Source organism: Polaromonas glacialis, assembly GCF_000709345.1.
Taxonomy (GTDB): domain Bacteria; phylum Pseudomonadota; class Gammaproteobacteria; order Burkholderiales; family Burkholderiaceae_C; genus Polaromonas; species Polaromonas glacialis.
The window spans coordinates 2,320,183-2,362,335 of sequence record NZ_KL448323.1 but is presented as its reverse complement, the minus strand read 5'-3'; the positions used below and the strand labels follow the sequence as shown (position 1 = coordinate 2,362,335).

At 62.7% G+C, this 42,153-nt stretch carries 38 protein-coding genes; 28 read left to right on the top strand and 10 right to left on the bottom strand.

Annotated features, from left to right (window positions below):
- Window positions 1-558: IS30 family transposase (locus EC86_RS0111580; protein ID WP_198026782.1), on the top strand; the 558-nt coding region annotated here is incomplete at its 5' end.
- Between the two features lie 224 nt (window positions 559-782).
- Here the strand turns inward: EC86_RS0111580 and nadB are convergent.
- From nadB to EC86_RS0111565, 3 genes are all read right to left on the bottom strand, one after another.
- Window positions 783-2,360, bottom strand: coding sequence for an L-aspartate oxidase (gene nadB / locus EC86_RS0111575; RefSeq protein ID WP_029525789.1), 1,578 nt, complete (start codon window positions 2,358-2,360; stop codon window positions 783-785).
- A gap of 32 nt (window positions 2,361-2,392) precedes the next feature.
- Window positions 2,393-3,238 carry a segregation and condensation protein A gene (locus tag EC86_RS0111570; protein ID WP_029525788.1) on the bottom strand — a complete coding sequence of 282 codons (846 nt, stop codon included), beginning with the start codon at window positions 3,236-3,238 and terminating at the stop codon, window positions 2,393-2,395.
- 135 nt (window positions 3,239-3,373) lie between these two features.
- Entirely contained in the window at window positions 3,374-3,592 is a 219-nt protein-coding gene (locus EC86_RS0111565; RefSeq protein ID WP_029525787.1) for a DUF3460 family protein, read from the bottom strand.
- A 141-nt stretch (window positions 3,593-3,733) separates the two neighbouring features.
- On the opposite strand from EC86_RS0111565, the gene EC86_RS0111560 reads away from it, so the two are divergent.
- Window positions 3,734-4,246, top strand: coding sequence for a hypothetical protein (locus EC86_RS0111560; RefSeq protein WP_029525786.1), 513 nt, complete (start codon window positions 3,734-3,736; stop codon window positions 4,244-4,246).
- 66 nt (window positions 4,247-4,312) lie between these two features.
- Here the strand turns inward: EC86_RS0111560 and EC86_RS0111555 are convergent, their stop codons facing one another.
- The 5 genes from EC86_RS0111555 to EC86_RS0111535 all read right to left on the bottom strand — a co-directional run bounded on the left by EC86_RS0111555 (window position 4,313) and on the right by EC86_RS0111535 (window position 9,160).
- Window positions 4,313-5,983, bottom strand: a complete 1,671-nt coding sequence (locus tag EC86_RS0111555) for a SulP family inorganic anion transporter (protein WP_029525785.1) — start codon at window positions 5,981-5,983, stop codon at window positions 4,313-4,315.
- Window positions 5,984-6,088: 105 nt separating this feature from the next.
- The gene (locus tag EC86_RS0111550; protein WP_029525784.1) at window positions 6,089-6,319 is read right to left on the bottom strand and encodes a hypothetical protein; all 231 of its coding nucleotides are present in this window, start codon (window positions 6,317-6,319) and stop codon (window positions 6,089-6,091) included.
- 29 nt (window positions 6,320-6,348) lie between these two features.
- The gene (gene metG, locus EC86_RS0111545) at window positions 6,349-8,445 is read right to left on the bottom strand and encodes a methionine--tRNA ligase (protein ID WP_029525783.1); all 2,097 of its coding nucleotides are present in this window, start codon (window positions 8,443-8,445) and stop codon (window positions 6,349-6,351) included.
- Complete coding sequence (locus EC86_RS0111540; RefSeq protein ID WP_029525782.1) at window positions 8,442-8,852, bottom strand: putative toxin-antitoxin system toxin component, PIN family; 411 nt, start codon at window positions 8,850-8,852, stop codon at window positions 8,442-8,444. Before EC86_RS0111540 ends, metG begins: the two co-directional genes overlap by 4 nt.
- Window positions 8,849-9,160 carry a type II toxin-antitoxin system Phd/YefM family antitoxin gene (locus EC86_RS0111535; protein ID WP_051676155.1) on the bottom strand — a complete coding sequence of 104 codons (312 nt, stop codon included), beginning with the start codon at window positions 9,158-9,160 and terminating at the stop codon, window positions 8,849-8,851. Before EC86_RS0111535 ends, EC86_RS0111540 begins: the two co-directional genes overlap by 4 nt.
- A gap of 207 nt (window positions 9,161-9,367) precedes the next feature.
- Here EC86_RS0111535 and apbC point away from each other — a divergent pair, with 207 nt between their 5' ends.
- The 14 genes from apbC (at window position 9,368) to EC86_RS27760 (ending at window position 26,533) form a co-directional block, all read left to right on the top strand.
- Complete coding sequence (apbC, locus tag EC86_RS0111530; RefSeq protein ID WP_029525780.1) at window positions 9,368-10,459, top strand: iron-sulfur cluster carrier protein ApbC; 1,092 nt, start codon at window positions 9,368-9,370, stop codon at window positions 10,457-10,459.
- Between the two features lie 254 nt (window positions 10,460-10,713).
- A complete protein-coding gene (gene atpD, locus EC86_RS0111525) occupies window positions 10,714-12,162 on the top strand; it encodes a F0F1 ATP synthase subunit beta (RefSeq protein WP_029525779.1) in 1,449 nt (482 codons plus the stop codon).
- Window positions 12,152-12,541 carry a F0F1 ATP synthase subunit epsilon gene (locus tag EC86_RS0111520; protein WP_029525778.1) on the top strand — a complete coding sequence of 130 codons (390 nt, stop codon included), beginning with the start codon at window positions 12,152-12,154 and terminating at the stop codon, window positions 12,539-12,541. Before atpD ends, EC86_RS0111520 begins: the two co-directional genes overlap by 11 nt.
- Window positions 12,534-12,869 carry an AtpZ/AtpI family protein gene (locus EC86_RS0111515; RefSeq protein ID WP_029525777.1) on the top strand — a complete coding sequence of 112 codons (336 nt, stop codon included), beginning with the start codon at window positions 12,534-12,536 and terminating at the stop codon, window positions 12,867-12,869. Before EC86_RS0111520 ends, EC86_RS0111515 begins: the two co-directional genes overlap by 8 nt.
- Window positions 12,862-13,176 carry an ATP synthase subunit I gene (locus EC86_RS0111510; RefSeq protein ID WP_029525776.1) on the top strand — a complete coding sequence of 105 codons (315 nt, stop codon included), beginning with the start codon at window positions 12,862-12,864 and terminating at the stop codon, window positions 13,174-13,176. The genes EC86_RS0111515 and EC86_RS0111510 overlap by 8 nt, the downstream gene beginning before the upstream one ends.
- Window positions 13,166-13,867, top strand: a complete 702-nt coding sequence (locus EC86_RS0111505; RefSeq protein WP_029525775.1) for a F0F1 ATP synthase subunit A — start codon at window positions 13,166-13,168, stop codon at window positions 13,865-13,867. The genes EC86_RS0111510 and EC86_RS0111505 overlap by 11 nt, the downstream gene beginning before the upstream one ends.
- Before the next feature lie 27 nt (window positions 13,868-13,894).
- Complete coding sequence (locus EC86_RS0111500) at window positions 13,895-14,188, top strand: F0F1 ATP synthase subunit C (protein WP_029525774.1); 294 nt, start codon at window positions 13,895-13,897, stop codon at window positions 14,186-14,188.
- A gap of 3 nt (window positions 14,189-14,191) precedes the next feature.
- Window positions 14,192-14,992, top strand: coding sequence for a F0F1 ATP synthase subunit delta (locus EC86_RS0111495; RefSeq protein ID WP_029525773.1), 801 nt, complete (start codon window positions 14,192-14,194; stop codon window positions 14,990-14,992).
- Complete coding sequence (locus EC86_RS0111490; protein WP_029525772.1) at window positions 14,989-16,584, top strand: alternate F1F0 ATPase, F1 subunit alpha; 1,596 nt, start codon at window positions 14,989-14,991, stop codon at window positions 16,582-16,584. The genes EC86_RS0111495 and EC86_RS0111490 overlap by 4 nt, the downstream gene beginning before the upstream one ends.
- Complete coding sequence (locus tag EC86_RS0111485) at window positions 16,581-17,465, top strand: F0F1 ATP synthase subunit gamma (RefSeq protein ID WP_029525771.1); 885 nt, start codon at window positions 16,581-16,583, stop codon at window positions 17,463-17,465. Before EC86_RS0111490 ends, EC86_RS0111485 begins: the two co-directional genes overlap by 4 nt.
- Before the next feature lie 245 nt (window positions 17,466-17,710).
- Complete coding sequence (locus EC86_RS0111480) at window positions 17,711-19,486, top strand: NADH-ubiquinone oxidoreductase-F iron-sulfur binding region domain-containing protein (protein ID WP_408633892.1); 1,776 nt, start codon at window positions 17,711-17,713, stop codon at window positions 19,484-19,486.
- 1 nt (window position 19,487) lies between these two features.
- On the top strand, window positions 19,488-22,370 hold the full coding sequence (gene fdhF / locus EC86_RS0111475) for a formate dehydrogenase subunit alpha (protein ID WP_029525769.1): 2,883 nt from the start codon (window positions 19,488-19,490) through the stop codon (window positions 22,368-22,370).
- 612 nt (window positions 22,371-22,982) lie between these two features.
- On the top strand, window positions 22,983-24,131 hold the full coding sequence (locus EC86_RS0111470) for a hypothetical protein (RefSeq protein WP_084181295.1): 1,149 nt from the start codon (window positions 22,983-22,985) through the stop codon (window positions 24,129-24,131).
- Between the two features lie 8 nt (window positions 24,132-24,139).
- Window positions 24,140-26,533, top strand: a complete 2,394-nt coding sequence (locus tag EC86_RS27760; protein WP_084181293.1) for a galactose oxidase-like domain-containing protein — start codon at window positions 24,140-24,142, stop codon at window positions 26,531-26,533.
- Window positions 26,534-27,159: 626 nt separating this feature from the next.
- Here EC86_RS27760 and EC86_RS0111460 read toward each other — a convergent pair.
- Complete coding sequence (locus tag EC86_RS0111460; RefSeq protein WP_029525766.1) at window positions 27,160-27,657, bottom strand: C40 family peptidase; 498 nt, start codon at window positions 27,655-27,657, stop codon at window positions 27,160-27,162.
- A gap of 172 nt (window positions 27,658-27,829) precedes the next feature.
- On the opposite strand from EC86_RS0111460, the gene EC86_RS0111455 reads away from it, so the two are divergent.
- From EC86_RS0111455 to EC86_RS0111400, 12 genes are all read left to right on the top strand, one after another.
- Window positions 27,830-28,423 (top strand): DUF3305 domain-containing protein, encoded by a 594-nt coding sequence (locus tag EC86_RS0111455; protein ID WP_232229865.1) that lies wholly within the window; start codon window positions 27,830-27,832, stop codon window positions 28,421-28,423.
- Window positions 28,416-29,141, top strand: a complete 726-nt coding sequence (locus tag EC86_RS0111450; RefSeq protein ID WP_029525764.1) for a DUF3306 domain-containing protein — start codon at window positions 28,416-28,418, stop codon at window positions 29,139-29,141. Before EC86_RS0111455 ends, EC86_RS0111450 begins: the two co-directional genes overlap by 8 nt.
- Window positions 29,071-31,155 carry a 4Fe-4S binding protein gene (locus tag EC86_RS0111445; protein WP_198026780.1) on the top strand — a complete coding sequence of 695 codons (2,085 nt, stop codon included), beginning with the start codon at window positions 29,071-29,073 and terminating at the stop codon, window positions 31,153-31,155. Before EC86_RS0111450 ends, EC86_RS0111445 begins: the two co-directional genes overlap by 71 nt.
- Before the next feature lie 25 nt (window positions 31,156-31,180).
- The gene (locus EC86_RS0111440) at window positions 31,181-31,795 is read left to right on the top strand and encodes a TorD/DmsD family molecular chaperone (RefSeq protein WP_029525762.1); all 615 of its coding nucleotides are present in this window, start codon (window positions 31,181-31,183) and stop codon (window positions 31,793-31,795) included.
- A gap of 200 nt (window positions 31,796-31,995) precedes the next feature.
- Complete coding sequence (locus EC86_RS0111435; protein WP_029525761.1) at window positions 31,996-32,202, top strand: hypothetical protein; 207 nt, start codon at window positions 31,996-31,998, stop codon at window positions 32,200-32,202.
- A 58-nt stretch (window positions 32,203-32,260) separates the two neighbouring features.
- The gene (locus tag EC86_RS0111430) at window positions 32,261-35,236 is read left to right on the top strand and encodes a formate dehydrogenase subunit alpha (RefSeq protein ID WP_029525760.1); all 2,976 of its coding nucleotides are present in this window, start codon (window positions 32,261-32,263) and stop codon (window positions 35,234-35,236) included.
- A gap of 12 nt (window positions 35,237-35,248) precedes the next feature.
- Window positions 35,249-35,869 carry a formate dehydrogenase FDH3 subunit beta gene (gene fdh3B, locus EC86_RS0111425; protein WP_029525759.1) on the top strand — a complete coding sequence of 207 codons (621 nt, stop codon included), beginning with the start codon at window positions 35,249-35,251 and terminating at the stop codon, window positions 35,867-35,869.
- Window positions 35,866-36,096, top strand: coding sequence for a hypothetical protein (locus EC86_RS0111420; RefSeq protein WP_029525758.1), 231 nt, complete (start codon window positions 35,866-35,868; stop codon window positions 36,094-36,096). Before fdh3B ends, EC86_RS0111420 begins: the two co-directional genes overlap by 4 nt.
- Window positions 36,097-36,108: 12 nt before the next feature.
- Entirely contained in the window at window positions 36,109-37,323 is a 1,215-nt protein-coding gene (locus EC86_RS0111415; protein ID WP_029525757.1) for a formate dehydrogenase subunit gamma, read from the top strand.
- 20 nt (window positions 37,324-37,343) lie between these two features.
- Window positions 37,344-37,733 (top strand): hypothetical protein, encoded by a 390-nt coding sequence (locus EC86_RS0111410; protein ID WP_029525756.1) that lies wholly within the window; start codon window positions 37,344-37,346, stop codon window positions 37,731-37,733.
- A 65-nt stretch (window positions 37,734-37,798) separates the two neighbouring features.
- Entirely contained in the window at window positions 37,799-38,827 is a 1,029-nt protein-coding gene (locus EC86_RS0111405; RefSeq protein ID WP_029525755.1) for a formate dehydrogenase accessory sulfurtransferase FdhD, read from the top strand.
- 194 nt (window positions 38,828-39,021) lie between these two features.
- Window positions 39,022-41,592, top strand: coding sequence for an ABC transporter permease (locus tag EC86_RS0111400; RefSeq protein WP_029525754.1), 2,571 nt, complete (start codon window positions 39,022-39,024; stop codon window positions 41,590-41,592).
- A gap of 183 nt (window positions 41,593-41,775) precedes the next feature.
- On the opposite strand, the gene EC86_RS29475 is transcribed toward EC86_RS0111400, so the two are convergent.
- Window positions 41,776-42,153: transposase (locus EC86_RS29475; protein ID WP_198026779.1), on the bottom strand; the 378-nt coding region annotated here is incomplete at its 5' end.

Genomic DNA, 42,153 nt, shown 5'->3' with positions numbered 1-42,153 from the left:
GGCGATGCGCAGATCGACTTTCGCGAAGTCGTCGATGCTGATGGCGGGCGCGATGTCCTCGCCGCCGGGTGCTACGGATTCGATAGCTGCTTGCGCAGGCGCATCCTGCGCTGCGGCACGCTGGTGTGCAGGAAGTCGCTGTTCACCATGATGGTCAAACTGGGCAGCAGCAAGGCTGCAGACGTGCTCGACGGCTTCACCAGGGCGTTCTGTGCGCTGCCGCAGGAGTTGCGCCAGACGCTGACGTACGACCAGGGCAAGGAGATGGCGCTGCACAAAAGCCTGGCCGACAACACCGGGATGACAATCTACTTTTGCGACCCCCACAGCCCCTGGCAACGGGGCCTCAACGAGAACACCAACGGGTTGCTGCGCCAGTACCTGCCCAAGGGCACGGACCTGGGCGTGTACTCCCAGCGAGAGCTCGATGAGATGGCCTGGGAGCTCAATACGCGCCCCCGAAAGAGCCTCGGCTGGCGCAGCGCTGCAGAGGTGTTCTACGACGATGCCAGCATGGCAAAAGCCGGCCTTATCCCTACTGTTGCACTTGGTCTTTGAATCCGCCTGGACTTTCTTTTTTGCCAGAAAAGAAAGTCACCCCCCGCCGGGAAGGCGCTCACCCCTCAAACCACAGAAGAAACCACCCAAAGCCCCAAGACTGAAAACGCAACCCTGCGCTTCGCTAAGCAAAGCCAACATCAAGGACCGACAAGGGACCTGCAGCAAGGTAAGTAGTTATGAAAAAAGGCCACGCAGTCGTTCCGGACTATCCCCGGCCCTGCTCAGGCCACCGGCGGCACCAGGATGGTCGCCGCCGCCGGCGCCGCCATGTCGGGGTAGTCGCGGCTGAAATGCAGGCCCCGGCTTTCGCGGCGCAGCTGGGCCGAGCGCACGATGAGCGCGGCCACCTGCACCAGGTTGCGCAGCTCCAGCAGGTCGCGCGTGACGTGGAAGTGCGCGTAGAACTCGCTGATTTCCGCTTCCAGCAGCGTGATGCGGTGCGCGGCACGATCCAGCCGCTTGTTGGTGCGAACGATGCCGACGTAATCCCACATGAAGCGGCGCAGCTCGTCCCAGTTGTGCGAGATCACCACGCATTCGTCGGCATCGGTCACGCGGCTGTCGTCCCATTGCGGCAGCTCGGGCATCAGCGCGGCTGGGGCGGCGGCAATGACCTGCGCGCTAGCGCGGGCAAACACCATGCATTCGAGCAGCGAATTGCTCGCCAGCCGGTTCGCGCCGTGCAGGCCGGTGCAGGCGGCCTCGCCGATGGCGAACAGGCCCGGTACGTCGGTGCGCCCGGCCAGGTCGGTCAGCACGCCGCCGCAGGTGTAGTGCGCCGCCGGCACCACGGGAATCGGCTGCCTGGTGATGTCGATGCCCAGCTCGGCGCAGCGCGCCAGGATGTTCGGGAAATGCTCGTGCAAAAACGCCGGGCTCTGGTGCGAGATGTCCAGGTGTACGCAGTCCAGGCCGCGCTTTTTCATCTCGTAGTCGATGGCCCGGGCCACTACGTCGCGTGGCGCCAGCTCGGCGCGTGCGTCGTGGTCCAGCATGAAGCGCGTGCCGTCGGGCAACAAAAGCCGCCCGCCTTCGCCGCGCACGGCTTCGCTGATCAGGTAGGACTTGGCCAGCGGGTGGTACAGGCAGGTGGGGTGGAACTGGATGAACTCCAGGTTGGACACGCGGCAGCCGGCGCGCCAGGCGGCCGCAATGCCGTCGCCGGTGGCGGTGTCGGGGTTGGTGGTGTACAGGTACACCTTGCCCGCGCCGCCCGTGGCCAAAATGGTCTGCGGCGCGCGAAAGGTCAGCACCTCGTCGGTGGTCTCGTCCAGCGCATACAGGCCCAGGCAGCGCTGCGGGCCAGGCAAGCCCAGCTTGCGCGAGGTGATCACATCGACCAGCGTGTGGTCTTCAAACACCGTGATGCCCGGCATCGCCCGCACCACGTCGATCAGCGTTTGCTGCACGGCCGCGCCGGTGGCGTCGGTGACGTGGGCGATGCGGCGCGCGCCGTGGCCGCCTTCGCGCGTGAGGTGCAGCTGCTCGCCTTCGAGCGAAAACGGCACGCCCAGCGCGCGCAGCCAGCCAATGGCGCCCGGCGCGTTCTCGACCACGAAGCGCGTGGTGGCCAGGTCGCACAGGCCGGCGCCGGCGACCAGGGTGTCCTCGATGTGCGCGGCGAAGCTGTCGTCCTCGGCCAGCACGGCCGCAATGCCGCCCTGCGCCCAGCCGCTGGAGCCGTCGCTGATGGAGCGCTTGGTGATGACGGCCACGCGGTGCGTGGGCGCCAGGTGCAGCGCGGCGGAAAGGCCGGCCAGGCCGCTGCCGACAATCAAAACATCAAAATCGTGGGTCATGGTGGGCAGGGCCTTGGGGGTTGGTTAAACAATCAGGCCGGCGTGTAGGCCAGGCGGACATAGATCGGCGCGAACGATTCGGCCTGGGTGATTTCAAGCAGGCATTCCTTGGCCAGCTCCAGCAGCGCGATGAAGGTGACGACCAGCACCGGCATGCCGCGCGAGGCATCGAACAGTTCCTCGAACTCCAGGAACTTGCGGCCCTGCAGCCGGCGCAGCACGATGCTCATGTGCTCGCGCACCGACAGTTCCTCGCGGCTGATGACGTGGTGCTGGACCAGCTTGGCGCGCCGGACGATGCCCTGCCAGGCTTCCTGCAAATCAACCAGCGTGACATCGGGCAGGCGCGGCTCGGTGGACTGTTCGACATGCACCTGCGCCACCGCAAAATCGCGGCCCCGCTGCGGCAGGGTGTTCAGCCGGTGCGCGGCGAGCTTGATGCGCTCGTATTCCAGCAGGCGGCGCACCAGCTCGGCGCGCGGGTCCTCGGCCTCCGGGCCTTCGGCCGCCTTGCGCGGCGGCAGCAGCATGCGCGACTTGATCTCGATCAGCATCGCGGCCATCAGCAGGTATTCAGCGGCCAGCTCCAGGTTGGTGGCGCGGATTTCATCGACATAGGCCAGGTATTGGCGCGTCACCGCCGCCATCGGAATGTCGAGGATGTTGAAATTTTGCTTGCGGATCAGGTAGAGCAGCAGGTCCAGCGGGCCTTCGAAGGCTTCGAGGAAGACCTTCAGCGCGTCCGGCGGGATGTACAAGTCCTTGGGCATGGCGAACATCGGCTCGCCATAGAGCCGGGCCAGCGCGACCGGGTCGATCAGCCCCGGAAGTTCAGGATTGACCGGTTCGCTCAAGGCCGTCTCGTCGGGGGAGTGCATTTCCTGCACGGGCGTAAGAGTGGGGAGGGAAGGGAGCATCAGGGCAGCAGCGGGAGGGATCGGTTCATGGGCTTGCCGCCATGGAAAACAGGCTGCCTGGGCCGGCTGGCTGCCGGCTGAAGTCGAAATGCGGAATCAGTCGCCGTTCGGATGGGCGCTGGTGCCATAGACATAGGCCTGCTGCGCCACGCGCGCCTCGCCATAGTCCGCCTGGTCGGCCAGGTTCAGGTTCTTGTCCCACCAGATGGCGCGGCCGGCGCGCTGCTCGGCTTCCAGCGTCGGCTTCTTCTCCTTCAGACCGTCGATGAACGAGGTGATTTCAGAGGTGTAATGGGTGCGTTGAAAAAGAGACATGGTGCTTGGCTGCCTGAAACGTATAGTGGCTGGATTTTACCGGGGTCTGCCATGCGTTCATTGATTCGTCGGCCTTTCGTGGCCGAAACAGGTCGTTTATCTGCGATTTTGCCTATGGCTTCGAAAAGGGCGGTGCTGTGTATGGGGTTGCTGTCGTTCATCCTGGGCCTGGCCGGCTGCGACCAGGAGCGCATCAAGGAACTGGAAGAAGGCGTTTCCACCGAAGCCGATGTGCGGGCGCGCTTCGGCGTTCCAGAGAAAGTCTGGGAGGCGGGCGACATGGCGTCGCTGCCGATGCCGGGCGCGGCGGCCGAACCGGGCGCCCGAACCCTCGAATACAACCGCCAGCCGGCCGGCAACGTCAACTACATGATCACCATCGGCCCCGACGGACGGATGACCGCGCTGCGCCAGGTGCTGACGCCGCAAAATTTCGCCCGCGTGCTACCCGGCATGCCGATGGAGACGGTGCGCCAGATGCTCGGCAAGCCGATGAAGGTCACGCCCTATGCCCTCAAGCGCGAAACGCACTACGACTGGCGCTACCTGAACCCGCCGAACACCGCGATGATCTTTACCGTGGTGTTCGACCCGGACCTGCGCGTGACCGGCACCGGGTCGGTCGACGAGGAAAGCCTGCATCCCCGGCGGTAATCATTCGGTTTTGTGAATAAAAAAAGGCTTTTGCGCACGGCGGACGGGCGCAAGCAGCTATTATTTTTATAGCGTTTCAACATGCGCCAGGAAGCCCGAGCGTTCCATCACCTGCCGGGGCTGGGCATTGAGCCCGGCCAGCACCAGCCGGCCGCCACGCGATGAAATCGCTTTTTGCAGCTGCTCCAGCACATCCAGGCCCGAGGCGTCAAGCACCTGCAGCGACTGCACGTCAAGGCGAATGGTCATGCCCTGCGGGGCGCTTTCCACGACGTTCAGGATCGGGTCGATCTTGGCCACGGCACCAAAAAACAGCGAGCCGTACAGCCGGAAGCAGGCTTCATCGCCACTGTTCGACAGCTCGACCACCTGGAACAGGGAACTCATGCGCCGAACGAACAGCACGCAGGCCAGCAGCAGGCCGACCTGCAGCGCGACCGTCAGGTCAAACACCACCGTCAGGAAGAACGTGCCGAGCATGATCAGCCGGTAGTGGTTGCTGGCGCGCCTGAGTTCGGCGAATTCGCGCCATTCGCCCATGTTCCAGGCGACATACAGCAATATGCCGGCGAGCACCGGCAGCGGCACATGCGCGGCCAGCGGCGCGGCCACCAGCACCACCGTGACCAGCGTCAGCGAATGCACCAGCCCGGAGATGGGCGAGGTGGCGCCGGCCCGCACATTGGTCACGGTGCGGGCAATCGTTCCGGTGGCGGGCATGCCGCCGAAAAACGGCACGACGAAATTGGCCACGCCCTGGGCCATCAGTTCCTGGTTCGGGTCGTGGCGCGGCAAGCCCGAGATTTGGTCGGCCACGCGCGCGCACAGCAGCGACTCGACCGCGCCCAGCAGCGCAATCGTGACGGTCGGCGCCACCAGCAGCCGCACCGTCGCCCACGAAAAGTCAGGGAACTCAAAACCCGGCAGGGCGCGCGGAATGCCGCCAAAGCGGCTGCCGATGGTTTCCACCGGCAGGTTCAGGAAATAGGCCAGCGCCGTCAGCGTGAGCAGCGCCACGATGGGCCCCGGCAGGCGCGAGGCCAGCCGGGTGGCGCGCTTGAGCTGCAGGCCCTCGCCGGCCTGGACCAGCCGGACCAAGCGGTTGGTGATAGCGTGGGCATAGCGCGTCTGGGTGTCAAACAGGCGCGGCCAGACCAGCAGGCCAAGCAGGCAGGCCAGCCCCAGGCCCAGCGCATACAGGTTCAGCGTGCCGATGTTCAGCGCAATCGCCTTCAGCTGCGAGAAAAAATCCGCCGGCATCTTGGGAATGTTCAGGCCCAGCAAATCCTTGACCTGAGACAGCGCGATCAGCACCGCGATGCCGTTGGTGAAGCCCACCACGATGCTGACCGGCACGTAGCGCACCAAGGTGCCGAGCTTGAAGAATCCGAGCAGAAACAGCAGCACCCCGGCGCAGGTGGTGGAGATCAGGAGGTTGGCCAGGCCGTAGCGTTCGATGATGCCGTAGACGATGACGATGAAGGCGCCGGCCGGGCCGCCGATCTGCACCGCCGAGCCGCCCAGCGAGGCGATGATGGCGCCGGCGATGATCGCCGTCCAGATGCCCGCTTCGGGCTTGAGCCCCGAGGCAATCGCAAAGGCCATCGCCAGCGGCAGCGCGACGATGCCGACCGTCAGGCCGGAGCCCGCATCCTTGAAGAACCGTTCGCGGTTGTAGCCGGCCATCGACGACAGCAGGCGCGGACGAAACCGGGCGAAATGAATGGGGAGGTGCATGAGCCAAGATTGTGCGCTTGGGCCCGGTTTTAATCGAGAACAAATCGATACAAAAGCGCCGTTTTGTTGGCGCCCGGCGGCGCTCTGGCACGGCCTGAAACCGGGCTATTTGGCCGGGCCGGGCAGCACCGCATCGGCCGTGGCGCCGATGGCCGAGCCGGCGATGCGCGCCGTGCCGATGACGGCGCTGGCCGCCAGCCCGACCGTGCCCACCGCCACCGAGGCCACGGTATCGACCACGGCAACGACGGCGCAACCGGGCAGGGCGAAAGCCGACAGGCCGATGAGCGCCGCTGCGGCCAGGCCGCGTGCGCGAAAACGAGGCGATGCGGTCATGGCCGGGCTCCGTGGGGCTGTTTATCGGTTCAATGAATCCGCATGCCCGGCGTCGCGCCCGGCAGCGGCTCCAGCACGTAAATGCCTGGATTCGCTTTTTCGTCGGCATGGCTGGCGGCCAGCACCATGCCTTCGCTGATGCCGAACTTCATTTTTCGCGGCGCCAGGTTGGCGACCAGCACGGTGTGCTTGCCGATCAGGTCGGCCGGCTGGTAGCTGGACGCAATGCCGCTGAAGACATTGCGCATCCGGCCTTCGCCCGCGTCCAGCGTCAGGCGCAGCAGCTTGGTCGAGCCTTCCACCGCTTCGCAATTGACGATTTTGGCGATGCGCAGATCGACTTTCGCGAAGTCGTCGATGCTGATGGCGGGCGCGATGTCCTCGCCGCCGGGTGCTACGGATTCGATAGCTGCTTGCGCAGGCGCATCCTGCGCTGGAGGCTCGAAAAGTGCCTCAAGCTGCTTGGCATCGACGCGCTGCATCAGGTGCTTGTAGTCGCCGATCAGGTGGCCGTTCCCGAGGCTTGCGGCCGCGTCGGCAAAGGTCAGCGGGGCGGTTTTCAAAAAGGCCTCGACCTGCGCGGCCAGCGCGGGCAGCACGGGTTTGAGGTACAGCGTCAGCAGGCGGAAGGCCTCAATGCAGACGGTGCAGACATCAATCAGCCGCGCCTCCATGCCTTCCTTCTTGGCCAGTTCCCAGGGCTTGTTCTGGTCCACGTAGGCGTTGACCTGGTCGGCCAGCAGCATGACTTCGCGCTGCGCCTTGGCGTATTCGCGGCCTTCGTACAGCAGCTCGATGGCGCCGGACTGTGCGCGCAGTCCGTCCAGCAGCGCCGCGCCGTCGCCAGAGACCTCTCCCAATTGGCCGGCAAAGCGCTTGCTGATGAAGCCCGCCGCCCGGCTGGCAATGTTGATGAACTTGCCCACCAGGTCGCTGTTCACCCGCGCCATGAAGTCGTCGGCGTTGAAGTCGATATCCTCATTCTTCGCGTTCAGCTTGGCCGCCAGGTAGTAGCGCAGCCATTCGGGGTTCATGCCCAGGCTCAGGTACTTGAGCGGGTCCAGGCCGGTGCCCCGGCTCTTACTCATCTTTTCGCCGTTGTTCACCGTCAAAAAGCCATGGACAAAGATGTTGTCGGGCGTTTTTCTACCGCTGAAGTGCAGCGTGGCGGGCCAGAACAGCGTGTGAAAGGTCACGATGTCCTTGCCGATGAAGTGGTACTGCTCCAGCTTTGGATCGGCCATGTAGTCGTCGTAGCTTTCGCCGCGCCGGTCGAGCAGGTTTTTCAGCGACGCCAGGTAGCCGATGGGCGCGTCGAGCCAGACATAAAAATACTTGCCGGGCGCGTCGGGAATCTCGATGCCGAAGTAAGGCGCGTCGCGGGAAATGTCCCAGTCGCCCAGGCCTTCGCTTTGCGTGCCGTCGGGGTTGGTGCGCACGCTGAACCATTCCTTGACCTTGTTGGCGACTTCGGGCTGCAGCTTGCCGTCTTGCGTCCAGCCCTCCAGGAATTCCACGCAGCGCGGGTCCGACAGCTTGAAGAAAAAGTGCTCGGAGCTTTTGAGCATGGGCACCGCGCCCGACAGCGCCGAGTAGGGATTGATCAGGTCGGTCGGCGCATACACCGCGCCGCAGACCTCGCAGTTGTCGCCGTACTGGTCCTTGGCATGGCATTTCGGGCATTCGCCCTTGATGAAGCGGTCGGGCAGGAACATGTTCTTCTCTAGGTCGAAGAACTGTTCAATTGTTTTGGTCTCGATCAGCGAGCCCTGCGGGTTGTCGCGCAGGTCGCGGTAGATCTGCCGGGCCAGCTCGTGGTTTTCCGGCGAGTCGGTCGAGCTCCAGTTGTCGAAGGCAATGTGAAAGCCGTCCAGGTATTGCTTGCGGCCGGCGGCAATGTCGGCGACGAACTGCTGCGGCGTCTTGCCGGCTTTTTCGGCGGCGATCATGATCGGCGCGCCGTGCGCATCGTCGGCGCCGACGAAATTCACCGCGTTGCCCTGCATGCGCTGGAAGCGCACCCAGATGTCGGCCTGGATGTATTCCATGATGTGGCCGATGTGGAAGTTCCCGTTGGCATAGGGCAGGGCGGTGGTGACGAAGAGTTTTCTTGTTGGCGGGTTCATAGTCGGTCCAGAAATTCAGTGGCGGTCAGGATGGCGGGCCATTTTCCCTTCAGCACGAGGAGATCTTTGTCGCCTGTGATGAGGTGCATGGGCCTGGCCTGGGTGAGCAGCGCCATCAGGTAATCGTCTTTTGGGTCGCGGCATACCGCCGGATAAGGCAGTGTCAAGTGGTGAAAGGTGCATCCGGCATGCATCTGCTGGACAAATGCCTGCGCAGTGGCAGCGCCGCCGGCAATCCGGGCGATGATTTTCGGCCGAATCAGCACACGGCTCAATTCTTCCAGTTGCTGGCCGCAACTCACCCATTCAAAAGCGTCTTCGCGCCACAGCTTGACGATGGCTGCAGCCCTGCTTTCGGGTTTGAAAAGTGCCGACAGAACCGTGTTGGTGTCCAGAATCAGCTTCACGGGGCTGGCTTGTCTTGCTCAGCCTGCTCGGCCATCATGTCTGAACGCACGGCCTTGACCTCTGCGTTGACCAGTTCTTCAACTTCGGCTTCGCTCATGTCTTCAAAGCCTTTGGAAAACTGCGCCCACAGCTTCTCGAATTCGCCATCATTCTTGCGCCGCATGCGCTCGAACGTGGCCATGTCCACCAGCGCGGCCACGGGCTTGCCGGCCTTGGTGATGACGATGCTGTCGTGGCGGTATTGCACGCCGTTGAGCAATTCGCCCAGGTTCTGGCGAACATTCATGGCGGTGGCTTCGCGTAGCATGGCGGCTCCTTGGAATGGGTTGATTGCCATGATTGTATCAATTGACATGGTTGGCGCAAAGAGGTCAGGGGGCAGGGGCCTGCGGCAATCCCCTGAAACGCCAAGCCCACTGGCGCGGCGTTAGACTCTTTGCAAATCCCGGCAGCCTGCGCGCTTTTCTGAAAAGGCAAGGGCATGCTTTGTCTGAATCACCTGGAGACTCCCCTGATGGCCGTAGAACAACAAGCAATTTTGACCGCCCTGCAAGCCGTGCTCGATCCCAACACCGGCAAGGATTTTGTCACGACCAAGGCGCTGAAGAACCTGCAGGTCAGCGGCGCCGACGTGTCCTTCGATGTCGAACTCGGCTACCCCGCCAAGAGCCAGATCGCCGGCCTGCGCAAGAGCCTGATTGCCGCCGTCAAGGGTGTCGCCGGCGTCGGCAATGTGTCGGTCAACGTCAGCGTGAAGATCGCCAGCCACAGCGTGCAGCGCGGCGTGCAGCTGCTGCCGAATGTGAAGAACATCATCGCCGTGGCGTCGGGCAAGGGCGGCGTGGGCAAGAGCACCACCGCCGTCAACCTGGCCCTGGCCCTGGCCGCTGAAGGCGCGGCCGTCGGCCTGCTGGACGCCGACATCTACGGCCCGAGCGTGCCGATGATGATGGGCATCGAAGGCCGTCCCGAGAGCATCGACGGCAAGAACATGGAGCCAATGGAAAACTACGGCCTGCAGGTCATGTCCATCGGTTTCCTGGTCGCCCAGGACGAAGCCATGATCTGGCGCGGTCCCATGGCCACCCAGGCGCTGGAGCAACTGCTGCGCCAGACCAACTGGAAAGACCTGGATTATTTGATCGTTGACATGCCGCCCGGCACCGGCGACATCCAGCTCACGCTCTCCCAGCGCGTGCCCATGACCGGCGCGGTCATCGTCACCACGCCGCAGGACATTGCGCTGCTCGACGCCAAGAAGGGCATCAAGATGTTCGAGAAGGTCGGCGTGCCGATCCTGGGCATTGTCGAGAACATGGCGGTGCACATCTGCAGCCAGTGCGGCCATGCCGAACACATTTTCGGCGAAGGCGGCGGCAAGAAAATGGCGGCCGACTACCAGATGGACTACCTCGGCGCACTGCCGCTGGACATCAAGATCCGCCTGCAGGCCGACAGCGGCAAGCCGACCGTGGTGGCCGATCCCGACGGCGACGTGGCCGGCATCTACAAGGCCGTGGCGCGCAAGGTGGCGATCACCGTGGCGGCCAAGGCGAAAGACTTCTCGGCCAAGTTTCCGAGCATCACGATCAGCAAAAATACCTGACCGGGGGAAGCGGGCTGCGGGTGAACAGGGGTGACGCCGCGCATCTCCCTTCTTTCATCCAAGCGGCCTTGTCCTACATTCCTGCGAACCCGGTTTCCGGAATAACCCTGTTATTTGTCCCACAATAGGCCTTCCGTCGGACGGACTTACTGTCTTTGCAGTTTGCCGTCAATGGTGATGTCCCTTAGTCAAATTGATGCTGCTCAGATTGATGCGACACATCACCCACCATGCCGACGCATGAATGGAGTGAGATGGCTGAACCTGGGGTCAAGACAAATATTCCCAATCTCGGCGTTGTCGTTTCGGTGCGCGGCAGCGTCGTGGACGTGCGGTTCGATGCGAATTTGCCACCCATCCACAGCGTGCTGCACGCGGACGAAGGCCGCATCATCGTCGAGGTGCTGGCGCAGCGTGACCCGCAGCATGTGCGCGCGATTGCGCTGACGCCCACGCAAGGCCTGGCGCGCGGCATGACGGTGACGGACACCGGCGGGCCGTTGAAGGCGCCCGTCGGCAAGGGAATTCTTTCCCGCATGTTCGACGTGTTTGGCAATGCGATTGACCGCCAGCCGGCACCCACGGATGTTCAATGGCGTTCCGTGCATCGCGCGCCGCCTGCGCTGGCAAAACGCTCGACCCAGTCTGAAGTTTTCGAGACCGGCATCAAGGTCATCGATGTATTGCTGCCGCTGGAGCGCGGCGGCAAGGCCGGGCTCTTTGGCGGTGCGGGGGTTGGCAAAACGGTGTTGCTGACGGAGATGATTCACAACATGGTCGGGCATCAGGAGGGCGTCAGTATTTTTTGCGGCATTGGCGAACGTTGTCGTGAAGGGGAAGAGCTTTACCGCGAAATGAAGGCCGCCGGCGTGCTGCCCGACATGGTGATGATCTTCGGCCAGATGAACGAGCCGCCGGGCAGCCGTTTTCGGGTCGGTCATGCTGCGCTGACCATGGCCGAGTATTTCCGGGACGACGAGCACCGCGATGTGCTGCTGCTGATTGACAACATCTTCCGGTTTATCCAGGCCGGCTCGGAAGTGTCTGGCCTGATGGGGCAGATGCCATCGCGCCTGGGTTACCAGCCGACGATGGGAACCGAATTATCGGGGCTGGAAGAGCGCATCGCCAACACCGAAACGGGCGCCATCACCTCGATTCAGGCGGTGTATGTGCCTGCGGACGACTTCACCGATCCGGCGGCCGTGCATACGTTCTCGCATCTTTCTGCGTCCATCGTGCTCTCGCGCAAGCGTGCCAGCGAAGGCCTGTATCCGGCCATCGACCCGCTGCAGTCGAGTTCCAAGATGGCCACGCCGGGTATTGTGGGCGAGCGGCATTACGCGCTGGCCCAGGAAATCCGGCGCACGCTCGCCCAATATGCGCAGCTCAAGGACATCATTGCCATGCTCGGCCTGGAGCAGCTGTCGCCGGAAGACCGCAACGTGGTCGGCCGTGCGCGCCGGCTGGAGCGGTTCTTGACCCAGCCGTTTTTCACGACCGAGCAGTTCACCGGCATGCAGGGCAAGCTGGTCAGCCTTGAGGATGCGCTGATTGGCTGTGAACGCATCCTGCGCGATGAATTCAAGGATTACCCGGAGAGTGCGCTCTACATGATCGGGAAGATTGACGAGGCGAAGGCGAAACATCCAGTGGCCGACACCCTGCCAGAGAAAAAAACGGCCGCCACCCATGAATCTTAAGATTCTTCTGCCTTTCAAGGTGTTTGCCGAAAAGTCAGGCGTGTCGCGCATCGTCTCGGAAACCCATGCGGGCTCGTTTGGGTTATTGCCCATGCGGCGCGATTGCGTGGCGGCCTTGACGCCAGGCATCCTGATTTACGAGACAGAAGCTGAAGGAGAAGTTTTCGTGGCCGTCGATGGCGGCGTGCTGGTCAAGACCGGGCCGGATGTGCTGGTTTCGGTGCGGCGGGCCATGCGGGGCGCGGACCTTGGCCAGTTGCGCCAGGCGGTGGAGCAGGAGTTTTTGGCGCTGGATGCGCATGAGCAAAACGTACGCTCGGTGCTGACGAAACTCGAAACCGGTTTTTTGCGTCGATTCGCGACCTTGCAACATGGCTGAAAAGTCCGGAAAACCCTTGAAAAAAGAACCCGACCTGGCCGAGCAGGTCGGCGTCAAAGCTGCACGCAAGCTCAAGGCACGGCACAACGCCACGCCGGGCGTGTGGTCGGGTCTGGGGTTGATGGGGGTCATCGGCTGGTCGGTCGTGGTGCCGACCTTGCTGGGCGCTGCGCTCGGCCTCTGGCTGGACCGGCGCTACCCGGGCGGCCGCTCGTGGACGCTGGCCTTGTTGCTGGCCGGGCTGACGCTCGGCTGTCTGAATGCCTGGCACTGGGTGAGCCAGGAAGACCAGGCCATGCGGGAAGAACAGGAAAATGATGATGAATGAAACACTGGCCCTGGTGCTGGCCTGGATTGCAGGCGGGGCGCTGGGTGCATTTTTTTTCGGCGGCCTGTGGTGGACCGTCAACAAGAGTCTTGCGTCCCGCCAGCCTGCAGTCTGGGTGTTTTGCAGTCTGCTGCTGCGCATGGGCGTCACGATGACCGGGTTTTACGTTGTCTCGGGCGCCAACTGGCAGCGTTTGCTGGCTTGCGTGGTGGGGTTTTTCATGGCGCGCCACATCGTGATACGGCTGACCCGCTCGCCTGAAGAAAGCTTGGCGCGCAAGCCGCAGGAAACGCGCCATGCACCTTAGCCCCGATGAGATCATTTTCTGGCAAGCCGGATTCTTCAAGCTCAACGCCACCATTGCCTACACCTGGGCACTGATGCTGGTGCTGGTGGCGGGCTCACGACTCATCACGCGCCATCTTTCCACGGACCACAACCGTTCCCGGTGGCAGAACCTGCTTGAAATCGTTGTGACCGGCATCGAAACGCAAATTGCAGAGGTCGGCCTGCGGCATCCGCGCAAATACATCGGCTTTCTGGGTTCGCTGTTTCTGTTCGTCGCCATGGCCAGCCTGTGTACCGTCATTCCGGGCTACGAGCCGCCGACCGGCTCTTTGTCCACCACCGCAGCGCTTGCCCTGTGCGTGATGGTGGCCGTGCCGCTGTTCGGCATCGAGGACCAGGGCCTGGCGGGCTACCTCAAGTCCTACCTGGAGCCGACCGCCATCATGCTGCCGTTCAACCTCATCAGTGAAATCTCGCGCACGCTGGCGCTGGCGGTGCGCCTGTTCGGCAACATGATGAGCGGCGCCATGATCATCGGCATTCTCCTGAGCATCACGCCCTTCATTTTCCCCATCGTCATGACGGTGCTGGGCCTGCTCACGGGGATGGTGCAGGCTTACATCTTCAGCATCCTGGCGGCGGTTTATATCGCCGCCGCCACCCATGTGCGCAAGCCCAAGCTCAAGCCTGAGCTGGCGCCCAAAATTTAAAACCAACTTATCTACCAAGGACTCGCTATGGACAGCCTGACAATCATCGCGGTGGCCTCCATCGTCATCGCCGGAATCACCACGAGTTTCGGCTGCATGGGCCCTGCGTTTGCAGAAGGGCGCGCCGTCTCGACGGCGCTCACTGCACTGGCGCAGCAGCCCGACGCTTCGGCCACGATCACCCGCACCTTGTTTGTGGGCCTGGCGATGATCGAATCCACCGCGATTTATTGCTTCGTGGTGTCGATGATCCTGATTTTTGCCAACCCGTTCTGGAATTACGGCATCGCCCTGGCGGCCACCCTGGCTACCGGAAAGTAAGCCATGCTTTTTGACTGGTTCACGGTCGGTGCGCAAACGCTCAACTTTCTTGTTTTGGTGTGGTTGATGAAGCGCTTTCTTTACAAGCCCGTCCTCGACGCGATTGACGCGCGGGAAAAGCGGATTGCCCTGGCCCTTGCCGACGCCGCCGCGAAAAAGGCAGAAGCCCAGAAGGAATGCAACGAGTTCCAGAAAAAAAACGAGGTGTTTGATCAGCAGCGCAGCGAGCAACTGAGTCAGCTCAAGGACGAGATCAAGACCGAACGGCAGCGCTTGCTGGAAGAAGCGCGGCAGGCCGCCAATGCCTTGCGCGTCAAAAGGCAGGACGCGTTGACCAGCGAACTGCAGACCCTGCACCAGGACATCGCCCGCCGCAGCCGGGACGAAGTGTTGGCCATTGCACAAAAGGTGCTGACCGATCTGGCGGGCGCAACGCTTGAAGAACGGATGGTCGCTGTGTTCGCACAGCGCTTGCGCGCGCTTGACGATACGGCAAAGACCGGCCTTGCCAAGGCGCTTGAAAACGCGTCCGGCACCGTGCTGGTGCGCAGCGCTTTTGCGTTGTCGCCGGCGCAGCGGGAGGCGATTCAAAGCGCACTCAATGAAACCCTCTCGGGCAATAGCCCGATCCAGTTCGCCACGACACCGGACCTGATCAGCGGGATTGAACTCTCGGCCAACGGGTGGAAGGTTGCCTGGAATATCGCGGACTTTCTTGCCTCGCTGGAGCAGCGCATCGGCGAACGCATCAAGGAGCAATCCCAACCGCAAGTCCAGCCCGCCGCGCCAGAGAAGGCCGCATGAGCGCGCCCTTTGACACCCTGAGAAGTGTCCTGGACAACACCTTTGCCAGCCTGAGCCAGGGACGCGATGCTTACCAGGCGCAATTGACGCCGCAGGAAGTCGGCACGATCACCAGCGTCTCCACCGCCATCGCCTTGGTGTCCGGCCTGCCCGGCGTGGGCTATGACGAACTGGTGAAGTTCCCCGGCAATGTGTTTGGCATCGCTTTCAATGTGGACGAGACTGAAATCGGCGTGGTGCTGCTGGGCGACTATTCGCGCCTGCATGCGGGCGACAAGGTCGAGCGCACCGGGCGGGTGATGGACGTCATCGTGGGCGACGGCTTGCTCGGCCGGGTGATTGACCCGCTGGGCCGCCCGCTTGACGGCCAGGGGCCGGTGGCTGCCAGCACACGCTTTCCCATTGAACGGCCCGCAGCGCCCATCATGGACCGCGCGCCCGTCATCGTGCCGTTGCAAACCGGCCTGAAGGTGGTCGATGCGCTCATTCCGATCGGGCGTGGCCAGCGCGAGCTGATTCTGGGCGACCGGCAGACCGGCAAGACCGCCATTGCGATTGACACCATCCTCAACCAGCAGGGCCAGGATGTGGTCTGCGTGTATTGCGCGATTGGCCAGCGCGCTTCCGCCGTGGCAAAAGCGGTTGCTGTATTGAAGGACAAGGGCGCGATGGACTACACCGTCGTGGTGGTCACCGAGGGCAATGACCCGCCGGGCCTGGCCTATATTGCCCCCTATGCCGCGACCAGCATTGCCGAGCATTTCATGGAAGCCGGCCGCGACGTGCTGATCGTGTACGACGACCTCACGCAGCATGCCCGCGCCTACCGCGAGCTGTCGCTGCTGCTGCGCCGCCCGCCTGGACGCGAAGCCTTTCCCGGCGACATTTTCTACATCCACTCGCGCCTGCTGGAACGCGCAACGCATCTTTGCGACGAGCGCGGCGGCGGCTCGCTCACCGCCCTGCCGATTGTCGAGACCGAAGCGCAGAACATTTCGGCCTACATTCCGACCAACCTGATCTCCATTACCGACGGTCAGATCTACCTTTCGCCCTCGCTGTTCGAGCTGGGCGTTCTGCCTGCCGTCGATGTGAGTAAATCCGTCTCGCGCGTGGGCGGCAAGGCGCAACGCGCTTCCTACCGGGCGGTGGCCGGCGACCTCAAGCTGGCTTACGCCCAGTTCGAGGAGCTGGAAACCTTTGCCCGCTTTGGCGCCCGACTGGACGAAAGCATCACCCAGATCATCGAGCACGGCCGGCGCATCCGGGCTTGTCTGAAGCAGCCCGAATCTGCGCCGGTGTCGGTGGCCGCGCAAATTGCGGTGCTCATGGCATTGACTGAAAAACTCTTCGACAACGTGCCGCTTGACCGGATGCCAGAAGCCGAACACGCCGTGCGCGAGGCCGCTGCCCAGCTGCCCGACGAGGTGCATGCCCGTTTCGATACCGCCGCCAAACTGAGTGACGCAGACCGGGACACCATTGTCCAGATCGCCCGCACTGCGCTTGCCGGTTTACAGCCCGAGGTGGCGCCCAAGGCTGAAGCGCAAAGTAACCCCCAGACCCCACCTGCGGGCGGAAAGTCGGCATGAGCGACACCACGGCCAGCCTCGGCCGCAAGATCGGCACGGCGGGCGACCTTCAGTCCGTGGTGCGCACGATGAAGGCGGTGGCCGCGTCCAGCATCGGTCAATACGAGCGCGCAGTGCATGCCCTGGATGATTACTACCGGACGGTACAACTGGGGTTGGTGGCCTGTTTGCGCGAGATGAATCCGCCTGCTGCTCCGGCGCAGACGAAGCGCAGCCCCACCGGGGCCATTGCCGCTGTCGTCTTTGGTTCCGACCAGGGCCTGGTCGGCCAGTTCAATGATTTGATGGCCGATTTCGTCGTCAAAACGCTGGCGGAATTGCCGGGGCAAAAGACCGTCTGGCCCGTGGGCGAACGTATCCGCGCACGGTTGGGGGAAACGGAGTTGGTGCTGGGGGATGGCTTCGTTTTGCCGGGCTCGATTGGCGCGATCACGCCGCTGGTCGGGCAAATTCTGATCGAGGTTGAAGCGCTGCGCGAAAAAGAGGCGAACGCGCCAGTCTATGTGTTTTACAACAGCCCCCACGCCGGGGAAATCTACACGCCTACTTTCCAGCGACTGTTGCCGCTGGACGCCGTCTGGCAGCGTGAATCGACGGCAATGGCCTGGCCGACCAAAAATTTGCCGGAAGTCATGAATGCAGGAGAAGCGACCCTGCTCGCCTTCGTGCGGGAATACCTGTTCGTCTCGCTTTTCAGGGCCTGCGCCGAATCCCTGGCCAGCGAAAACGCCAGTCGGCTGGCTGCCATGCAGCGCGCTGAAAAAAATATCGAGGAACTGCTGGAGGACTTGAACCGCTCGTTTCATCGCCTGCGCCAAAGTGGCATCGACGAGGAGTTGTTCGATGTCATTTCCGGCTTCGAGGCGCTGACAGGCGGCTGAATCCCGACGGGGCGCACAGGCTGAAACGGCCGCGGCAATGGGGCGGCGAAGCGGATTGCTTGCTTTAAAAACACGCTGGATGCCATGAACCGGATTTTTTGCCGTGTCGGAATCATCCTCTTTGGCAACCAGGCGGACAGGCAGGATTCACCAGGAATTGCATGAACCCATACACTGATTCAATTTGACCCACGGGCCGCTTCAAGCCACAGTGGCGCATGCATCCAACCAGCCAGACTCCAAACATGAAAGTCGTCGCTGTCGCCACAGCGAGCGAGTTGCGCGAGCGTGTCCGCCGCAAAAGCCAGTTGAAAGGGCGCCAGGCCGACGAGGTTTCCCTTGCCGAGGTGCGCGCACTGATCGGCGCCCGGCCTGCCGACGGCCATCGCCGCGACCTGCTGATCGAGCATCTGCACCGGCTCAACGACGCCTACCGCTGCCTGCACGACCGGCACCTGGTCGCGCTGGCCAAAGAGATGAATCTCCCGATGGCCGAGGTGTACGAGGTGGCGACGTTCTATCACCACTTCGAAGTTGTCAAGGGCGATGCGAAAGGCGATGGACAGGCGTCCGGCTTGACGGTGCGCGTCTGCGACGGGCTGAGCTGCGAGCTGGCCGGCGCGCAGGAGTTGCTGGCGCGTCTGCCGGCCTTGCTGGGCGCGCGGGATGTGCGGGTGATTGCCGCGCCGTGCGTGGGCCGCTGCGAACAGGCACCGGTGGCGGTGGTGCACCAGACGCCGGTGCCGTTTGCCACGCCGGAATCTGTCATTTATGCATCAAATAGTGCTCTTGCGCATGTTCCACGTGCGCAAGCAGCTATTAATTTCGTAGCATCCGAATGGGCGGAGAAAAGCATTCCGGAATTGCCCGGCCACACCGATTACGCCACCTACCGCGCCCACGGCGGCTATGCGCTGGCCGCGTCGCTGGTCAATGGCGAAGAGGACGCCGAGCAAGTCCTGCGCGCCATGGAGAATTCGGGCCTGCGCGGGCTGGGCGGCGCGGGTTTTCTGGCGGGGCGCAAATGGCGCATCGTGCGGGACCAGAGCGCGCCGCGCCTGATGGCCGTGAACATCGACGAGGGCGAGCCCGGCACCTTCAAAGACCGCACCTATCTGGAGCGCGACCCGCACCGTTTCCTCGAAGGCGTCTTGATTGCCGCGCAGGTGGTGGGCGCCGAGGCCTGCTACATCTATTTGCGCGATGAATACCACGGTTGCCGCGCGCTGCTGCATGCAGAAATCGCCAGGCTGCGGGCCGACCCGCCGTGTCCTTTGCCGCATATCGAACTGCGCCGGGGCGCGGGCGCCTACATCTGCGGCGAGGAATCGGCCATGTTGGAGAGCATCGAGGGCAAGCGCGGCGAACCGCGCATGCGCCCGCCCTACATTGCCGAGGTCGGCCTGTTCGGCCGGCCGACGCTGCAGCACAACTTTGAAACGCTGTACTGGGTGCGCGACATCGTTGAAAGAGGCCCGCAGTGGTTCGGCAGCTTTGGCCGCAATGGGCGCAAGGGGCTGCGGTCTTTCAGCGTCAGCGGGCGGGTTAAGCAGCCGGGCGTCAAGCTGGCGCCGGCCGGCATCACCGTGCAGGAGCTGATCGATGAATACTGCGGCGGAATGGCGGACGGCCACCAGCTGTATGCCTATTTGCCGGGCGGCGCGTCGGGCGGGATCTTTCCGGCCAGCCATGCGAATGTCCCGCTGGACTTCGACACCCTGCAGCCGCACGGCGGCTTCATCGGCTCGGCGGCGCTCATCGTGCTCGGCCAGCACGACAAGGCGCGCGACGCGGCGCTGAACATGATGCGGTTTTTTGCCAGCGAGAGCTGCGGCCAGTGCACGCCGTGCCGCGTCGGCACGGCAAAGGCCGCGAAGCTGATGGAAGCGCCGCGCTGGGACCACGCCACGCTGGAAGACTTGAACGTGGTGATGACCGATGCGTCGATTTGCGGCCTGGGCCAGGCGGCGCCCAACCCGGTGCGCTGCGTGCAGAAATATTTTCCCCACGAGGTGGCCTGAGATGAACACACGCGCCCCAACTGCTGAAACGGTCGAAGTCGCATTGCCCACCGTCGCCTTCACGCTCGACCAGCAAACGATGCACGCCTTCGAGGGTGAAACCATCCTCAAGGCCGCCGAGCGCCACGGCGTGATGATTCCGCGCCTGTGCCATCAGGACGGCCTGCGCCCCGACGGCAACTGCCGCGCCTGCGTGGTCGAGATTGCAGGCGAGCGCACGCTGGCGCCGAGTTGCTGCCGCAGCGTGACGGCGGGCATGGCGGTGCAGGCCAGCAGCGTGCGCGCCGTGAAAAGCCAGAAGATGGTGCTCGAAATGCTGCTGTCGGACATGCCGGATGCGGGCTACAAGTGGATTGAAACGGATGAGTCGCTGCAGCACGGCGAACTCAGCGACTGGGCTTCGCGCATGGGCGTCACCGTGCGCCCCGAACTCAAGGCGCTGCGCCGCGAACAGCCCCGGGCCGACCTGTCTCACCCGGCCATGGCCGTGAACCTCGACGCCTGCATCCAGTGCAACCGCTGCGTGCGCGCCTGCCGCGAAAGCCAAGTCAACGACGTGATCGGCTTCGCCTTGCGCGGCAGCCACAGCCAGATCGTGTTCGACCTGAACGACCCGATGGAGGGCAGCAGCTGCGTGGCCTGCGGCGAATGCGTGCAGGCCTGCCCGACCGGCGCGCTGACGCCCAAGACGCAGATCGGCTCGCAAATCGTCGATAAAAAAGTCGATTCGGTCTGTCCGTTCTGCGGCGTCGGCTGCCTGCTGACCTACAACGTGAAAGACAACGCCATAGTCAGCGTCAATGGCCGCGACGGTCCGGCCAACCATTCGCGGCTGTGCGTCAAGGGCCGCTTCGGCTTTGACTACGCGCACAGCCCGCAGCGGCTGACAGTGCCGCTGATCCGCAAGGCCGGCGTGGCGAAAGACCCGCAGGCTTTGAAGCACCTGAACCGCCACACTGCCGACTGGACCGAGGTGTTCCGCGAAGCCACCTGGGACGAGGCGATGGCGCTGTCCACCGGCGCGCTGAAAAACCTGCGCGACACCCAAGGCAAGAAGTCGCTGGCCGGCTTTGGTTCGGCCAAGGGCAGCAACGAAGAGGCGTATTTGTTCCAGAAGTTAATACGCACCGGCTTTGGCAGCAACAACGTGGACCATTGCACCCGGCTGTGCCATGCATCCAGCGTGGCGGCGCTGCTCGAAGGCGTCGGTTCGGCGGCGGTCAGCAACCAGGTGCATGACGTGGCAAACGCGGGCCTGATCTTCATCATCGGCTCGAACCCGACGGGCAACCATCCCGTGGCGGCCACCTGGATGAAGAACGCCGCCAAAAAGGGCGCGAAGATCGTGCTGGCCGACCCGCGCGTCACCGACATCGGCCGGCACGCCTGGCGCACGCTGCAGTTCAAGGCCGACACCGACGTGGCGATGCTCAATGCATTGATTTACACGGTGATCGACGAGGGATTGACGGACATGGCGTTCATCGAGGAACGCGCTAGCAACTATGAAGCGCTGCGTGCCAATGTCCAGGGCTACAGCCCCGAGGCGATGGCACCGATTTGCGGCGTTCCAGCGGCCACGCTGCGCGAGGTGGCGCGTGAATTCTCCAGGGCCAAGGGCGCGATGATTTTCTGGGGCATGGGCATCAGCCAGCATGTCCACGGCACCGACAACGCACGCTGCCTGATCGCGCTTTGCGCGGTGACCGGCCAGATCGGCAAGCCCGGCTCGGGCCTGCATCCGCTGCGCGGCCAGAACAATGTGCAGGGCGCGAGCGACGCGGGGCTGATTCCGATGATGTTTCCGAACTACCAGCGCGTGAACAACCCGGCCGCGCACGCCTGGTTCGAGGAGTTCTGGGGCATGAAACTTGATGACCAGCCCGGCTACACCGTGGTCGAGATCATGCACAAGATCCTCGCGCCCGAGAGCGACCCGCACAGGATTCGCGGGATGTACATCTCGGGCGAAAACCCGGCCATGAGCGACCCCGACCTGAACCATGCGCGCCATGCGCTGGCCAGCTTGGAGCATCTGGTGGTGCAGGACATCTTCATGACCGAAACCGCGTGGCTGGCCGACGTGGTGCTGCCCGCCACCGCCTGGCCCGAGAAAACCGGCAGCGTCACCAACACCGACCGCATGGTGCAGCTCGGCCAGCAGGCGATCGAGCCGCCCGGCGATGCCCGGGCCGACCTGTGGATCATCCAGCAGATGGCCGTGGGCATGGGGCTAGTCTGGCAGTACGAGGGTGAGCACCACGGCGTTGCAGCGGTGTACGAAGAAATGCGGCGCGCCATGCACAGCGCGATTGCCGGCATCACCTGGGAGCGCCTGCAGCGTGAATCCAGCGTGACCTACCCCTGTTTGAGCGCCGATGACCCCGGCGCGCCCACCGTGTTCATCGACCGCTTCGACACCCAAGACGGCCGCGTGCAACTGGTGCCCGCTGACATCATTCCGGCCAACGAGCGGCCCGATGCCGATTACCCGTTTGTGCTCATCACCGGTCGCCAGCTTGAGCACTGGCACACCGGCAGCATGACGCGCCGCGCCAGCGTACTTGACGCCATTGAACCGATGGCAACAGCTTCGTTGTGCGGCGCAGATTTGTTGAAGCTGGGCGTGCAGGGGGGCGAAGTCATCACCGTGCAGTCACGCCGGGGCGAAGTGGCCATACACGTACGCCGTGACGACGGCACGCCGCCCGGCGCGGTATTCATCCCGTTTGCCTACTACGAAGCAGCGGCGAACCTGATGACAAACGCCGCGCTTGACCCGTTCGGCAAGATTCCGGAGTTCAAGTATTGCGCCGTGGCCATCAGGCGCGGGGGGGCAGTGGCCAAGGTGGAAGGCTATGAGCGGACGGCGGCAAAAAGGTAGTTTTGTCTCAGGTGTATGGTCCCGGAGAGTCGTGGCGTTATTCTGTCCATCGAGGAGGAAAAAGCGTTATGGCATTTATGTTTCATGGCAGCGCCCACACAAGTCCTTGAAAAATCAAACGCCGCAGGAAGTTCACAAGACGTCAAGCGGCGGCGCGATGATCGTGGATAAGTACCCGACCCAAGAAAGACTCACAGTCGCGCTGCGCTCCAGTGGGGGGCTGAGTTTGAGGAAGCCAGGATTGAGCAATACCAAATGCAAAAACCGGGGCAGCGCCGTCCAGCCGCGAGAAATCCAGTACAACTTGAACTGGTGTCAAAGCTGTCTGACTCTGGGGTTAACGTCACAGACGGTTATGAAGCGTGGGGATGTTTCTAAATATAAGAACGTTTGGTTTTTGTTAGGTACAGCTTGCATATCAAATTTTTTGCTTATTAATACATAACTGTATTTAAGGAAAAAAATTGCTTGCGGTGTTACGAAACTTTCCAGATGCATTGATAAGTCGCTGCGAGTCGTGCAGGTGTTGAAGCAGTAAATCAATGCGAAACAGGAAATAAGCTGCAAGTATAAATTTTAAGATGGTAACAACCGTCTGCTGAAAGGCTTGCCATGGTTAAGTCAAGACATACTGAGTGCAGAAATAAGCATTCAAGGCGTTTCTTCGGCTTGTATGTCTTCCATTGGGCATTGCTCTTGGTGACAGCTGTTGGCCCCCTGCTGTATCTGCCATCGTTGCAAGCGCAAACGCGCCCTGCCTACACTGCCATTGAGTACGCCAGGCTTGACAACCCGGGCGCCACCACCGTAATCCGTGGAATGAATTCCACCAATGAGGTGGCTGGCGGCTTCAAGAAGGACAAACGCAAAGCCTCGTCAGCGCTAATTTTCATGGCAAACAACGCCGTCGAGGACGTTGCTGGCGAGCAGGGCGCTGGCAACAGCGTTGCCTATGGCATCAATGACCAGAGCGAGATTGTCGGGGCCTTGAACACCAGTGTGGCGCTTCATCCTTTCCGCGCGGTGCGCAGGGGCGGGGTACAGGAGCTCACGCTGCCGCCGGGCACCAACGGCGGTATAGCCTATGCGATCAACGAACTGGGCGAGGCTGCCGGATATGCCAGTGGGGATATTGGAATTCGCGCGGTGTGGTGGACCCGGCGCGGCGAGGTCCAGTTACTCCAAAGTATTGGCACACTGACAACACGGGCCCTTGATCTCAATGACAGGGGCGACATCGTGGGTGTATCCGGCAACGAAGTGAAGACGGCTGTGGCCTGGCCGCGCAAGGGCGGCATCATCAGCCTGGGCACACTGCCTGGCTTTGTCCACAGCGAGGCTGTCAGCATCACTGAAAACGGCGCCATCGCCGGCGTGGCAATTGGTGCTGGTGAATTTCCTAACCGTTCGCGGGCAGTGCTCTGGCAGCCAGGCGGCGTCGGCATTCGGGACCTTGGGACGCTCAATGGCGGCAGTGACAGCCGAGCCCGCGATGTCAACAACCGGGGCGAGGTGGTGGGCACATCAAGCAGCACCGAAGGCGATCGCGCTTTTGTCTGGACTGCGGCAACCGGCATGCTGGACCTCAATTCGCTGGTGACCATCCCTGGGCTGGTGATGACCGATGCGCTGAGCATCAACAAGACAGGGGACATTGTGGTGATGGGGCATGACGGGCAAACTGGTGAGCCCCAGGAGTCCCATGAGCATGTGGACCACCATGTTGCCCGGCGCATTTTTGTTTTGCATCCATTGAGGTGAGAGCAATCATGAAAAATCCTGTCTACCTGATGGTTCATTGGCTGCTACGGTTTGCCTTGGCGATGTGCGCACTTGGATCGCCCTGGCTTTGGGCGCAAACCCCTCAAACGAGCGGTCAATGGCAAAACGGGCCCAATTTTCCCTATTTCCCCACGCACATCCACATGCTTCCCAATTTGACTGTCATGCTTTGGCCAGGAGACGGCGTCAGTGGAGATGACCCAAGGGTTTGGGACCCCGTGTCGGGCAGCGTGACAGCCCTGAGCCGGATTGGTTTCGATCCATTTTGCAGCGCTCATACGTTCTTGCCGGACGGACGGCTGTTCGTCGCAGGAGGCCACATTGACAACTGGGTTGGGCTGCCCGATGCCGCAATTTACAACCCTGTCAACAACAGCTGGACGCGGCAGGCGCGGATGAACCTCGGCAGGTGGTATCCCACCGTGACCGGGCTTCCCAACGGGGACGTGCTGGTGGTCTCAGGTGCTGTGGACACGCCCGACGGCACCAATCCCTTGCCGCAAGTGTGGCAGGCAGCCACCGGAACCTGGCGCGACCTCACTGCCGCGCAATTGAGCCTGCCTATCTATCCGTACATGTTTGTTGCGCCTAATGGCTCTGTTTTTAATGCAGGCCCCGAAGTTGCAACCCGGTATCTGAACACCGCCGGCACGGGGGCATGGTCGTTCGTTGCCAATCGAACGTTCAATGCAGTGCGGGATTACGGCAGCGCCGTGATGTACGCGCCAGGAAAAATCCTCACAGTAGGCGGGAGTGATCCGCCCACGAATACCGCTGAAGTCATTGACCTGAATGCAGCCACGCCAAGTTGGCGCGATGTGGGCTCGATGAGCGTGGCTAGAAGATCCATGAATGCAACCATGCTGCCTGATGGCACCGTGCTGACAACCGGTGGCACGCGCGGACCAGGGTTTAACAATGGCAGTCCGGGCATGCCTGTGCTTGAAGCAGAGCTGTGGAATCCTGTCACGGAGTCCTGGCGCGTCATGGCGGCTGGCAGAATTGCAAGGATATACCACTCAACTGCACTGCTGCTGCCCGATGCCCGCGTGTTGATTGCCGGAGGCAATGGGATCACGCTAACCGAAATTTTCTCGCCGCCCTATCTCTTTGCGGGTGCGAGGCCTGTCATTTCATCAGCGCCTGCCAGCGTTAACAAAGGGCAAAGTCTTTTCGTCGGCACGCCTGACGCGGCGGGCATTGACGCTGTGAGCTGGATTGCACTGCCTTCGGTCACCCATACAAACAATATGCATCAAGGTTTCTTTAGCTCGACCAGCATTACGCAGGCAGCTGGCGGTATTAATATCGTCGCACCGAACAGCCTGACCGTTCCCGCAGGCCATTACATGGTCTTCCTTTTGAAGAATGGCGTGCCATCCACAGCCAGAGTGATCCAGCTAACTCCGCAGTCCAATAGCCCGCTGCCTTCTGTATCGTCTCTGGCACCGGCCACGGCAACGGCAAGTGGACCGAGTTTTTCGCTGACAGTGAAGGGTTCAAATTTTGTAACCGCCTCCTTGGTGCGCTGGAACGGCTCTAGCCGGACAACGACATTTGTCAACTCCGGCCAGCTTTCGGCTGCGATTGCAGCGGGCGATATTGCAGCCGCCGGAACTGCGCAAATTACGGTGGTGAATCCTGATACAAGCACATCGAATGCCTTGTCGTTTACGACAACCTCCTCATCACCGCCAGCGACATGTACCTTTTCAAACTGGGTACAGGGAAAACAATATGCTGCCGGCAGTGTCGTGTCGTACAACAGCAAGCTCTACATTGCCAAGTTTGCAAACCCGGGTTACAACCCCACAATCAGCACTTACTTCTGGGCGGTATATTCCTGCTCTGAAGCACCGCCACCGCCACCGCCACCGGCATGTATCTTTTCAAACTGGGTGCAGGGAAAACAATATGCTGCCGGCAGTATCGTGTCGTATAACAGCAAGCTCTACATTGCCAAGTTTGCAAACCCGGGCTACGACCCCACAATCAGCACTTACTTCTGGGCGGTATATTCCTGCTCTGAAGCACCGCCACCGCCACCGCCACCGGCATGTATCTTTTCAAACTGGGTGCAGGGAAAACAATATGCTGCCGGCAGTATCGTGTCGTATAACAGCAAGCTCTACATTGCCAAGTTTGCAAACCCGGGCTACGACCCCACAATCAGCACTTACTTCTGGGCGGTATATTCCTGCTCTGAAGCACCGCCACCGCCACCGCCACCGGCATGTATCTTTTCAAACTGGGTGCAGGGAAAACAATATGCTGCCGGCAGTATCGTGTCGTACAACAGCAAGCTCTACATTGCCAAGTTTGCAAACCCGGGCTACAACCCCACAATCAGCACTTACTTCTGGGCTCCATATGCTTGCTAAAAGTCGAAGCGGGGCATCCATACGACTCATTATTGTGGGCTTTACCAGGCTTACAGGAACTGCCCACACAGTCAAGTTTTACTAAACTGCTTGAATTGATCTTCCTTGATTACGGTATTCGGCGTTGGCATAAGGTGAAGCGGCGAGTCAACGAGTAACAGACCGCACACTTACAGACGTGCTTATTGCACAGCTGCTGCCCCACCGCTGGCAACCTGCTCAGGCACACCCCTTGCCACAATGATGGCGCTGTATTCAAGGTGTATTGCCCGGCTTGCTTACCCATGACTTCTCCCACAGAGGTCATGGATTGAGCCTGCCCGGATCTAGTCCCGGGCAGGCTCAATCCGTAATGACAAAAGAAAGTGCGAAGCCCTTCGAGGGCGCTGAGTAGTAACTGTTTATGTATGAAAAATGGATATTGCGCACGTCCTGTATGCGTGAGTAGCTATTAATTTTATAGTGTATGAAGGCGGGATTGCGATGTATGCAGACCCGGTGCTTTTAAACATGGGCTTGCATCGCAAACGATGGAGTGTCCGGGAATGGCTGCTAAAAAGCCGGGCGGTGGGTTAGTGGCGCTGCAGACGCGCTGCAAAAACGACACGCGCACTGAACGCTCACGTTTAGCTCAATACTGTTTTCGCGCCTTCAAACCGGCTTGCATAGTACTTGCTGTCCAGCCTGTCGGTCCTCACGCCGGTGCGCGGGTTGCTGGCATGCACGAAGCGCCCGTCGCCCACATAGATGCCGACATGCGAAAACGAGTAGCCCAGGGTGTTGAAAAACAGCAGGTCGCCGGCCATCAGGTCTGCCGGATTGACCGGGCGCGCGGCTTTGGCCATGGATGCTGCGCTTCCCCGCAGCGGGATGCCGGCGGCCTGAAGGTACACATGCGAAACGAGTCCGGAGCAATCGAATCCCGTGGCCGGGCCGCGTCCACCCGACACGTAAGGCATGTCCAGCAGCGACAGCGCAAACAGGGCGATGTCGCTGCCGGTGCGTGATGAATTCAGGGAGCGCGGGCTGGCGCCTGGCCGGGTGGCGCAGCCGGCGAAAGCCAGCAGCGTCATGCAACCCAGCAGCCGGCCCCATCTTCTGCGGGAGTACACCTGATCGTTCATTGTATGTCCAGCCAAAGTTGCGGCAAGCCATGCCTGCTTGCGTATAAGCCAGCAAAAATCGCCTGGAACCGTTTGCGCAGCGCAGGCGGGCTGGAGGGCATCCTACCGCAGACGGCCGCCCGGCAAAAGACCTTGACGCCAACGGGCATGAGGGGCGCCGTACACTTCGGCAATGCTTGACTTTCTAATGCAGTCCCCCGACTCCGACGAGACCCTTCACCGCCCGTGCATGGACGTGGCCGTGGTCATGCGCCGCGAGCGCATCGACAACGTCTGGCAGCCCTGGCGCTGGATGCTGGCTGACGTGGTCCCGCATGAGGACGGCTTTGGCCGCCAGCCGCGCCTGTTGCTCAAGGACGAGCGCGAAGAGCGCTGGCTGCATCCCGGCTTCCGGGTCGAACTGCACCGGGGCGATGCCGAAGGCTATTACCTGAATGTCACCACGCCGCAGCCTTGCTTCTGGGTCGTCTGGCGCATGGAAGAAGAGGCCGGCCTGGCCGATGAGCCCGTCGCCGTGCCGCAGATCGTCACCCTGAGCTACCACGATGCCGGCCGCTGGCTCGATGCGCAGGAAACCGTTGAACAGGTGCCCGCGCCGCCTGATGTGGTGCAGTGGATGCAGCATTTTGTCGATGAACACCATGTGCTGGAGGCCAAGCGCCGCCAGCGCCCGCAAAGCTTCAAGCCGCTGGTGGACCGCTTCGGCAGCCCGGCGCGCGTTAGCACTGAAAAGAAGTTTGGCGGCGGAGGCGGCGGCCGTGGCTGAAGAGCATTCCGGATTCCTGGGCCGCTGGGCGCGGCGCAAGACCGACGCGCTGCAGGGCAAGCCGCTGGACGAGCCTGCTGCGCCGACGAAAGCCGCGCCACTGGCTGTGGCTGCCGCCGTTTCGCCCGCCGCACTGAAACCCGATCAGGCCCATTTGTCGGCACCTGCGGCGTCCCCGGCGGAACAACCCAAAAAACTGCTGTCGCTCGACGATGTGAAGGCGCTCACGCAGGACTCCGACTTCAAGCCCTTCATGGCCCGAAATGTCGGTGCCGACGTGCGCAACGCCGCCATGAAAAAACTCTTCACCGACCCGCACTACAACGTGATGGACGGGCTTGACATTTATATCAGCGACTACTCCATCGCCGACCCGATTCCGGAATCCATGCTGCGCCAGATGGTCGGCGCCAGGCTGTTGAAAATTTTTAACGAGGATGATGAAAACAATGATGGTGGCCAGGAAGCCGCTGCATTGCAATCTCCTGTAGATTCATTACCACCGGATGACTTGAATAACCCCACGCCTGAGGCCGTGGCGCAGTCCGGAAATTCCCCAGAAATTCACGGTCCGAAAACCCCAATCGCTGAACTCCCCAGTCAGCCCGAGCCTTTCGAGGATCACGGCGCCAGCCAACCCGACGACCATGCCCACTCTCATTTGCGACTGCAACCAGACCATGCCCCTTCAGCCCCGAGCGCTGGGCACGGCACTTGACGAAAACCTGACGCTGCATTCGACGCTGTGCCGGCGCGAAGCGGGCGCGTTCCAGAAGGCCATCCAGTCAGGCGACGACGTCATCGTCGCCTGCACCCAGGAAACGCGGCTGTTCGCCGAACTCGCGCAGCAGACCGAAGGCGCCACGTCCGTCATCAAGTTCGTCAACATCCGCGAAACCGGCGGCTGGAGCAAGGACGCGGCCCAAGCCAGCCCGAAGATCGCCGCCTTGCTGGCGCTGGCGCATCTGCCCGATGCCGAACCGGTGCCAACGGTGACATACAAGAGTGCCGGCCGCCTGCTCATCATCGGCCCACTCGATGCGGCCGAGCGCGCCGCCGAACTGGTCTCGGATGCGCTCGACGTCACGCTGTTCAGCCTGGGCGCAGGCAGCCATGGCGGCCTGCAGGAGCGGCGCTATCCGGTGCTGGCGGGGAAGATCAGGCAGCTCACCGGCTGGCTGGGCGCCTTCGAGCTGAACTGGACGCGCAGCAACCCGATCGACCTGGACCTGTGTACCCGCTGCAACGCCTGCCTGTCGGCCTGCCCGGAAAGCGCCATCGGCTTTGACTACCAGATCGACATGAGCCTGTGCCAGTCGCACCGGACCTGCGTGAAGGTTTGCGGCGTCGCCGGTGCCATCGATTTCAGCCGCGAGCCTGAAGCGCTGAACGAAAAATTCGACCTGGTGCTTGACCTGCGAAGCGCGCCGGCCTTCACCCAGCATGCGCTGCCGCAGGGCTATTTCCGCTGGGACGGCCAGGACAGCCGCACGCTGCTGCAACTGCGCTCGCTGGTGGGCGAGTTTGAAAAGCCCAAGTTCTTCAACTACAAGCAAAAGCTGTGCGCCCACAGCCGCAACAACACCGTGGGCTGCAGCGCCTGCATCGACGTGTGTTCGGCCTCGGCCATCAGCAGCGAAAAAAATCGCCAGCAGATCAAAGTGAACCCGAACCTGTGCGTCGGTTGCGGCGCCTGCACCACCGTCTGCCCGACCGGCGCCATTTCGTATGCCTATCCGCGCCCTGCCGAGCAGGGCACAAAAATCAAGACGCTGCTGACGACGTATGCCAAAGCCGGCGGCAAGCACGCCGCGCTGCTGCTGCACAGCCAGGAGGCCGGCACACGGCTGCTGGGCGACCTGGGCCGCATGGCCCGGCTCGATCCGGCGGTTCGCGGCGTGCCGGCGCGCGTGATGCCACTGGGTCTCTTTCATACTGCCTCCACCGGGCTGGAATTATGGCTGTCCAGCATTGCCTATGGCGCTTCCCAGGTCTGGGTGCTGATGACGGCCGAAGAAGCGCCGCAGTACCGCGAGGCCCTTCGCGAGCAGATGCAAGTCGCGCAGGCGATATTGACGGGGCTCGGCTATCAGGGAGAACACTTCCGTATTTTTGAGGCGAAGGATGCGCGTGACCTGGCCGGTCTTGACGCGTTTTTGCAAGCGGCGCCCGCGCAAGGTGTGGCGCAGGCGGCGGGCTTTGCGGTGCAGGCCGACAAGCGCGCCACGCTGGAACTGGCGCTCGATCACCTGATGCTGCAATCGACGGTGCAGGCAGAGCTGATTGCGCTGCCGGCCGCATCGCCGCTGGGCGCGCTGGCCATCAACAAGGACGCCTGCACCCTGTGCCTGAGCTGCGTCAGCGCCTGCCCGGCCAGCGCCCTGCAGGACAACGCCGAACGCCCGCAGCTCCGGTTCATCGAAAAGAACTGCGTGCAGTGCGGCCTGTGCGTCACGACCTGCCCGGAAAATGCGCTGGCCCTGGTACCCCAGCTCAGGCTCACGCCGCAGCGCCGGGAAGCCGTGGTGCTCAATGAGATGCAGCCTTACGCCTGCATCCGCTGCAGCAAGCCTTTCGGCACGCTCAAGGCGATTGAATCCATGCTGGGCAAGCTGGCCGGCCATGCCATGTTCCAGGGTGCAGCGGCGGACCGCCTGAAGATGTGCAGCGACTGCCGCGTCATCGACATCTACTCGGCCGACAACGAAGTCAAGATCGGTGACATCCGCTAACCCCAGTCCACAGGCAAAAATTTCCATGCAAGCCCAACTCACCGCTTCCACCCTCGACGAAGAAACCGCGCGTGCCGAGGTCTATGGACTGCTCGCCGCGCTGTTCTATGCGCCGCCCAGCGCTGACCTGTATGACAGGCTGCGCGTGGCCGTGACCGAGGCTCCCGCTGCCGGCGCGCTGCTGGAAGGCCCATGGGGCGAAGTAGTCGCCGCTGCACGCGAACAGTCGCTGGCCGACACCCGCCATGAATACGACACCCTGTTTGGCGGCGTGGGCAAGCCCGAGGTCTATCTGTTCGGTTCCCACTACCTCAGCGGCTTCCTGAACGAAAAACCGCTGGCAGCGCTGCGCACCGACCTGGCGGACCTTGGCCTGGCGCGCGACGGCGCCATGTCCGAGACCGAAGACCATGCGGCTTACCTGTGCGAAGTCATGCGTTACCTGATTGCCGGTGACGATGTGGAAGTGGCCAACTTGACGCGCCAGCGCGAATTTTTCACGCGCCATGTGCAGCCCTGGTTTTCCATGATGTGCGAGGCGGTCACTCGGCATCCGAAGGCGCGTTTCTACCGTACATTCGCGTGCTTTGCGCAAGCGTTTGTCAGTGTTGAATCGCAAGGTTTTGACATGCTGGAGTGAAACATCCCTGATTGCAGCCCTGGCTGCAATTTCTGCCTGATCACGGTTTCAGCCCTCCCGCCGCGCAATAGAAAATCTTGGATGGCCTATGGTTTTCCCTTGGTTTTAGGGTTGTATTTACGTGAACCATTGTGGTGCGCCTATGACTAACGTAGAGTTATGCAAGCCTTTACATATGCCAAAATTTCATGGAGAAAAAAATGCAGGATAGCCAGCCCAAACCCTCGCGCCGGGGTTTCTTTTTCGGTGCCGCAGCCACCGGCGCAGCCGCAGCTGCCGTGATGGCGCTGCCGCGCGTGCAGCTCGCTGAAGTCGCCGTGGCGGCGCCCAAGCCGGCGCCTGAAAAAGGCGGCGGTTACAGCGCTTCGGAGCATGTCGAGCGCTACTACAAGACCGCGCGCGTCTGATTCCACTTTCCGGTCCATTTTTCCGGTTGTCCATTCGTCAATTCTCACGGAGAGCTTCATGCTGCTCACGAAAAAATCTTCCAGCCCTTCCGGCTTGACGGCGCACCGTGCGGGCTCCCCGCGCTTTGTGCAAAGCCTGACGCGCGGCCTGTCGCACGCCCTGCCCACCATGGACCGGCGCTCGTTCTTGCGGCGCTCCGGACTCGGCGTTGGCGTAGGACTGGCGGCGACCCAGCTCTCGCTGGTTAAAAAAGCAAGCGCAGCGGCTCCCGGCGAAGCCGTCGGCAATTCCAAAATCGAAGTCAAGCGCACCATCTGCTCGCATTGCTCGGTCGGCTGCGCGGTCGATGCCGTCGTTGAAAACGGCGTCTGGGTGCGCCAGGAAGCCGTGTTTGACTCGCCCATCAACCTGGGCGCGCACTGCGCCAAGGGTGCCGCGCTGCGCGAGCACGGCCACGGCGAATACCGGCTGCGCTACCCGATGAAGCTGGTCAACGGCAAGTACGAGCGCATCAGCTGGGACACGGCGCTGAACGAAATCACCGAACGCATGCTGGCCCTGCGCAAGGAAAGCGGCCCGGATTCGCTGTACGTGATCGGTTCGTCCAAGCACAACAACGAGCAGGCCTACCTGCTGCGCAAGTGGATGAGTTTCTGGGGCAGCAACAACTGCGACCACCAGGCGCGCATCTGCCACTCGACCACGGTGGCCGGCGTGGCCAACACCTGGGGCTATGGCGCCATGACCAATTCGTACAACGACATGCAAAACAGCAAGTGCGCGTTGTACATCGGTTCGAATGCCGCCGAGGCCCATCCGGTCAGCATGCTGCACATGCTGCATGCCAAGGAAACCGGCTGCAAGATGATCGTGGTCGATCCGCGCTTCACGCGAACGGCCGCCAAGGCCGACGAGTACATCCGCATTCGCTCCGGCTCGGACATTCCCTTCCTGTTCGGCATGCTGTTTCACATCTTCAAGAACGGCTGGGAAGACACGAAGTACATCAATGATCGGGTCTATGGCATGGACAAGATCAAGGAAGAAGTGCTGGCCAAGTGGACGCCCGACAAGGTGGAAGAAGCCTGCGGTGTCCCCGAAGCGCAGGTGTTCAAGGCAGCCCAGATGATGGCCATGAACCGGCCCAGCACGGTCGTCTGGTGCATGGGCCAGACCCAGCACACCACCGGCAATGCCATTGTTCGCGCTTCCTGCATCCTGCAGCTGGCGCTGGGCAACGTCGGCAAGTCCGGCGGCGGCACGAACATTTTCCGGGGTCACGACAACGTGCAGGGCGCCACCGATGTCGGCCCCAACCCCGACTCGCTGCCCGGTTACTACGGCCTGGCCGAAGGCTCGTGGAAGCATTTCGCCAAGGTCTGGGGCGTGGACTTTGACTGGATCAAGGCCAAGTACGCCTCGCCCTCCATGATGGGCAAGCCCGGCATCACCGTGTCGCGCTGGATTGACGGCGTGCTGGAGAAAAACGAATTCATCGACCAGGATTCCAACCTGCGCGGCGTTTTCTACTGGGGCCACGCGCCCAATTCCCAGACCCGGGGCCTGGAGATGAAGCGGGCGATGGACAAGCTCGACCTGCTGGTGGTGGTGGACCCGTACCCGTCGGCCACCGCCGCGATGGCCGCCATGCCTGGCAAGGCAGAAGACCAGAATCCGAACCGCGCCGTTTACCTGCTGCCGGCCGCCACGCAGTTCGAGACGAGCGGCTCCTGCACCGCCTCGAACCGTTCACTGCAGTGGCGCGAGAAGGTCATCGAGCCGCTGTGGGAAAGCCGCAGCGACCACATGATCATGCAGCAGTTCGCCGACCGGCTGGGCTTTGGCAAGGAACTGAGCAAGAACTTCAAGATGCAGCAGGTCAAGGGCATGGACGAACCCGTGCCCGAGGACATCCTGCGCGAGATCAACAAGAGTTGCTGGACCATCGGCTATACCGGCCAGAGCCCGGAACGCCTGAAGGCGCACATGCGCAGCATGCACCTGTTCGACGTCAAGACGCTCAAGTCCAAGGGCGGCAAGGACAAGCAATCGGGCTACGACACGACCGGCGACTACTTTGGTCTGCCGTGGCCGTGCTGGGGTACGCCGGAGATGAAGCACCCCGGCTCGCCCAACCTGTACGACACCTCCAAGCACGTCATGGACGGCGGCGGCAACTTCCGCGCCAACTTCGGCGTCGAGCGCGAAGGCAAGACGCTGCTGGCCGAAGACGGCTCGCATTCGCTGGGCGCCGACATCACCACCGGCTACCCCGAATTCGACCATGTGCTGGTCAAGAAACTCGGCTGGTGGGATGAGTTGACCGATGCCGAAAAGACAGCCGCCGAAGGCAAGAACTGGAAGACCGACTCGTCCGGCGGCATCATCCGCGTAGTCATGAAGAACCACGGCTGCTACCCGTTCGGCAATGCCAAGGCACGCGCCGTGGTGTGGAACTTCCCCGACGCCATTCCGCAGCACCGCGAGCCGCTCTACGGCATCCGGCCCGACCTGGTCGCCAAGTACCCGACGCATGACGACAAGAAAGCCTTCTGGCGCCTGCCCACGCTGTACAAGACCTTGCAGGACAAGAACATCGCCGACAAGGTGCATGAAAAATTCCCGCTGATCATGACCTCCGGCCGGCTGGTCGAGTATGAAGGCGGCGGCGAGGAAACCCGCTCCAACCCGTGGCTGGCCGAGTTGCAGCAGGAAATGTTCATCGAGATCAACCCCAAGGTGGCGGCCGAAAAAGGTATCCGCAACGGCGAACGCGCCTGGGTCAGCACGCCGACCGGCGCGCGGCTCAATGTGCAGGCGCTGGTCACCGAGCGCGTCGGGCCGGACACGGTGTTCATGCCTTTCCACTTCTCGGGACGCTGGCAGGGCGCCGACATGCTGGCCTATTACCCTGCAGGCGCCGCGCCTGTGGTGCGCGGCGAGGCCATCAACACCGGCACCACTTACGGCTACGACAGCGTGACGATGATGCAGGAAACCAAGACAACCGTTTGCAATGTCGAACGAGCATAAGGAAGAATAAAAATGGCACGCATGAAATTTGTCTGCGACGCGGAGCGCTGCATTGAATGCAACGGCTGCGTCACCGCCTGCAAGAACGAAAACGAAGTCCCGTGGGGCGTCAACCGCCGCCGCGTGGTGACGCTTAATGACGGTGTTCCGGGCGAAAAATCGATCTCGGTCGCCTGCATGCACTGCAGCGACGCGCCCTGCATGGCCGTTTGTCCGGTCAACTGCTTCTACCGCACCGACGAAGGCGTGGTGCTGCACGACAAGGACATCTGCATCGGCTGCGGCTACTGCTCGTACGCCTGCCCGTTTGGCGCGCCGCAGTTTCCGTCCACCGGCACCTTCGGCGTTCGCGGCAAGATGGACAAATGCACCTTTTGCGCCGGCGGCCCCGAGGTCAACGGCAGCCAGGCCGAGTTCGAGAAATACGGACGTAACCGCCTGGCCGAAGGCAAACTGCCCGCCTGCGCCGAGATGTGCTCGACCAAGGCCCTGCTGGCCGGCGACGGCGACGTGGTGGCCGACATTTTCCGCAACCGCGTCGTGCAGCGCGGCAAGGGCGCCGAAGTCTGGGGCTGGGGAACGGCCTACGGCTCCAAGCAGGCCGGCCAGCCGCCGGCAGGAGCGAAGTCATGAAGCGCCCTGGCATGCTTTTTCCGCTGTTGGCGGTGCTGGCGGCTGTGTCTGCCTGCGGTGAAAAGCCGCAGACGCTGGGCACCAACAAAAACCATGTCGCGGCTTACCAGGGAGCGCAAAACCAGTTTGTCGCGCCGGGCTGGACGCCAACGGACAAAAAAAGCTGGGAGCAAGGCCTCAAGGCCCGCATGCAGAACACCCAGAACGAGTACTCCAAGACAAACTGATCGGAGCCTTTTATGAAACATGCGCAATTAGCTATATTTTTAATAGCAATTGGCCTGACTGGAGCGGCTGTCGCGCAAGCCCCGGCGCCTGCGGCTTCAGCGCCCCCGGCGGCGGTGCAAGCTCCGGCTCCTGCTCTGGCCGCGCCTGCGCCCGGCGCGCCGCCGGCGGCGGGCGGCATTCAGGGCCAGAACATCTTCGACGTCAAGCCCGACGCCAGCGAAGACCCGGGCTATGCCAGGCAGACCAATGGCGAGCGCGCCAAGGTCCAGCCCGGCAACAATGCGCCCATGTGGCGCCAGGTGGGCGAGGGCGTGACCGGCTACAGCAGCCTGCCCAAGAGCCAGGCGCCTGAAGCGGGCAACCTGATCCAGCCGTTTGTGCAATATCCCGGCTCGCGCCTGACCAACGCCGGCGAAGCCTGGCGCCAGGTGCGCAACAACTGGCTGATTCCCTACGGCGGCGCCTTGCTGCTGATCGTTGTCGGTGCCATTGCCCTGTTCTACCTGGGCAAAGGCAGCATCAAGCAGCACGGCGCCAACACCGGCCGCAAGATCGAGCGCTTCACGCCGTTCGAGCGTTCGGCGCATTGGGCCAACGCCATTGCCTTTTCCATTCTGGCCATTTCCGGCATCGTCATGGCCTTCGGCAAATTCTTTGCGCTGCCGGTCATGGGCGGCCAGCTGTTCGGCTGGCTGGCTTATGCGCTCAAGAACCTGCACAACTTCGCCGGCCCGGTGTTTGCCGTGTCGCTGCTGGTCGTGTTTTTCACCTTCGTGCGCGACAACCTGCCACGCCAGGGCGACCTGCAGTGGCTGCTCAAGGGCGGCGGCATCCTGTCGGGCAAGGAAGTGCCATCGCACCGCTTCAACGCAGGTGAAAAACTGGTGTTCTGGGGTGGTGTGCTGTTCCTGGGCATGGTCGTGATCGGCTCGGGGCTGGTGCTCGACATGCTGCTGCCTGGCCTGCTGTATGAGCGCAGCACCCTGCAGATCGCCCACATGGTGCATGCTGTGGCCACGGTGCTGATGATGGCGATGTTTATCGGCCACATCTACATCGGCACGATTGGCATGGAAGGCGCCTATCAAGGCATGAAAACCGGTTACATCGATGAAACCTGGGCCAGGGAACACCACGAATACTGGTACGACGACATCAAGGCCGGACGCATTCCCGCGCAGCGCACCGCGCCTGTGCCGCCCGCCAGTCCTGCCGTGCAGGCCTAAACCAACGAGTGAGAATCCGCATGAAAAAACTTCTGATCACCAGCCTACTGCTGGGCGCCTGCTCGCTGGCGGCGGCCAAACTCCCGCCGCCAACGCCCGAGGCCAAGGCCAAGTCCGATGAAGCTGCCGCCAAGGCCGTCTGGGCCGGCAAGGTCGATGCCTTCCAGTTGTGCCAGTCGCAGGACCGGGTGGCCGCCAGCTACCGGATGTCGGCCCAGGCCGCCAGCAAGGAAATCAAGCCGGCAACGGCCACGCCGCCCTGTGCCGACGCGGGCGCTTTTGTCTATGCATCGCCTGAAGCGCCCAAGCCCCTGGAGGCCTCGGGCGCTCACTCACCAGCTGAAACCGCCTCCGCCCCGCCAAGCACCAAGGTGCCCGACGCGGTGTCGAATCCCGACAAGAAACCCTGAAGCCGCACGCTCCTGCAAAGGCCGGGCCGCAGGGTGCCGGCCTTTTTTACGGTAGTCTTCTCGCCATGTCCCTTCCTTATCTGACACAAGCCCAGGCCCCCTTGACCAGCGAAATCGAGGCAGTCAACGAATTTGGCGAACTGCAAAAAGTCTCGATTCCTGCCGAGCGTGCGCTGACGGTCTATGTGGACAAGCGCGAACTGGTCACGCTGATGACGCTGGGCGCGAACCCCGAACTGCTGGTGCTGGGCTACCTGCGCAACCAGCGCCTGGTGCGGGACGTGGCCGACATCGAGTCGATCACGGTCGATTGGGACGTGGGCGCCGCCGCCGTCAAGACCGTGCGCGGCATCGAGGACATCGAGGAAAAAACCGCCCGTCGCATCGTCACCACCGGCTGCGGGCAGGGCAGCGTGTTTGGCGGCCTGATGGACGAGGTGGACCAGATTGCGCTGCCCGCAGGCAGCCGCATCACCCAGGGCCAGCTGTACGCGCTGGTCAACACCATCCGGCTCAAGGAAACGACCTACAAGTCGGCCGGCTCGGTGCATGCCTGCGCGCTGTTTTCGACGGCTTCGGGCGAGTCTGACATGCTGCTGTTTGTCGAGGATGTGGGCCGGCACAATGCCATCGACACGATTGCCGGCTGGATGTGGATGAATATGGCCCCCACGCTTCCCACTTCGTGTGGTTCGCTGCCCCCCGAGGGGGCCGCTGCGCCTGCAGACCGGCAAAGCCGGATCTGCGGCCCTGACTGGCAAGGGACATCCGCAGCTACGCTCATTGAGCCTGCGCTTGCTGCATCGGATGCTCTGGCTTCTCCTGATTCATCCGCTTCAGGGCTGGTTTTCTACACCACCGGCCGGCTGACCAGCGAAATGGTCATCAAGTCGGCGCAGATGGGCGTGCCGGTCGTGGTGTCGCGCAGCGGCATCACGCAGATGGGCCACCAGGTGGCGCAGTCGGTTGGACTGTGCGCGATTGGCCGGGCGACCAACAAGCGGTTTCTTTGCTACACCCATGCCGGGCGGCTCAGGCTGGAGCCCGGGCTGGTGACTGTGGCTGCGCCTTCCTCCGAGAAAGAGGCCGGCTGAGCAGACTCCTTCGCCAGGTGAATACTATTTTTTTGATAGCTGCTTGCGCATACAGGACGTGCGCAAAAGGCCGATTTTGTTCATAAAACACGGCTGGAATGCCCTGCACCGCCGGCAGGCTGGCGAAGGCCTGTACCCCTGCGCATCAACCCTTCTTGACGCACCCCTTACCGGTTCTGCGCTAAGGTCACGCCATGAACACTCTTTTTCTCAAGCTCGGCTGGAAAACCCTGCTGCGCGACCTGCGGGCCGGCGAATTGCGGCTGCTGATGGTGGCAGTCACGCTGGCCGTGGCGTCGCTCACGGCGGTCGGATTTTTTGCCGACCGGCTCAATGGCGGCTTGCAGCGCGACGCCCTGCAATTGCTGGGCGGCGATGCCGTGGTGCGCAGCGATGGACCGGTTCCGGCGGCGTTCATGGAAAAAGCCCAGGCGCTCGGCCTGAACGCCATTTCCACCGTGACTTTTCCGACCATGGCGCGGGCGCGGGAAGAGGAGGGCGGCGCTAGCAAGCTGATCGCCTTCAAGGCCGTTCCCGAAGGCTACCCGCTGCGCGGCAGCATGAAGCTGGCCGACCGCCTCGATGAAACCACGGGCCAAGCCACCCGCGACATTCCCGCGCCCGGCACCGCCTGGGCCGATGCGGCGCTGCTCGATGCGCTGGGCCTGAAGCTCGGCCAGCCGCTGCTGATGGGCGACGCCAGTTTCACGGTCACCCGCGTGATCGTGCAGGAGCCCGACCGGGGCGCCGGCTTCATGAGCTTTTCGCCGCGCGTGATGATCAACGCCGTGGATGTGCCCGCCACCGGCCTGATCCAGCCGGCCAGCCGCACCAACTACCGCTTTGCGGTCGCGGGCGATGACGCGCAAGCCGTCAAGTCCTTTGTCCGCTGGGCAACCGATGAACTGAAGAAGCCGGATGCCGAGGTACGGCTGCGCGGCGCGCGGCTCGAATCACTGGACAGCGGCAGCCCGCAGATGCAGCAGACGCTGGAGCGCGCTGAAAAATTCCTGAACCTGGTGGCGCTGCTGGCCGCGCTGCTCAGCGCCGTGGCCGTGGCCATCGTGGCGCGCAGCTTTGCATCTAAGCACCTCGACGACTGCGCCATGCTGCGCGTGCTGGGGCAGCCGCAGCGCACGATTGCGCTGGCCTACACTTTTGAATTCGTCCTCGCCGGTCTGGTGGCCAGCGCGCTGGGCGTGGCGCTGGGATTTGCCGTGCATTACGTGTTCGTGCTGCTCCTGGCCGGGCTGGTCAGCGCCACCTTGCCGGCGGCGACCTTGTGGCCGGCGGCGTTCGGCATGGGCATGGGGCTGACGCTTTTGCTGGCCTTCGGCCTGCCGCCGGTGCTGCAGCTGGCCCAGGTGCCGCCGCTGCGGGTGATTCGCCGCGAGGTCGGCAATCTGAAGCCGGTGTCGATGCTGGTCCTTGGCGTGGGCATCCTGGGATTTGCCGCCCTCTTGATGGCCGCCAGCAGCGACCTCAAGCTCGGCCTGATCGCCGTCGGCGGCTTTGCCGGCGCGGTGCTGGTGTTTGCGCTGGCGAGCTACGCCGCCGTGAGGCTGCTGCGCGCCAGCGTGAATGAAGCGACGGCGCCGCGCTGGCTGGTGCTGGCCACGCGCCAGTTGTCGGCGCGCCCGGTGTATGCGGTGGTGCAGACCAGCGCCCTGGCCATCGGCCTGCTGGCGCTGATGCTGCTGGTGCTGCTTCGCACCGACCTGATCAGCAGCTGGCGCCAGGCGACGCCGCCGGACGCGCCGAACCGTTTCGTCATCAATGTCCAGCCCGACCAAGGTGACGCCTTCCGGCAGGCGCTGAAAGACGGCGGCGTGACCAAGTTCGACTGGTACCCGATGATTCGCGGCCGGCTGGTGGCGATCAACGGCAAGGATGTCACGCCCGAGAATTTCGAGGACGACCGCGCCAAACGCCTGGTGGACCGCGAATTCAACCTGTCCAACAGCGCGGAAAAACCGGTCCACAACGAGGTGGTTGCAGGCCGCTGGAGCGCCGGAGAAAAAGATGCCATCAGCGTCGAGGAAGGACTGGCCAAGACCCTGGGCCTCAAGCTCGGCGACAGCCTGCGCTTTGACATTGCCGGCCAGTCCAGCGAGGCGAAGATCACCAGCCTGCGCAAGGTGGACTGGGGCTCGATGCATGTCAACTTCTTTGTCATGTACCCGGTGGCGCAGCTGGCCGCCGAGGTGCCGGTGACCTTCATCAGCGCCTTTCGCGCGCCCGAACCCGCCGACCCGGTGGCCAGCGGGCAAGTCCGGCCGCAGAGTTTTGACAACACCCTGGTGCGGGCCTTTCCCAACATCACCAATGTGGACATGAGCAGCACGCTGGCGCAGGTGCAGCGGGTGCTCGACCAGGTGATCCGGGCGGTGGAATTCTTGTTCGGCTTCACGCTGGCGGCCGGACTGGTGGTGCTGTTCGCCGCCATCACCGCCACGCGCGAGGAGCGCGCTAGAGAATTCGCCATCATGCGCGCCGTCGGTGCTAGAGCCTCGCTGCTGCGGCAGGTGCAGCGCGCCGAACTGGCCGGCGTCGGCCTGCTGGCCGGTTTCCTGGCGTCGATGGTGGCGCTGGTCGTCGGCTGGGGCCTGGCGCGTTATGTGTTCGACTTCAGTTGGACCGGCTCCTGGACCGTGCCGCTGTTCGGCAGCCTGGCCGGTGCGGCGCTGGCGCTGGCGGCCGGCTGGTGGGGGCTGCGCGCGGTGCTGAACACGCCGGTGGTGGAAACGCTGCGCAAGGCGCAGTAAAAGCTGGCTGCCCGGATTTGCCGTTCCCGCGCAGGCGCATAAGCGCTAACCTAAAAATTATTCCATTCGTCAATCTTGAGTTTTCGTTTTCGAGGCGGCTCGGCCAGACGATAGCGCACGCACCTCCACTGGGTAAGGGCCTGCACAAGTGACAAGGCCGGCAGCACGGCGCGACACAGCAACTCATGCATCAGCGAGAACCCCCGCCACAGGCACGGACTTCTCGTTTTCGTTCGCGCCCTGCTCGCCAGTGGCGCTGCGGTTGCCAGTGAGTTCGATGTAACCCCAGGGGGAAAAAGCCTCGCCGGCGACCCGCAAGGCATCAATGAGAAGCGCCACCAAAAGCTTGCCCTGTAGCCACGCGCGAGCGGCCCGGGGGTCATGCTTTTTTAGATGTCCCAGCCCGGCTAAAGACTTCAGCCGCTTGAACACCAGCTCAATTTGCCAGCGCGCCCGGTATAAATCGAGCACCTCAGCGGCGCTTAGCTCGTCGCCAACGGTTGTGAAGACCAGCACATAGTCGGCCGCCATTACCCTGCAGGCGCCGCGCCTGTGGTGCGC

Bases quoted from the DNA above. Each gene is read 5' to 3' on its own strand.
- atpD (WP_029525779.1), top strand. From the start codon at position 10,714: ATGGCTGAACCTGGGGTCAAGACAAATATTCCCAATCTCGGCGTTGTC.
- EC86_RS0111560 (WP_029525786.1), top strand. From the start codon at position 3,734: ATGGGGTTGCTGTCGTTCATCCTGGGCCTGGCCGGCTGCGACCAGGAG.
- metG (WP_029525783.1), bottom strand. From the start codon at position 8,445: ATGAACCCGCCAACAAGAAAACTCTTCGTCACCACCGCCCTGCCCTAT.
- EC86_RS0111555 (WP_029525785.1), bottom strand. From the start codon at position 5,983: ATGCACCTCCCCATTCATTTCGCCCGGTTTCGTCCGCGCCTGCTGTCG.
- EC86_RS0111565 (WP_029525787.1), bottom strand. From the start codon at position 3,592: ATGTCTCTTTTTCAACGCACCCATTACACCTCTGAAATCACCTCGTTC.
- EC86_RS0111510 (WP_029525776.1), top strand. From the start codon at position 12,862: ATGAATGAAACACTGGCCCTGGTGCTGGCCTGGATTGCAGGCGGGGCG.
- EC86_RS27760 (WP_084181293.1), top strand. From the start codon at position 24,140: ATGAAAAATCCTGTCTACCTGATGGTTCATTGGCTGCTACGGTTTGCC.
- EC86_RS0111445 (WP_198026780.1), top strand. From the start codon at position 29,071: ATGCCCACTCTCATTTGCGACTGCAACCAGACCATGCCCCTTCAGCCC.
- fdh3B (WP_029525759.1), top strand. From the start codon at position 35,249: ATGGCACGCATGAAATTTGTCTGCGACGCGGAGCGCTGCATTGAATGC.
- EC86_RS0111415 (WP_029525757.1), top strand. From the start codon at position 36,109: ATGAAACATGCGCAATTAGCTATATTTTTAATAGCAATTGGCCTGACT.
- EC86_RS0111420 (WP_029525758.1), top strand. From the start codon at position 35,866: ATGAAGCGCCCTGGCATGCTTTTTCCGCTGTTGGCGGTGCTGGCGGCT.
- EC86_RS0111535 (WP_051676155.1), bottom strand. From the start codon at position 9,160: ATGCTACGCGAAGCCACCGCCATGAATGTTCGCCAGAACCTGGGCGAA.
- EC86_RS0111495 (WP_029525773.1), top strand. From the start codon at position 14,192: ATGCTTTTTGACTGGTTCACGGTCGGTGCGCAAACGCTCAACTTTCTT.
- EC86_RS0111400 (WP_029525754.1), top strand. From the start codon at position 39,022: ATGAACACTCTTTTTCTCAAGCTCGGCTGGAAAACCCTGCTGCGCGAC.
- apbC (WP_029525780.1), top strand. From the start codon at position 9,368: ATGGCCGTAGAACAACAAGCAATTTTGACCGCCCTGCAAGCCGTGCTC.
- EC86_RS0111410 (WP_029525756.1), top strand. From the start codon at position 37,344: ATGAAAAAACTTCTGATCACCAGCCTACTGCTGGGCGCCTGCTCGCTG.
- EC86_RS0111520 (WP_029525778.1), top strand. From the start codon at position 12,152: ATGAATCTTAAGATTCTTCTGCCTTTCAAGGTGTTTGCCGAAAAGTCA.
- EC86_RS0111455 (WP_232229865.1), top strand. From the start codon at position 27,830: ATGCTTGACTTTCTAATGCAGTCCCCCGACTCCGACGAGACCCTTCAC.
- EC86_RS0111515 (WP_029525777.1), top strand. From the start codon at position 12,534: ATGGCTGAAAAGTCCGGAAAACCCTTGAAAAAAGAACCCGACCTGGCC.
- EC86_RS0111500 (WP_029525774.1), top strand. From the start codon at position 13,895: ATGGACAGCCTGACAATCATCGCGGTGGCCTCCATCGTCATCGCCGGA.
- fdhF (WP_029525769.1), top strand. From the start codon at position 19,488: ATGAACACACGCGCCCCAACTGCTGAAACGGTCGAAGTCGCATTGCCC.
- EC86_RS0111490 (WP_029525772.1), top strand. From the start codon at position 14,989: ATGAGCGCGCCCTTTGACACCCTGAGAAGTGTCCTGGACAACACCTTT.
- EC86_RS0111405 (WP_029525755.1), top strand. From the start codon at position 37,799: ATGTCCCTTCCTTATCTGACACAAGCCCAGGCCCCCTTGACCAGCGAA.
- EC86_RS0111485 (WP_029525771.1), top strand. From the start codon at position 16,581: ATGAGCGACACCACGGCCAGCCTCGGCCGCAAGATCGGCACGGCGGGC.
- EC86_RS0111570 (WP_029525788.1), bottom strand. From the start codon at position 3,238: ATGCACTCCCCCGACGAGACGGCCTTGAGCGAACCGGTCAATCCTGAA.
- EC86_RS0111550 (WP_029525784.1), bottom strand. From the start codon at position 6,319: ATGACCGCATCGCCTCGTTTTCGCGCACGCGGCCTGGCCGCAGCGGCG.
- EC86_RS0111440 (WP_029525762.1), top strand. From the start codon at position 31,181: ATGCAAGCCCAACTCACCGCTTCCACCCTCGACGAAGAAACCGCGCGT.
- EC86_RS0111505 (WP_029525775.1), top strand. From the start codon at position 13,166: ATGCACCTTAGCCCCGATGAGATCATTTTCTGGCAAGCCGGATTCTTC.
- EC86_RS0111435 (WP_029525761.1), top strand. From the start codon at position 31,996: ATGCAGGATAGCCAGCCCAAACCCTCGCGCCGGGGTTTCTTTTTCGGT.
- EC86_RS0111460 (WP_029525766.1), bottom strand. From the start codon at position 27,657: ATGAACGATCAGGTGTACTCCCGCAGAAGATGGGGCCGGCTGCTGGGT.
- EC86_RS0111470 (WP_084181295.1), top strand. From the start codon at position 22,983: ATGGTTAAGTCAAGACATACTGAGTGCAGAAATAAGCATTCAAGGCGT.
- EC86_RS0111430 (WP_029525760.1), top strand. From the start codon at position 32,261: ATGCTGCTCACGAAAAAATCTTCCAGCCCTTCCGGCTTGACGGCGCAC.
- nadB (WP_029525789.1), bottom strand. From the start codon at position 2,360: ATGACCCACGATTTTGATGTTTTGATTGTCGGCAGCGGCCTGGCCGGC.
- EC86_RS0111480 (WP_408633892.1), top strand. From the start codon at position 17,711: ATGAAAGTCGTCGCTGTCGCCACAGCGAGCGAGTTGCGCGAGCGTGTC.